This is a genomic window from Ruegeria sp. AL12, assembly GCF_056540885.1.
Map to the genome: position 1 here is coordinate 1 of NZ_JBQFXN010000002.1, position 56,927 is coordinate 56,927.

Annotated in this window: 52 protein-coding genes (1 of these 52 running past the window's edge); 10 read left to right on the top strand and 42 right to left on the bottom strand. The window is 59.3% G+C overall.

Annotated features, from left to right (window positions below):
• Positions 1 to 107: 107 nt before the first annotated feature.
• From ACR0C6_RS07900 to glyA, 5 genes are all read right to left on the bottom strand, one after another.
• Complete coding sequence (locus ACR0C6_RS07900; protein WP_152460407.1) at positions 108 to 530, bottom strand: universal stress protein; 423 nt, start codon at positions 528 to 530, stop codon at positions 108 to 110.
• A 78-nt stretch (positions 531 to 608) separates the two neighbouring features.
• A complete protein-coding gene (locus ACR0C6_RS07905) occupies positions 609 to 1,982 on the bottom strand; it encodes an alanine/glycine:cation symporter family protein (RefSeq protein WP_171119391.1) in 1,374 nt (457 codons plus the stop codon).
• Between the two features lie 25 nt (positions 1,983 to 2,007).
• Positions 2,008 to 2,952, bottom strand: a complete 945-nt coding sequence (gene lipA / locus ACR0C6_RS07910) for a lipoyl synthase (protein WP_171232056.1) — start codon at positions 2,950 to 2,952, stop codon at positions 2,008 to 2,010.
• A gap of 14 nt (positions 2,953 to 2,966) precedes the next feature.
• Complete coding sequence (lpdA, locus tag ACR0C6_RS07915; RefSeq protein WP_480618825.1) at positions 2,967 to 4,349, bottom strand: dihydrolipoyl dehydrogenase; 1,383 nt, start codon at positions 4,347 to 4,349, stop codon at positions 2,967 to 2,969.
• Positions 4,350 to 4,360: 11 nt separating this feature from the next.
• A complete protein-coding gene (glyA, locus tag ACR0C6_RS07920; protein WP_480618826.1) occupies positions 4,361 to 5,614 on the bottom strand; it encodes a serine hydroxymethyltransferase in 1,254 nt (417 codons plus the stop codon).
• 147 nt (positions 5,615 to 5,761) lie between these two features.
• Between glyA and ACR0C6_RS07925 the strand changes: the two genes are divergently transcribed.
• Positions 5,762 to 6,364, top strand: a complete 603-nt coding sequence (locus ACR0C6_RS07925; RefSeq protein WP_171228866.1) for a helix-turn-helix domain-containing protein — start codon at positions 5,762 to 5,764, stop codon at positions 6,362 to 6,364.
• 54 nt (positions 6,365 to 6,418) lie between these two features.
• On the opposite strand, the gene ACR0C6_RS07930 is transcribed toward ACR0C6_RS07925, so the two are convergent.
• Positions 6,419 to 7,366: a GlxA family transcriptional regulator gene (locus ACR0C6_RS07930; protein ID WP_480618827.1), complete on the bottom strand. Its 948-nt coding sequence runs from the start codon at positions 7,364 to 7,366 to the stop codon at positions 6,419 to 6,421.
• Positions 7,367 to 7,446: 80 nt separating this feature from the next.
• Here ACR0C6_RS07930 and ACR0C6_RS07935 point away from each other — a divergent pair, with 80 nt between their 5' ends.
• The 4 genes from ACR0C6_RS07935 (at position 7,447) to ACR0C6_RS07950 (ending at position 11,951) form a co-directional block, all read left to right on the top strand.
• Positions 7,447 to 8,607, top strand: a complete 1,161-nt coding sequence (locus tag ACR0C6_RS07935) for an acyl-CoA dehydrogenase family protein (RefSeq protein ID WP_152460401.1) — start codon at positions 7,447 to 7,449, stop codon at positions 8,605 to 8,607.
• A gap of 2 nt (positions 8,608 to 8,609) precedes the next feature.
• Positions 8,610 to 10,625, top strand: a complete 2,016-nt coding sequence (locus ACR0C6_RS07940; protein ID WP_480446467.1) for an acetate--CoA ligase family protein — start codon at positions 8,610 to 8,612, stop codon at positions 10,623 to 10,625.
• Between the two features lie 3 nt (positions 10,626 to 10,628).
• The gene (locus ACR0C6_RS07945; RefSeq protein WP_480446466.1) at positions 10,629 to 11,408 is read left to right on the top strand and encodes a carnitinyl-CoA dehydratase; all 780 of its coding nucleotides are present in this window, start codon (positions 10,629 to 10,631) and stop codon (positions 11,406 to 11,408) included.
• A gap of 72 nt (positions 11,409 to 11,480) precedes the next feature.
• Positions 11,481 to 11,951 carry a hypothetical protein gene (locus tag ACR0C6_RS07950; protein ID WP_152460398.1) on the top strand — a complete coding sequence of 157 codons (471 nt, stop codon included), beginning with the start codon at positions 11,481 to 11,483 and terminating at the stop codon, positions 11,949 to 11,951.
• On the opposite strand, the gene ACR0C6_RS07955 is transcribed toward ACR0C6_RS07950, so the two are convergent.
• The 7 genes from ACR0C6_RS07955 to ACR0C6_RS07985 form a co-directional block, all read right to left on the bottom strand.
• A complete protein-coding gene (locus ACR0C6_RS07955; protein ID WP_480446465.1) occupies positions 11,942 to 12,964 on the bottom strand; it encodes a polyprenyl synthetase family protein in 1,023 nt (340 codons plus the stop codon). The genes ACR0C6_RS07950 and ACR0C6_RS07955 overlap by 10 nt on opposite strands.
• A 52-nt stretch (positions 12,965 to 13,016) precedes the next feature.
• Entirely contained in the window at positions 13,017 to 15,140 is a 2,124-nt protein-coding gene (locus tag ACR0C6_RS07960) for a hydroxysqualene dehydroxylase (RefSeq protein WP_480446464.1), read from the bottom strand.
• Positions 15,133 to 15,957 (bottom strand): DUF3237 domain-containing protein, encoded by an 825-nt coding sequence (locus tag ACR0C6_RS07965; RefSeq protein WP_480618828.1) that lies wholly within the window; start codon positions 15,955 to 15,957, stop codon positions 15,133 to 15,135. The genes ACR0C6_RS07960 and ACR0C6_RS07965 overlap by 8 nt, the downstream gene beginning before the upstream one ends.
• 14 nt (positions 15,958 to 15,971) lie before the next feature.
• The gene (locus tag ACR0C6_RS07970; RefSeq protein ID WP_480618829.1) at positions 15,972 to 16,853 is read right to left on the bottom strand and encodes an encapsulin; all 882 of its coding nucleotides are present in this window, start codon (positions 16,851 to 16,853) and stop codon (positions 15,972 to 15,974) included.
• A 52-nt stretch (positions 16,854 to 16,905) separates the two neighbouring features.
• Entirely contained in the window at positions 16,906 to 20,106 is a 3,201-nt protein-coding gene (locus ACR0C6_RS07975) for an adenylate/guanylate cyclase domain-containing protein (protein WP_480618830.1), read from the bottom strand.
• A gap of 539 nt (positions 20,107 to 20,645) precedes the next feature.
• Entirely contained in the window at positions 20,646 to 21,578 is a 933-nt protein-coding gene (locus ACR0C6_RS07980; RefSeq protein WP_480618831.1) for a choline/ethanolamine kinase family protein, read from the bottom strand.
• An 11-nt stretch (positions 21,579 to 21,589) separates the two neighbouring features.
• Positions 21,590 to 24,013 (bottom strand): GcvT family protein, encoded by a 2,424-nt coding sequence (locus ACR0C6_RS07985; protein ID WP_480446459.1) that lies wholly within the window; start codon positions 24,011 to 24,013, stop codon positions 21,590 to 21,592.
• A gap of 150 nt (positions 24,014 to 24,163) precedes the next feature.
• Here ACR0C6_RS07985 and ACR0C6_RS07990 point away from each other — a divergent pair, with 150 nt between their 5' ends.
• The gene (locus ACR0C6_RS07990) at positions 24,164 to 24,946 is read left to right on the top strand and encodes a DeoR/GlpR family DNA-binding transcription regulator (RefSeq protein WP_171228855.1); all 783 of its coding nucleotides are present in this window, start codon (positions 24,164 to 24,166) and stop codon (positions 24,944 to 24,946) included.
• A 69-nt stretch (positions 24,947 to 25,015) separates the two neighbouring features.
• Here ACR0C6_RS07990 and ACR0C6_RS07995 read toward each other — a convergent pair whose 3' ends face one another.
• The 28 genes from ACR0C6_RS07995 to ACR0C6_RS08130 form a co-directional block, all read right to left on the bottom strand.
• A complete protein-coding gene (locus ACR0C6_RS07995) occupies positions 25,016 to 25,273 on the bottom strand; it encodes a hypothetical protein (protein ID WP_152460390.1) in 258 nt (85 codons plus the stop codon).
• 13 nt (positions 25,274 to 25,286) lie between these two features.
• Positions 25,287 to 25,976: a NapC/NirT family cytochrome c gene (locus ACR0C6_RS08000; RefSeq protein WP_152460389.1), complete on the bottom strand. Its 690-nt coding sequence runs from the start codon at positions 25,974 to 25,976 to the stop codon at positions 25,287 to 25,289.
• Between the two features lie 29 nt (positions 25,977 to 26,005).
• Complete coding sequence (locus ACR0C6_RS08005) at positions 26,006 to 26,443, bottom strand: nitrate reductase cytochrome c-type subunit (RefSeq protein WP_152460388.1); 438 nt, start codon at positions 26,441 to 26,443, stop codon at positions 26,006 to 26,008.
• Between the two features lie 12 nt (positions 26,444 to 26,455).
• Positions 26,456 to 27,373, bottom strand: a complete 918-nt coding sequence (napH, locus tag ACR0C6_RS08010; protein ID WP_480618832.1) for a quinol dehydrogenase ferredoxin subunit NapH — start codon at positions 27,371 to 27,373, stop codon at positions 26,456 to 26,458.
• Positions 27,370 to 28,188 carry a ferredoxin-type protein NapG gene (gene napG, locus ACR0C6_RS08015; RefSeq protein ID WP_152460386.1) on the bottom strand — a complete coding sequence of 273 codons (819 nt, stop codon included), beginning with the start codon at positions 28,186 to 28,188 and terminating at the stop codon, positions 27,370 to 27,372. Before napG ends, napH begins: the two co-directional genes overlap by 4 nt.
• A gap of 27 nt (positions 28,189 to 28,215) precedes the next feature.
• A complete protein-coding gene (gene napA / locus ACR0C6_RS08020) occupies positions 28,216 to 30,708 on the bottom strand; it encodes a nitrate reductase catalytic subunit NapA (RefSeq protein WP_480618833.1) in 2,493 nt (830 codons plus the stop codon).
• Positions 30,705 to 30,998: a chaperone NapD gene (locus ACR0C6_RS08025; protein WP_152460384.1), complete on the bottom strand. Its 294-nt coding sequence runs from the start codon at positions 30,996 to 30,998 to the stop codon at positions 30,705 to 30,707. Before ACR0C6_RS08025 ends, napA begins: the two co-directional genes overlap by 4 nt.
• Positions 30,995 to 31,501: a ferredoxin-type protein NapF gene (napF, locus tag ACR0C6_RS08030; RefSeq protein WP_480618834.1), complete on the bottom strand. Its 507-nt coding sequence runs from the start codon at positions 31,499 to 31,501 to the stop codon at positions 30,995 to 30,997. The genes ACR0C6_RS08025 and napF overlap by 4 nt, the downstream gene beginning before the upstream one ends.
• A 139-nt stretch (positions 31,502 to 31,640) precedes the next feature.
• The gene (locus tag ACR0C6_RS08035) at positions 31,641 to 32,537 is read right to left on the bottom strand and encodes an FAD:protein FMN transferase (protein ID WP_480618835.1); all 897 of its coding nucleotides are present in this window, start codon (positions 32,535 to 32,537) and stop codon (positions 31,641 to 31,643) included.
• Positions 32,534 to 33,049, bottom strand: a complete 516-nt coding sequence (locus tag ACR0C6_RS08040) for a nitrous oxide reductase accessory protein NosL (RefSeq protein ID WP_480618836.1) — start codon at positions 33,047 to 33,049, stop codon at positions 32,534 to 32,536. The genes ACR0C6_RS08035 and ACR0C6_RS08040 overlap by 4 nt, the downstream gene beginning before the upstream one ends.
• On the bottom strand, positions 33,046 to 33,867 hold the full coding sequence (locus ACR0C6_RS08045; RefSeq protein WP_171205203.1) for an ABC transporter permease: 822 nt from the start codon (positions 33,865 to 33,867) through the stop codon (positions 33,046 to 33,048). The genes ACR0C6_RS08040 and ACR0C6_RS08045 overlap by 4 nt, the downstream gene beginning before the upstream one ends.
• Entirely contained in the window at positions 33,864 to 34,757 is an 894-nt protein-coding gene (locus tag ACR0C6_RS08050) for an ABC transporter ATP-binding protein (protein ID WP_480446455.1), read from the bottom strand. The genes ACR0C6_RS08045 and ACR0C6_RS08050 overlap by 4 nt, the downstream gene beginning before the upstream one ends.
• Positions 34,747 to 36,003: a nitrous oxide reductase family maturation protein NosD gene (locus ACR0C6_RS08055; RefSeq protein WP_480618837.1), complete on the bottom strand. Its 1,257-nt coding sequence runs from the start codon at positions 36,001 to 36,003 to the stop codon at positions 34,747 to 34,749. The genes ACR0C6_RS08050 and ACR0C6_RS08055 overlap by 11 nt, the downstream gene beginning before the upstream one ends.
• A gap of 3 nt (positions 36,004 to 36,006) precedes the next feature.
• A complete protein-coding gene (gene nosZ, locus ACR0C6_RS08060) occupies positions 36,007 to 37,914 on the bottom strand; it encodes a TAT-dependent nitrous-oxide reductase (RefSeq protein WP_480618838.1) in 1,908 nt (635 codons plus the stop codon).
• Positions 37,915 to 37,928: 14 nt separating this feature from the next.
• Positions 37,929 to 40,052 (bottom strand): 4Fe-4S binding protein, encoded by a 2,124-nt coding sequence (locus tag ACR0C6_RS08065; protein WP_480619237.1) that lies wholly within the window; start codon positions 40,050 to 40,052, stop codon positions 37,929 to 37,931.
• Positions 40,053 to 40,096: 44 nt separating this feature from the next.
• Entirely contained in the window at positions 40,097 to 40,561 is a 465-nt protein-coding gene (locus ACR0C6_RS08070) for a DUF2946 family protein (RefSeq protein ID WP_480618839.1), read from the bottom strand.
• An 89-nt stretch (positions 40,562 to 40,650) separates the two neighbouring features.
• Complete coding sequence (locus ACR0C6_RS08075) at positions 40,651 to 40,914, bottom strand: hypothetical protein (RefSeq protein WP_171169778.1); 264 nt, start codon at positions 40,912 to 40,914, stop codon at positions 40,651 to 40,653.
• The gene (locus ACR0C6_RS08080; RefSeq protein ID WP_480446452.1) at positions 40,871 to 42,394 is read right to left on the bottom strand and encodes a cytochrome D1 domain-containing protein; all 1,524 of its coding nucleotides are present in this window, start codon (positions 42,392 to 42,394) and stop codon (positions 40,871 to 40,873) included. Before ACR0C6_RS08080 ends, ACR0C6_RS08075 begins: the two co-directional genes overlap by 44 nt.
• Before the next feature lie 76 nt (positions 42,395 to 42,470).
• Positions 42,471 to 43,685 (bottom strand): heme d1 biosynthesis radical SAM protein NirJ, encoded by a 1,215-nt coding sequence (gene nirJ / locus ACR0C6_RS08085; RefSeq protein ID WP_480446451.1) that lies wholly within the window; start codon positions 43,683 to 43,685, stop codon positions 42,471 to 42,473.
• A gap of 3 nt (positions 43,686 to 43,688) precedes the next feature.
• A complete protein-coding gene (gene ahbB / locus ACR0C6_RS08090; RefSeq protein ID WP_480446450.1) occupies positions 43,689 to 44,171 on the bottom strand; it encodes a siroheme decarboxylase subunit beta in 483 nt (160 codons plus the stop codon).
• The gene (locus tag ACR0C6_RS08095) at positions 44,168 to 44,617 is read right to left on the bottom strand and encodes an Lrp/AsnC family transcriptional regulator (protein WP_480446449.1); all 450 of its coding nucleotides are present in this window, start codon (positions 44,615 to 44,617) and stop codon (positions 44,168 to 44,170) included. Before ACR0C6_RS08095 ends, ahbB (ACR0C6_RS08090) begins: the two co-directional genes overlap by 4 nt.
• Positions 44,614 to 45,603: a siroheme decarboxylase subunit beta gene (gene ahbB / locus ACR0C6_RS08100; RefSeq protein WP_480446448.1), complete on the bottom strand. Its 990-nt coding sequence runs from the start codon at positions 45,601 to 45,603 to the stop codon at positions 44,614 to 44,616. The genes ACR0C6_RS08095 and ahbB (ACR0C6_RS08100) overlap by 4 nt, the downstream gene beginning before the upstream one ends.
• Positions 45,604 to 45,606: 3 nt before the next feature.
• Entirely contained in the window at positions 45,607 to 46,752 is a 1,146-nt protein-coding gene (locus ACR0C6_RS08105; protein WP_480446447.1) for a cytochrome D1 domain-containing protein, read from the bottom strand.
• Complete coding sequence (locus tag ACR0C6_RS08110; RefSeq protein ID WP_171119357.1) at positions 46,749 to 47,132, bottom strand: c-type cytochrome; 384 nt, start codon at positions 47,130 to 47,132, stop codon at positions 46,749 to 46,751. The genes ACR0C6_RS08105 and ACR0C6_RS08110 overlap by 4 nt, the downstream gene beginning before the upstream one ends.
• Entirely contained in the window at positions 47,125 to 47,886 is a 762-nt protein-coding gene (gene cobA, locus ACR0C6_RS08115) for a uroporphyrinogen-III C-methyltransferase (RefSeq protein WP_480618840.1), read from the bottom strand. Before cobA ends, ACR0C6_RS08110 begins: the two co-directional genes overlap by 8 nt.
• A gap of 198 nt (positions 47,887 to 48,084) precedes the next feature.
• Positions 48,085 to 48,486: a cupredoxin domain-containing protein gene (locus tag ACR0C6_RS08120; RefSeq protein ID WP_480446445.1), complete on the bottom strand. Its 402-nt coding sequence runs from the start codon at positions 48,484 to 48,486 to the stop codon at positions 48,085 to 48,087.
• Between the two features lie 55 nt (positions 48,487 to 48,541).
• Positions 48,542 to 50,326, bottom strand: coding sequence for a NapC/NirT family cytochrome c (locus ACR0C6_RS08125; RefSeq protein ID WP_480446444.1), 1,785 nt, complete (start codon positions 50,324 to 50,326; stop codon positions 48,542 to 48,544).
• A gap of 124 nt (positions 50,327 to 50,450) precedes the next feature.
• Positions 50,451 to 52,127, bottom strand: coding sequence for a cytochrome D1 domain-containing protein (locus tag ACR0C6_RS08130; protein ID WP_171119354.1), 1,677 nt, complete (start codon positions 52,125 to 52,127; stop codon positions 50,451 to 50,453).
• Between the two features lie 245 nt (positions 52,128 to 52,372).
• On the opposite strand from ACR0C6_RS08130, the gene ACR0C6_RS08135 reads away from it, so the two are divergent.
• On the top strand, positions 52,373 to 53,569 hold the full coding sequence (locus ACR0C6_RS08135; RefSeq protein WP_480618841.1) for an NnrS family protein: 1,197 nt from the start codon (positions 52,373 to 52,375) through the stop codon (positions 53,567 to 53,569).
• Between the two features lie 18 nt (positions 53,570 to 53,587).
• Here ACR0C6_RS08135 and ACR0C6_RS08140 read toward each other — a convergent pair whose 3' ends face one another.
• A complete protein-coding gene (locus tag ACR0C6_RS08140) occupies positions 53,588 to 54,700 on the bottom strand; it encodes a Hint domain-containing protein (protein ID WP_480618842.1) in 1,113 nt (370 codons plus the stop codon).
• Between the two features lie 267 nt (positions 54,701 to 54,967).
• On the opposite strand from ACR0C6_RS08140, the gene ACR0C6_RS08145 reads away from it, so the two are divergent.
• The 3 genes in view from ACR0C6_RS08145 to ACR0C6_RS08155 are tightly spaced (at most 16 nt apart) and all read left to right on the top strand, a layout consistent with a single transcriptional unit that may run on beyond the window.
• The gene (locus ACR0C6_RS08145; protein ID WP_152460362.1) at positions 54,968 to 55,417 is read left to right on the top strand and encodes a c-type cytochrome; all 450 of its coding nucleotides are present in this window, start codon (positions 54,968 to 54,970) and stop codon (positions 55,415 to 55,417) included.
• Positions 55,418 to 55,433: 16 nt separating this feature from the next.
• The gene (locus tag ACR0C6_RS08150) at positions 55,434 to 56,801 is read left to right on the top strand and encodes a cbb3-type cytochrome c oxidase subunit I (protein WP_152460361.1); all 1,368 of its coding nucleotides are present in this window, start codon (positions 55,434 to 55,436) and stop codon (positions 56,799 to 56,801) included.
• A gap of 5 nt (positions 56,802 to 56,806) precedes the next feature.
• On the top strand, positions 56,807 to 56,927 hold the start of the coding sequence (locus ACR0C6_RS08155) for a CbbQ/NirQ/NorQ/GpvN family protein (protein ID WP_371419757.1). It continues 689 nt past the right edge of the window; the window shows 121 of its 810 coding nt (coding positions 1-121); the start codon lies at positions 56,807 to 56,809; its stop codon lies beyond the right edge, outside the window.

Sequence of the window (56,927 nt, forward strand, 5' to 3'; positions counted from 1 at the left end):
GAACAGGCATCTCCCAACCAGCAAAATCAACCATCTTCCCGCCAAGCTCGACGTTCAAAGAGTGGAGAGGCGTGCGCTTCGGTGTGGTCATTTCTTCAACCTTTCAATCAGCGGGACTGGTCGCGGACGACCATAACGGTGCAATGCGCATTGCGCACGACACGGGCCAGGTTCGGGCCAATCTCGTAGTTCGGGAAATCGCCCTTGGTCGATGCCATTACGATCAGATCAAAGCCTTCCTTGTAGGCAAGCTTCAGGATTTCGCGGTAAACACTGCCTTCTTCGACATGGACCGGCACGTCGGAAGCCTTGGCATGATCCAGAATCGCCTGAACCGCACCCCGCACGTGGTCCTTTGCGCCGGCACCATAGTTGGCGGGCAGGTTTGGCAGCTGGATGATCTCGGGGATGACGGCAACCGCATGCAGTTCGGCACCGTAGAATTTTGCCTGTTCCAAGGCGGTCGGCAGGGCCAGTTTCCACGAGCGGTCGTCGGTGTGATCAATGGGCAGCAGGATTTTCGTGGCCATCACGTCTCTCCTCGAGATATTGAATTCGGTTTCAAAGGCGGGGGGCCGGGATGGCCCCCCGTTTTGGTCGGGCCGAGCTTATTCGGCAGGTGTGCCGCCCGGCTCTTCGGACTTGCCGCCCGAGGCGAAGAACTCTTTCGTCAGTTTGAAGACGATCGGGCTCAGCAGCGCCAGGGCGATCAGGTTCGGGATGGCCATCATGGCGTTCAGCGTATCGGCCAGCAGCCAGATGAAGCCCAGATCCGCGGTTGCGCCGAAGTAGATCATCACGATCCACAGAACGCGGTAGGGCATCAGGGATTTTACGCCCAGCAGGAACTCGACACATTTCTCGCCGTAGAACGACCAGCCGAGGATGGTGGTGAAGGCAAAGATCGACAGAGCGATGGCGATCAGATACCCGCCGATACCTGGCAGCGACAATTCGAACGCGTGGCTGGTCAGCGCCGCACCGGATTCACCCGATGTCCATGCCCCCGAAGCGATGATGGCCAGACCGGTGATCGAGCAGACGATGATGGTATCGATGAACGTACCCAGCATCGCGATCAGACCCTGGTTGACGGGACCTTTGGTCTCGGCAGCGGCGTGTGCGATCGGGGCCGAACCCAGACCGGCCTCGTTCGAGAACACACCACGTGCCACGCCGAAGCGGATGGCGGCCCAGACGGCTGCACCTGCGAAACCACCTTCGGCGGCGGACGGGGTAAACGCATAGGTAAAGACCAGCGACAGCGCATGTCCGATGTTGCCGATGTTGATGAGAAGAACCAGCAGGCCCGCGATGATATATGCAACGGCCATGAAGGGGACCAGCTTACCAGCAACCGCACCGATGCGGGTGATTCCACCCAGGATAACGGCTGCGGTCAGAACCATCAGAACAACGCCAGTGACCGAGGTGTTCAGGCCAAAATTGGCTTCCAGCACCTGAGCAACGCCGTTGGCTTGCACACCGTTGCCGATGCCGAAGGCGGCAACTGCGCCGAACAGGGCAAAAGCCACGCCCAGCCAGGCCCATTTCGCACCAAGACCGTTCTTGATGTAGTACATCGGGCCGCCGACATAGTTGCCCAGTTCATCTTTTTCGCGATATTTTACGGCACAGACGGCTTCGGCATATTTGGTGGCCATGCCCACCAGGGCGGTCATCCACATCCAGAACAAGGCGCCTGGACCGCCCAGGAAGACAGCAGTGGCCACACCGGCGATGTTACCTGTACCGATGGTCGCCGACAGCGAAGTCATCAGTGCGTTGAACGGGCTGATCTGCCCTTCGCCCTGACCTTCACGGCCTTTGAACAACAGGCTGAAGCCTGTGCCAATGCGCAGGATCGGCATGAATTTCAGCCCGACCTGCAGGAAGAAGCCAACGCCGAGGATGAGAACCAGCATCATCGGCCCCCATACGACGCCATTGATGGCCCCTACGATTGAATTTAACGCTTCCATGGTTTCCCTCCCATTTGCGTTTGGTTTATGCCCCGGTCGCGATGGCCCGCTGGCGGGCCTGCTTGAGAGCAGTGAAATCTTCGTCGGCATGGAACGATGAACGGGTCAGCGGCGTGGCTGACACGTGCAAAAAGCCCTTGGAACGGGCGATCTGTTCCAGTTGGGCGAACTCCTCGGGTGACCAGAACCGGTCAATCGGATGATGTTTCGGTGTCGGTTGCAGATACTGCCCGACTGTCAGAAAATCGACATTGGCCGCGCGCAGATCATCCATCACCTGACGCACGTCGTTCAGAGTTTCACCCAGCCCGACCATCAGACCCGACTTGGTGAAAATCTCGGGGTTCGAGCGTTTGGCATCGTCCAACAGCCGAAGCGAGGCATAATAGCGCGCGCCGGGGCGAACCGTCGGATACAGGTGCGGGACGGTTTCCAGGTTGTGGTTGAACACGTCCGGCGCTGCGTCAAAGACGATTTTTGCGGCGTCGCCCTTGCCCAGGAAGTCGGGGGTCAGAACCTCGACAGTGGTGCCGGGGTTCTGATGGCGTACGGCGCGGATTGTCTGGGCGATATGCTCGGCCCCGCCGTCGGCCAGATCATCGCGATCAACCGACGTGATCACCACGTGGCGCAGGCCCAGTTTCTTGACCGCCGCCGCAACCCTGCCGGGTTCGAACGCGTCCAGCGCATCGGGGCGGCCGGTGGCCACATTGCAGAACGAACAGCCCCGCGTGCAGATCTCGCCCATGATCATCATGGTTGCATGGCGCTTGGACCAGCATTCGCCGATATTGGGGCAGGCCGCTTCTTCGCAGACTGTTGCCAGACCGTGATCCCGCATCAGACGCCGGGTTTCGTAATACGCGGCGCTTTCGATCTTCTTCTTGCGAATCCATTTCGGTTTGCGCGGGATGACACTGTCGGCCTTCTTGGCCTTTTCCGGGTGACGTGGTCGAAGCTGGATGGTCATCTGGCTGTCCTCACTTACGCGTGGATTGCGCGGCCCATGGCATCGAGGCAGGCTTCCTTGACCGTCTCGCCCATCGCCGGGTGCGCATGACAGGTTGCTGCAACCTCGGCGACGGTCGCGCTTTTGGTCATGGCCAGTACCAGCTCGGCGATCAGATCGCCGCCATGGGCACCGCAGATATGGGCTCCGAGGATCTTGCCATCAGAACCGGCCAGAACCTTGACCGCGCCATCTGTTTCACCCGTCGAACGCGCCCGCGAATTGGCCATAAAGGCAAACTTGCCGACAACATATTCGACGCCTGCGTCTTTCAGGGCCTCTTCGGTCTGACCAACCGAGGCCACTTCGGGATCGGTGTAGACCACACCCGGCACGGTGTTGTAATCGACATGACCGGCTTCGCCGGCCAGCATCTCGACACAGGCAAAGCCGTCCTCTTCGGCCTTGTGGGCCAGCATCGGGCCGGGAACACAGTCACCAATGGCATAGATCCCGGGCACCGACGTCTGGAATGTGCTGTCGACTTCGATGAAGCCACGCGGGTTCACGGCCACGCCCAGCTCTTCCAGCCCAAGCCCGCGCGTCACCGGGCGGCGGCCCACAGCGATCAGAACCTTGTCGGCTTCGATCACTTCTTCCTTGTCCTTGCCGACGCGGTCTACGGTCAGGGTCAGGCCAGCCGCGGTTTTCTCAACCGATTTGAGGGCTCGACCCAGTTGGAACTTCAAGCCGCGTTTGGACAGCGCCCGCTGCGCCAGCTTGGCGATCTCGCCATCGATGCCGGGCAAAACGCGATCCAGATATTCGACCACGGTGACCTTGGCGCCCAGACGCGCCCAGACCTGCCCAAGTTCCAGACCGATGACACCTGCACCGATCACCACCAGATGATCCGGAACGCTCTGCAACGCGATTGCACCGGTCGAACTGAGCACATCCTGCTCATCAATCTCGATCCCCGGCAGTGAGGTCGGCTCGGATCCGGTCGCGATCAGGATGTTCTTTGCTTCGTATACGCTGTCGCCGACCTTGACTTGACCAGTGGCCGGGATGCTGGCCCAGCCTTCGATCAGATCGACGCCGTTCTTCTTGAACAGGAACGCGATGCCCTTGGTCAGATCACCGACGATCTTGTCCTTGCGCCCCATCATCGCACTGACGTCGATGCTGGCCCCCTCGACCGCAATGCCATGGGAGGAGAGATGTGCAAGCTCGGCATATTTGGCCGAGGAGGTCAGCAACGCTTTGGAGGGGATGCACCCCACGTTCAGACAGGTACCGCCCAGTGCGCCGCGCCCTTCGACACAGGCCACTTTCAGCCCCAGCTGAGCCGCGCGGATCGCGGCAACATAGCCGCCCGGTCCGCCCCCGATAACGATGAGGTCATAGGTATTCATTTCGCGCACTTTCAGTAGATCGGGTAGCTTGCGCAAAGTGCGCGAACCTGTTTGCGGGTTTCCTTTTCGACGGTTTCGTCACCGTCAGGAGACTTCGCGAGCGCCTCCAGAACATCACCGATCAGATGGCCGATCTGCCTGAACTCTTCCGGGCCAAAGCCACGGCTGCACCCGGCGGCGGTGCCAAGACGGATGCCGCTGGTGATGGTGGGTTTTTCCGGATCTCCGGGAACGCTGTTCTTGTTGCAGGTAAAGCCGGCCCGCTCGAGCGCCGCCTCGGCGTCCTTGCCGGTTACGCCGATCGGGCGCAGATCGACCAGCATCAGGTGGTTCTGGGTGCCGCCGGAAACGATGTCACATCCGCGCGCCATCATGACGCTGGCCAAGGCCGATGCGCTGTCAACGACGCGCTGCATGTATTCCTTGAATTCGGGTTTCAGTGCCTCGCCAAAGGCCACCGCCTTGCCTGCGATGACGTGCATCAGCGGGCCGCCCTGTAGGCCGGGGAAGACAGCAGAATTGATCTTTTTCGCCAGCGCCTCGTCATTGGTCAGAATGATGCCGCCACGAGGCCCGCGCAGTGTTTTGTGCGTGGTCGAGGTCACGATATGTGCGTGTCCTACGGGCGAGGGGTGCAGGCCGGTCGCCACCAATCCGGCAATATGAGCCATATCGGCCAGCAGCCATGCGCCAACCTCGTCCGCGATTTCGCGGAACCTGGCAAAGTCGATCTTTTGCGAGTAGGCGGACGCACCTGCGATGATCAGCCTGGGCTTTTCCGCCCGCGCCAATTCGGCGACCTGATCATAATCGATCAACCCTGCATCGGTCAGGCCGTACTGCACGGGCCGGAACCATTTGCCGGACTGCGCCGGTTTCGCACCGTGGGTCAGATGGCCACCTGCATCCAGCGACATGCCAAGAATGGTGTCGCTCGGGTTCAGCAGCGCCAGCTTGACGGCCCCGTTGGCCTGTGCGCCGGAATGGGGCTGAACGTTGGCATATTCACAGCCAAACAGCTTCTTGAGGCGTTCGATCGCCTCGACTTCGACCTCATCGACATATTCGCAGCCGCCATAATAGCGGCGGCCCGGATAGCCTTCGGCATATTTGTTGGTCAAGACCGAACCCTGCGCTTCGATCACGGCCTTCGAGACAATGTTCTCCGAGGCGATCAACTCGATCTGTTCCGCCTGGCGTTCACCCTCGCGCGAGATGGACGCGGCAATGACGGGATCTGCCTCAATCAGCGACGTTTTGAACATAGTCTCCTCCTTTTGCCCCGAATCCTCAGTGCGAAACTTTGTTTCCTATAGGGGAAATAATGTGCTTTAGGCAACAAAAATCTCTTATTCAAGAAGTTGCGTATATATTGGGAGGCATGTAACCTTTGATAAAACAGGGGGAATTCAATGGGCGACGAAAGCCGAAATGATGTTTCCGGACAGGAACTTCTGGATGAAGGAGAGGCTCTGGGCCGCTCCATCCGCGATGCGCGGCGCGCGAAAGGGTGGACTCTGGAAGAAGCCGGCCGCGCTGCGGGTATCGGGCGCTCGACGCTGTCCAAGATTGAAAACAACCAGACGAAGCCAAGCTTTGACATTGTACGGCGTCTGACACAGGCCCTGGATATGAGCACGCCGCAGTTGTTTCTTCAGTCGGGTCAATCCGGCATTTCAGGCCGCCGCGATTTCACTCCGAAAGGCGAGGGGGAAATCAAGGATACGCCCACTTACCTGCATGAACTGCTTTGCCCCGAACTGACCAGCAAGCGAATGCTGCCCTATATCGCGACAATCAAGGCGCGCGACCTGTCGGAGTTCGAGACGTGGATCCGACATTCCGGAGAAGAATTCATGTATGTGCTCAGCGGTGAACTCATCTTCGTGTCTGAACATTACCGCCCTTTGCCAATGAAGGCCGGTGACTCGCTTTATTATGACAGCGGAATGGGACATGGGTGTATTTCGACCAGCGAAGAAGACGCCAAGGTGCTTTGGGTTTCGCTGGAATAGCCCCCAAGGTTCTTTGGTTTTCCAGAAAAGCCGGCATCGCCATGCGCACCCCATTCAGACGTCAGACAGGCTTCGGTGGCGAAACGCCGTCGGGGTCTGGCCAAATTCTGCCTTGAATGCCCGCGTCATGGCGCTGGCGTTTTCATATCCGCAACGGCCGGCGATTTCGGCGATGGATTGCTCGGTATCTTCTGCCAGATTGCGTGCAAGGTTCAGCCTCAGCCGGCGGTACAGCGCCTGCGGCGTGGTTTTGAGCTCCGCCTGAACGCGCATTTCGATCCGCTTTTGCGAACACCCGATCTTGCGGGCCAGTTCCCTGATCGAAAGAGGTGTTTCAAGGTTCGCCTGCATGACAGCCAGTGCGCGATTGACCAAAGTGTCTTCGGACTTCAGAGGCAAAGGGTAATGATCCTGCCCATTTCGACTCATCAAAAGATGCCCGACTTCCATGGACAAAAAAGGGCCGTGATCCCTGCGGATCAGGGCCGAGGCCAGATCGAAGGCGGCCATCGCCCCGGAACAGGTCAGCCTGTTGCCATCGATGACAAAACGTTCCTGCACCGCATCCACGGCCGGAAAGCTTTCTTCGAACCGGGAAAGTTCGTCCCAGTGCATGGTCGCCCGGTGCTCATCCAGCAAACCGGCGCGGGCCAGCAGCCAGCTGCCGGTATCCAATCCGGCCACTTGCCGGTGTTTCCGGGCCGCAGCCAGCACGATGCGCGTGGTCGATCGCGTGTCCAGCTTGCGATACCCATAAGACGGCATGACCACCAGAACGTCGCCTTGCTGGTCAGAGATTGAGCCATTCGGTGTAACGACAAGGCCGCTGGAACTTTGCACGGGGTCTCCGTCAATGGAACAGAAACGCCATGAATACAAAACCTGCCTCGACAGGTTGTTCGCAGCCCTGAGCGGTTCGACCATGTTTGCAAGGCAATGGTTCGAAAACCCGTTGAAGAGCAGGATGTTGTATTGTCGCGTCAAAATTTTCGAATTTGGCATGATTTGATATCAACTCTGCATGTCGCGACCATGAGCGATGGCGTTTGGTTGGTCAACCACCGATCCAGGGAACACGCGCCATGCAGTTTGGTCTGACAGAAGAACAGGACATGATCGTCTCGACGGTCCGCAGCTTTGTTGAAAACGAAATCTACCCTCATGAAGACGCGGTCGAGCGCTCGGGAACCGTGCCTCCTGAACTGGGTGAGCAGATCAAGCAGAAATGCATCGATCTGGGCTTTTATGCCTGCAACTTCCCCGAGGAAGTCGGCGGCGCAGGTCTGTCTCATCTGGATTTCACCTTGGTCGAGCGCGAGCTTGGCCGCGGGTCAATGGCGCTGACGCATTTCTTTGGGCGCCCGCAGAACATCCTGATGGCCTGCAACGACGAGCAGCGCGAACGGTATCTTCTGCCTGCCGTACGTGGCGACAAGATGGACGCCCTGGCGATGACCGAACCGGATGCGGGTTCGGATGTGCGTGGCATGAAATGCCAGGCGGTGCGCGATGGCGGCGACTGGGTTGTCAACGGATCGAAACATTTCATCTCTGGCGCGGAACATGCGGATTTCTTCATCGTCTTCATCGCGACCGGCGTGGACGAAACCCCCAAGGGCCCGAAGAAACGCATCACCACTTTCCTGGTGGATCGCGGTACGCCGGGGTTTGAAGTGCGCGAGGGTTACAACTCGGTCAGCCACAAGGGCTACAAGAACTATATCCTGTATTTCGACAACTGCCGACTGCCCGACGCACAGGTCCTGGGCGAGGTTGATGGCGGCTTTGCCGTGATGAACGAATGGCTTTACGCAACCCGCCTGACGGTGGCGGCGTTTTCGGTCGGTCGCGCGCGGCGCTGCTTTGACTATGCGCTGAACTATGCGGCCGAGCGCAAGCAGTTCGGCCAGCCCATCGGCAAGTTTCAGGGCGTCGGTTTCCAGATCGCCGACATGATCACCGAGATCGACGCCGCCGATTGGCTGACACTCGCGGCAGCGTGGCGTCTGGATCAAAACCTGCCATCAAACCGCGAGATTGCCTCGGCCAAGCTCTATGCCTCGGAAACGCTGGCGAGGGTGACGGATACCACGCTGCAAATCTTCGGGGGGATGGGTTTGATGGACGATTTCCCGATCGAACGGTTCTGGCGCGATGCCCGGGTCGAGCGCATCTGGGACGGCACCAGCGAAATTCAGCGCCACATCATCAGCCGCGATCTTCTTCGTCCCTTGGGCGCCTGACCATGAACAAAGACCTGACCCGGCTGCTGCGCCCGAAATCCATCGCCGTCATCGGTGGCGGCGCGTGGTGTCAGCAGGTTGTTCTGCAATCCGAACGCATGGGCTATGCCGGTCATATCTGGCCGGTGCATCCCAAAGCGTCGGAAATTGCGGGCCACAGGGTTTTCGGCCACATCGAGGACCTGCCCGAAGCCCCGGATGCGGTTTTCATCGGTATCAACCGCCACGCCACCATCGAGGCCGTTCGTGTCCTGTCCAGTATGGGCGCAGGTGGGGCGGTGTGCTTTGCATCGGGCTTTTCCGAGGCCGTTGCCGAAGATGACACCGGCGGGGACTTGCAGGATCAACTGATTGCTGCAGCCGTTGACATGCCCATTCTTGGCCCGAACTGCTATGGCTTCATCAACGCGTTGGATGGGGCGCTGTTGTGGCCGGACCAGCACGGGGCCACCCCTGTGGGCAAGGGCGTGGCGATCCTGACGCAAAGCTCGAACATCTCGATCAACCTGACCATGCAGAAACGTGGGTTGCCGATTGCCTACATGATGGCCTGCGGAAACATGGCCCAGACCAGCCAGGCCGAAATCGCCTCGGCCTTGATCGATGATCCGCGCGTCACCGCCGTGGGTCTGCATATCGAAGGGTTCAAGGACATCCGGGAATGGGAGGCGCTGGCCGCCAAGGCTTATTCAAAGGGCATCCCGCTGGTCGCCCTGAAAGTGGGTGCGTCGGAACAGGCACAGGCCGCGACGGTCTCGCACACTGCGTCTCTTGCGGGCAGCGATGCGGGCGCGCAGGCCCTTCTGGACCGGCTGGGCATTCCGCGTCTATCCGCGTTGCCGGACTTTCTTGAGACGCTGAAACTGTTGCACTGCTATGGGCCGCTGCCGGGTGGCCGCATCGCTTCGATCAGTTGTTCAGGGGGTGAGGCGAGCCTGATCGCGGATATGGCGGTTGGTACGGGCCTGAGTTTCCCGCAGTTGAGCGATGACAAAAGGGCGCGCTTGCGTGACGCGCTTGGCCCTATGGTCGCGGTGAACAACCCGCTGGATTATCACACGTATATCTGGCGCGACGAAGAGGCGATGGCACAGGCCTGGTCGGGCATGACGGGTGACGACATCGACCTGACGTTCTCGATCGTCGACTATCCGACGACGGATCCGACCGACTGGAGTTGCGCGACCCGAGCTGCGTTGAAAGTGCGTGCTGAAACCGGCGCCCGGTTTGCGATTGTTGCGACGCTGCCTGAACTTCTGCCTGAAGACGTCGCGCAAGAGCTGATGGCCGGTGGTGTCGTTCCATTCATGGGATTGCGCGAAGCACTGGCGGCCACGCGCGCTGCGGGTCAGATTTCGCCCCCGTCCGCGCATCCTGTCTGGTTGCCTGGAACGGCTGAGGCGACCCAAACCCTGACCGAAGGCGAATCGAAACGGGCGCTGGCCGAATGCGGCCTGCAAGTTCCGCAAAGCCGCACGGTTTGCGGCCCGGCAGAGGCCCATTCGGCCGCGCAGGACATGGAAGCACCCTTTGCAGTGAAAGGAGTTGGGCTTGCGCATAAGTCCGAATACGGCGCCGTTCGGCTGGGCATCAAGGCCGAGGATGTGGCCGATGTCGCAGCCGAAATTGGCACAGATAGCATCCTGATCGAAGAGATGATCACCGGAACCGTTGCCGAATTGCTGGTCGGTGTCGTCCGTGACCCGGCGCATGGGTTTGTCCTGACATTGGGGGCGGGGGGCGTGCTGACCGAAATCCTGCGCGACACGGCGTCGGTGCTGGTGCCAAGCACGCCCGAGGACATCCGTGCCGCGCTTGGCAAATTGAAAACCGCCCCGATTCTGGCAGGCTATCGCGGCCAACGGGCGGCTGATATGGATGCAATCATCGCCGCAGTCGAGGCCGTTCAGGCCTATGTCATGCAAAATGCCGACACGCTTGGCGAGGTCGAGATTAACCCGCTCCTGTGCACGCCGGACAAGGCCGTTGCCGTGGATGCACTGATAAGAAAGGCCTGAGATATGGACCCGATCAAAACCCGCCGCGACGGAGCGATCCTTGAGGTGACGCTGGACCGGCCCAAGGCCAACGCCATCGATCTTGTCACCAGCCGCAGGATGGGTGAGGTGTTCGCCGCGTTTCGCGACGATCCAGAGCTGCGCGTGGCCATTCTGACGGGCGGCGGAGAGAAGTTCTTTTGCCCGGGCTGGGACCTGAAAGCAGCGGCCGACGGGGATGCGGTAGACGGGGATTATGGCGTCGGAGGGTTCGGCGGCTTGCAAGAGCTGCGCGACCTGAACAAACCCGTGATCGCGGCCGTCAACGGCATCGCCTGTGGCGGCGGGCTGGAGCTGGCCTTGTCAGCCGACATGATCCTTGCCGCCGATCACGCCACGTTCGCCCTGCCGGAAATCCGCTCGGGGACTGTCGCGGATGCGGCCAGCGTCAAACTGCCCAAGCGCATCCCTTACCACATCGCGATGGAGTTGCTGCTTACGGGCCGTTGGTTCGACGCCGAGGAAGCCAATCGCTGGGGGTTGGTGAACGAGATCGTCACCTCGGATCAACTGATGGACCGCGCCTGGGAACTGGCCCGGCTGTTGGCCTCGGGACCGCCCCTGGTTTATGCCGCGATCAAGGAAATCGTACGCGATGCCGAAGATGCCAAGTTTCAGGATGCCATGAACCGCATCACCAAGCGTCAGCTCAGAACCGTGGACGTTCTCTATGCCAGCGAAGATCAGCTGGAAGGCGCGCGCGCCTTTGCCGAGAAAAGAGACCCGGTCTGGAAAGGGAAATAGGCAGACGTTTACCATGATCGTAGAGCGTGAATTTACCATTTACTGATCCGCACGGCACGTGCACAGTTAGGCATGCCGTATTTCGAACGAAAACCATATGTTAGTGCATCTCGGGCGGTCAGCCCGATTGCGCCGCAGCTCGACGATCAACCGATTTCCGATATTGCGCGCCGCGTGCTCGAAACAGAGCGGGGCCCGCGGCAACATCTGGACGGTCCGTTCAGGTGTCGCAAATCCTGTCACCCCGGCAGCACCGCCACCATTCTGCTGTCCTTTGAAGCACCCGAAGGCGCGGCCCCTGTTCAGATGCAGTTCGAACCGGGCGATCTGACCAATCCGAACGGCGACATTCTGCCGGCCAACCGCATCAGTGTGATCCCGCCACAAATCCAGCTTGAACCGGGGGAAGCAACGGATGTTGCTGTTGCGGTGACTATACCCGACCTCTCCGAACCCGGTGAATATCACGGTCGGATCGCCTGTACCGGAACGGACCAGACCTCGGTTGTGGTGATTTTCGAGGTGGCGGGCGCTCAGACCTGACGGGTCACCAGATAGTCCATGAACTGTCCCAGAAACGCGCGCGGCCCGTCTTCTGTGCCCGCGAACACCCGCGCGAACTCATTACGGGCCGCGGCCAGCAGATCATTCGCTGCGTCCTGCGCATAGCGGATGCTGCCGTAATGGCTCATGCGCTCCAGCACCCAGGCGACATCTTGCGTCGACCGGGCATCGCGTGGGTTTGACAACATCTCGGCCAACCGTGCCTGTTCAGGCTCTTCCGCCTTCAGGCCAAGCTGGCCCAGCATCAGCGTGCGTTTGCCTTCATAGATGTCGCCGCCGATTTCCTTGCCGTAACTGTCCTGTGAGCCGACGAGATTCAAGACGTCGTCCTGAATCTGAAACGCTGCACCTAGGAAAAAGCCGAAGGCGTTGAAATCATCCAGATTCAGCGCGCCGGACGCGACATCATGTGGCCGCGCAATCAGGGCCCCGATGCGCATCGGGTGAATGAAACTGTACCAGCAGGTCTTTTTCAGACACATCCTCAGATAATCTGATGCATCGACGTTCAAACGGTTGTCGCGGATCCAGCCAAGCTCCAGCGCCTGACCTTCGATGGATTGCTGCAACAGATGGTCGAACTCATCCACCACGCGCATACCGGTTTCCGGGCCCAACGGACCCAGGTTCTGACGCAGCAGACGCAGGGCAAGCGATTGCATCCCGTCGCCGGTATTGATTGCCAGGGGAACCCCAAGCCGCTTGTGCATACATTCGCGCCCGCGCCGGAAATCGCTTTGATCTTCGATGTCGTCGTGGATCAGAAAAGCGTTGTGCAGCAGCTCTAGAACCGCGGCCGAGACCCTAGCATTTTCGCTGTTTCCGCCGAAGGCTTCGCATGTCGCCAACAGCAGGGCGGGCCTCAAGCCCTTGCCCGAGGTTTCGATGTAGTCGCGCATCGGACCATACAGATAGGCCTGAGGCTCACCCGTCGGCAACAGGCCCAAAAGCGTTTCGCGCGCCTGATCCCCGTAGAAGGTCAGGGTTTTCAAAAAATCCTGTTTCGCCGCAGGATCCAAATGCGCGGTTCCGGATTTCACAGGCTCAGCCCTTCTGGGTGATGATCACGTGACTTTTGTCTTCCCGCGCGCCGGATCGTTCCGGACCGCCGCCAAACGCAGAAAGCGGTTCGTCAGAAATTGGCAACGCCCTGGACAAGGCACCTGATTGACCGCTGTCCCTACCCAGATCATACGCGACATCTTCCGCCAGCTCATCCCCCGGGATCGGCAGATCCGCGGTGGGCTCGTAATTCGCGATGAGGTCGAACAGCTCTTTCGGGGGGCAGATCATTCGAAGCGCTTCGGCAATGGCTGGCTCCTCGGTGATGCCGCCGGGTTTTGAATATTCCGCCGCCGGTTCCCCTATGGCGGCAAGAGGGCCATCACCGCCACGATCAACTCCTGCCGTGTCCTGACCCATTTTCAGCGCGGCTTCGACCGCAACCGCGAACCGGTTGTCCCACGGAAGGCCAGCCTGATAGCGGGCGTAATCATAGGCGCGCAGCGGTTTCAGGATGTCGGGTTCATGCAGGTCCCAGATCTGGCAGGGCTCGGCATCCGATCCACTGCGTTGAAGAATGGCGTTGACGGCCCGACGCGCGGCCTCGTTCGCCCCTTCCATCGTGGCAAGGTCGGTAAAAGTGCGGACGTAATCCGATGCCAGGAAGAAATTCGGGATGAGCGTGGCCGCATCCGGGCGCAAGCGCCAGCTGTTGATACGGTTGACCAACAAGGGTTCGACATTGCTTTGACGCTTGGGGTCGTTCGGGTCTTGAACGATATCAGGATCGAGGAACCAGTAATGCATATCCTCGTCCCGCAGAATGGTCTGGCCATCCACGTTGATGCTGCGCTTGAGCTGTTCCCAAACCTCTTTTGCGATCTCTTCCCGGCTGCAATCGCGCGCGGTTTTTCCGTTCAGCCCCGGCTTGTCCCATTCGGAGATATCGATTGACAGCAGGCCTTTGGTCTTTCCTTCGGCCCAGTTTTCGAAGTTGATCCCCGGCCAGAACTGTTTTTGCGACACAGCCGTCAAAGCCCATGGGCTGTCGATGAAAATGACGTGGCCGTGGGTCAGCGCGACATCCTTGGTGAGATAGAACTGAATGCCGTTCATCCATTGCACGTCATCGGCCAGCAAAGGCAATTTGGCAAGTGCGGGGTCAACCGCCATCATTTCCGGGGTCACAAGCGGTGCCATGCGTTCAATCGGCATGGCGCTGATGAACCAATCCCCCGTGACCTGCTTTTCTTCGCCATCCTGTTCGACTGTTGCGCCGACGATCTTGCCGTTCCGGCACTCGATTCCGGTGACTTTGGAGTCAAAATTGTACACGACCCCCTTGCTTGTCAGGTAATCCAGCCACGGTTGAATCCAGACAAGATTGGTGGGCCCGTTCAGCAGCCTGTTGCAGTGGGGTTCGGGCGTGGCGATACCCAGCTGAAGCTGAACCGCAATGTCCCCCACTGTCTTCGTGCTTGCCGTCGTGGCCTTGGCGGCCACCAACGAACGGGTCAGGCCGATGGCAAGGAACTTCTGATAGGCTTCCGAACGGTCCTGCGCGCCGATGAAATCCCACCATCCGATCCGTTCGTATTCGTCAAACCGGCGTTCCTTGCAGGACGTCGCGATCCGCCACATGCAGGCAACAAAATGTTCGACATCCTCATACGCAATCTGGTCCCTCGGCGAAAGCGCGAAGGCAATGGTCTTGAAGGCATCCGCAACATCCTTGAGCGTGCGGGGGAACCGTTCCGGGACAATGATGCCGGGCTTGTCGAACTGGCTGACCAGAACTTGCGTGGTCGGGACAAGATTGTCAAAGCACGTGCCCTTGTCGTAATACGGCGTGCGGGCCATCGTGTCGGTGATATGCCGATAAAAGTTCGGAAAGAACCTGAACCCATGTTCACCGGGCAGCCAGGGCCGTTTCACGCCGGGCGGATAATTGGCCCCATCCATCTCGGCCCATTTTTCCAGCGCCTTGATGTGTTTCGCCTTCGAGCCATGATCCCCTTCACCCTTCATCACCGGGATGCTGCGGGCCTTGCCGCCGGGGATCAACTGGCGTTCGTGGACTTCCACCTCGAACCCGCGTTCAATCAGTTCATGCGCGGCGCTCATGCCAGCCACGCCTCCCCCAAGAATGACAACCTTGTCAGGCATCGGAAATTCCTTTCGCGGAATAGACGTCAAAGCGCAGGGTGATGTCTGACAGGCTGGCTTCGCCAATGCCAAAGCCCTGCACCCGATTCATCCAGCTGTAATGCGGATTCGAGGTCAGGTAACGCGGCGCAAGCCGTACCGGAGCCGAAGCGGGAAGATTGCCCTTGGACAATGCCGCATATCCGTCCGGGCCGAAGTCACACACACCCGTATCTTCGAACAGGATCGGGGCTTGTCCGATGGACGGTCTGATAAGCGCCTTTGCATGAAGCAGCCCCACACCATCGGGCCGCACGCGCATCCAGTCTCCTCCGATCGGTTCGATCACCCCTTTCAGATGCGGGCCTTCGACGGTGCCCCCTTCTTTGATGGCGAAGTGCAGCCAAATCCCGTCCGGCGTCTCGCCCGAGGGGTGAAAACTGCTTTCGAACGGCACCACAAATTTTGCGACATGTTCCAGTACCGGCGGCGTCCCTGCGGTTTTTGCCGGTTCCGGTGCGGCAGGTTCAATTGCCTTTTCGGGCCCGGGGTCATATTCGCGCCCTCCCGACGTCAGCACCGGACGCCAGGACAAGGTTTTTTCCTGTTTGACCGACGGCAGAATGGCTGAGAATTGTTGAAACCCTGTTTGCGGGTCCCGCAACAAGGGCCACCCGCGAATGGCACGCTCGGGGCCGCCATCTTCCGAACAGATCAGACGCAGCGTGTCATGCGACGACACGGATGGACCGGCTTCCACCAACACCCGACTGAGACCGTCTGCGTTGATCGCCTCGGACCAACGCAGCGTCACGCCCCGATCTGAAAACTCGCGCACGACCCGATCTCCGGTCAACAGGTTATGGTGCGGACGGCCTTGGCTTCCTTGATCCTGAGATGGAACTTCTGCTGCACGCGGAAGACGTGCTCGCCCTCGGCAGAGGTTTGCAGATACTTCACGGCGATATCCGAGGGCACGACGATTTCCACCGGTGCACCCAGCAGGGACACAAGCACTGCCTTGTCCGGGGGCAGGGTGCTGGAACGCAGCAACGGCCCGTCCAGGAACGGGAAAATGCTGTCACGTGGCAGCACCATCGAATTCGGCAGCGGGGTCGTGACCGCACGGAAAAGACCGTTGCCCATCACACAGGCATAGGGGCCCAGATAGCCATGCGTTTCCAGCGTGCTGATGCCCTCGACGACGGCCTCGAAAACATCGGTTCCGCTATAGTTCTTTTTGGACGTAGATTTGGGTTTGTCTTCGCCCGCTTCAAGCAATCCCGGATATTTGCCACCGCCGCTGATCGTATAGATCTGCGGCAATGAGTCGGGCGCGCCGCCGGCGTGTTTGGGGGCCTGTCCGGTGCCGGGTTGACCGTTGAAAATGATGTCATCCTCTACCCGTGCCACAACGGCGGCCGCTCGGCGGAACATGATCTGAGCCGCCGTCAGTTCCGGATCAGCCACCTGTGCGCCTTTCAGGTACACGTTCACCGATACGGTGGTAAGGCGCAGCGTATCATAATCGTTCACGTCAAGACGTTCTTTGGATGCACCAGATGAGTTCTCGACCAGATCCAGCTTGTTCAGCGGGACGGACTGCGTGTCAGCGGGCAGCGGTCCGTACAGGGGCAGGAAACTGGCGGCCACCCGGGCGCGAAGCGCCTCATCATGGACGGCCTTTTTCACGGCGCTCCACTGATCTTCATTCCAATCCAATGCATCGGTCATTGCAAATCCCTCTCGGTGCTGCTGCCCAATTTGGCGGGGCAGTCAATCTTGTTCATTTTTCTTCTTTCAATCTGTCCAGCAGATCGCGGGCCCGCTGCTCCTGAACAACTCCACGGCACTCCCGCGCAAGCGAAAGCGCTTGTTCCGCCTCGCTGATTGCAGCGTCCAGGTCCCCCTTTGCGGCAAAAGCCTTTGCCCGCACACGGTGATATTCAGGTTTGTTCAACGTCTCGCCGCGCTCCCAGCCGGGAATGCAAACGGTTTCGAGCCGGTCCAAAGCCTGGTCAACATCTCCGTGATCAATCATCAACTCAGACAGAACAATCTGATTCTGAGGAAAAGTAAAGTTCCCACCAGATTTGGAAATCAGGTTCATGCATGTCTCGATGCGTTCCGGAACACCTGCGATGTCGCCCTTTCCGGCCTGCGCGAGGCCCATATAGATGTCCTGCATCGCGTGAAGGTAAAGAAACCCTTCCTCATCCGCGACTTTTCTGGCTTCTTTCATCGTTACATCAAGCCGGTCCCATTCCCCCGCATAGGGCAGGAACATGCTGCAAGCGCCCATCACGTAGACAAGGTTGGGTGCGTGGTTCAGCGCCCTGCTGACCTCGATGGATTCCAGACGCGCGGCCTCGGCTTTTTCGAACTTTCCTTGCTGCCACAGCAGGCATCCCTGAATGGCCAGCAATGACGCGGCCGTGGAAGACTGGGTCATGGGCATCATGGCCATATCCAGCTCGGGTGTGATCAGGGCGAATGCGCGCTCCAGCTGTTGTTCGCATTCCGCAAATTCCCCGCGGAAGTAATGCGTAAAGCTCAGCGCCCGCGCCGCCAGCACATTGGCGACGGGGTCTTCGGACATGCCGGCCATCATGTCCAGCGCCTGTCCCATTTCCATCGCTCGGTTCATCTGACCGGCAACAAAGAAATGGGTCCAACGGCAGAAGGTTGCGGCAAAAAGCGTCTCGCCGTCGCCCAAAGACTGGGCCAGTTCCATCGCCCGGGCGGCAGTTTCGCCGACCTGATCGGACGACCATCCGTAGATCGCCATATAGGCGGGCAGGATGTTCATCTGAACCCGAAGCTCGAAACCGTCGCGATCCGCGTTGGCCTTCATGGTTCCGATGTTGCGCAGGGCGGCCCGGAAAGCGGAGATCGCGGGCAGGTTCGCCAGTCGGGACAACGCCAGTTCACCTGCTGTGACCCAATTCGTGACAGCCTCATCCTTCAATCCGCCAAGATCGCAGTGATGCGCGACGGTATCGGGGGCCGGGATTCCGAATGCCTTGTGGCCGTCCAGCAATGCTTGGGCGATTTTTAGATGCACTTTCTGCCGGTCTTCCCGTAGCAACGAGTTATAGGCCGTATCCTGAACCAGCGCGTGGTTGAACGTGTATGTGGCCGACCCTGAATCGCTGGTGATCAGCACGACGCCAGCCGCCATAAGCTGCATGAGGGCGCTTTCCACATCCATGTCTTCATGTGCCACCGCGTGGATCATCTGAGCGGTGAAACTGCGCCCGATGACCGATCCGAGCTGGGCGACTGGTTTGGCATGTTCCATCCGGTCAAGACGCGACATCAGCGAATCCTGAAGGGTGGCCGGGACGCTCAGCGCATCCAGAACTTCGGCGTTGATCGGGGCATCCTGGGGCAGCTGGTCCAGAACCGCCTTTGTCATTTCTTCGATATACAGCGGCACGCCATCCGCCTTCTCGATGATCTGCCTGATCAGGATGACAGGCAGGCTGTACGGCTCGGCCACGCGCCGAACCAGTTCGGATGCCTCGGTATTGCCAAGCGGAGACAGATCAATGCGCGCGGCTCGGCTTTCGAAATGTTCCGGAGGTTCGTATTCAGGTCGGTGCGACAGAACCACCAGTACCGGAAAGTTGCTCAAGGCGGATGCAAGAGCATCCAGTACATCCAACGTGGTCGCATCGGCCCAATGAACGTCTTCGACCACCAACAACAACGTGCCGCGCCTGTCACACAGGCTGCCCAGACTGCGCAGCATCACGTCAAGGGATTTGCGCGCCTTCTTCAACGGGTCGGATTCTGACGGGGCGCCGGTCTCGATACCTGCCAGATCCAGAAGAACGGGCAAGTCCGCGTCACTCAGCCGAGAGGCCGATTGCACGAAGTCCGAAATCGCCGCCCGGATACTGTCATTTGATTTGTCGCCCGAAACGCGCCTCAATTCTCCGACAATCGGGTGCAGCGGAAGACTGGTCAGGTGCGGGATGCACTGCAATGTAAAGGGTTTGACCCCGATTGTTTCCGACAGTGACTTGATCAGCCTCGACTTGCCGATTCCCGCAGCCCCCCCGACAAGCGCCAGCCGGCCCGAGCCTTCCTGCGCTTCGCTCCAAAGCCGGGTCAGGGTTGAAAGATCATCATGCCGGGCGACAAGATCGACCGCAGATTGACCCACCCGCGCGTCGAACCGGCTGGTGGACATGATTTCGGACACCACGCGATACACTTTGCGCTGATTGTCAAAGCCTTTCAGCTCGTGGCTGCCACGTGGTTCGAATTTAAAGGCACCCTGGGTCAGCCTCCAGGTCTCTGAAGAAATGATCACTTCACCCGGTTCGGCCAGCCCCTGCAGGCGGGATGCAAGATTCGCCGTTTCACCCACCAGAAAGTCTTGGGACCCCAGGCTTTTCGAAGAAACAACGCCCACGACAACCATTCCGGTCGCAATGCCTGCCCGCAGGTCGAGCTTTTCTCCAAATTCGTTTTCAAGGTTCTGAACGGCCTCGATGGTCTCCAATACGGCTCGTACGGCCCGTTCGGCATCATCTTCCATGGCCTTCGGGTATCCGAAATACACCATGATGCCATCGCCCTGCCGATAGGCCAGATGGCAGCCGTGCTGTTTCAGGGTGCCGATCGCCGTATCCAGATACAGGTTCATGATCTGCATCAGGTCTTCCGGATCATATCGCTGAGCCAGCCGTGTCGACCCCACAAGATCGCAGAAAACCAAAGTCAGTTGCCGACGCTCGGCCTTGGACTGGACTTCGGGCCGCTTCGACGCTTCCTGCGATTTCAGCGTGGCCTGCGCCTTTCGAAAGCGCTTCCTTTCACCAACCGTCAACCCGAGATCACGCAGTTCCGGATCAGTCAATTCGTCCAGAATGTCATCGTCAACGCCCTCTCTCTGAAACAGAGTGGCATAGTCATTCAGATCTGCCAGATGAAGGACTTTTGAAATGCGCGGTGATGCCTCAAGGACTCGCGTCATTGTCTTGCGACTCCTTCCATAACTGTCCCCCTGTTTTCCCCTTAATACATATACATAATGAATATGTATAATCCAAAATTAGAGAGGAATTCATACTGAATCCATAGCAGGAACTGGCAGCACTGTTAACTTGTTACATTGATTGGTCGATATACGTCTAAATTACCACGACGTCACGCGCTTTTCCTGAAAAATCATAAGGTTCAAGTCTCAAGTTGACTTAATTGGCAAGGCTTTAGGGCGACAGAACGACCGAATCTGCCGGTCTGCCGCTGACGTCACGTCAAGGCTGACAGAGGTGCTAAAGTGCCGTGGCCGACATGAGGTGCCGGGCAGAAAAGCAGATTCAACCCCGTCGCCAGCAAAGAGCCGAAGCGCGCAAATGTGCTTCGAACAGATACACTTACGCTCCAGGCGCATACCGATTTTTGTCCGCCCGTTCTTCATTGGGATACAGGTATCAGGGAAAGCGGCTCAAAGATCTGAGATAACTCAGGAATCATCCGGTATCCAGAGCGGATCTGGCTGTGGATGAAACCCTATTCCTCGGCCACGGCTTTTACATGGGCCGCAAAGGACGGGGCCAGCATCAGGGACTTGCACCGCTCGAACCGGTTCGTGGCATAGGCCCAGAAATCTTCGGCGGGGTTTTCATCCGCATGCTGGATCAATCCCCACAGCGTCCACAGCAGGTCGCACATGGCTTTGTAGATCACCATGCGCCCGATCTGAGCCTCGCTCGGCGGGCCGTCGAAATAGGCGGTCAACATTTCCAGCTCCTGTTCGCCGTTCAGCCCGGCTTCGACCGACAGATCACCCAGATCCCAAAGGGCATCGTTCATGCCTGAATACTCGTAATCCACGATCCACATGCGCTGGCCGTCATCCAGAAAATTCTCGCACAGAGGGTCGCAATGGCTCGGGACCAATGTCCCGGGTTTGTCCCGCAACACCTCGCGGATCGGGGCCGCTTCGGCCACGACGTCCGCGTATCCGTCCGGCAGGGTCGCGTTTTTGTCTGCAAGTACCTTCATGTAGTCGTTGATCATCGAAAACAGCTCGAACCGAAACTTGAACGGCTCGGGGGCATCGTGAAGCTGCCTCAGCGACTTTCCCGCTCGGGCGGCAGACCCGGGGCGCGTCGCAAACATCTCGGGTGTCATCGTGACGATGTCGGGAACGCAATCACTGATCATCACGCCGGATGACGCGTCTGCCCACAGAACTTCGGGGCCGACCCCGGCTTTTGCCGCCACCTGCGCATTGTGGATTTCGACCGCGCGGTCGATATAGGCTTCGGTGCCCTCGCCGGGGATGCGCACGATCACCGTCCTCGGCCCGCCTTCGACGCGGTAAACCAGATTGGTCAACCCGCCCAGCCGGTAGGTGCGAAGGTCCGCCTCGGCAAGGGTGTCAAACCCCGCCACGTTGCGAAGGGCTTGCATGATCTCAAGTTTCGGCTCGTTTTGCATCGCTCTCTCCCTCAGGCTTTCAAACGGCTGTTTGCCGGGTCGTAAAGCGGCCCGTCCACACGCTGGATGGGGTGACGCTCTCCGAACACCTCCACTTCGAATTCTGACCCACCAGCCAATCCCGCAGGCAGATAACCGTAGAGGATGGTCTTGCCGACGGTAAACCCATAGCCACCACTGCACGCCAGCGAGACTGTTTTGCCGGAATGCAGTATGGTCTCTCCTCCGGTGATCGGCAGCCGCTCATCGGTGATGAACGTACAGAGCTGCCGGTCAGTACCGGTCGCTTTCTGCGCCTCCAGCAACGGTCGCCCGATGAAGCCCTGTTTGGATTTCAGATGGACCCGCGCGCCAAGGCCCGCCTCGATTGGCGAATAGTCGGGGGTGATGTCGGCGCTCCAGTAGAGATACCCTTTTTCCAGCCGCAAGGATTCGATGGTGCGGTAGCCGATGTCGCGGATGCCATGGCTTTGACCGGCCTGCCAAAGCAGGTCATAGACATGCAGGGCAAACTCGGTCGGGATATGCAGCTCCCATCCCAGCTCTCCGACGTAACCTATGCGGATCGCGCGGACCTTTGTCGTTCCCAAGGTGATCTCTCGGGCCGTTGCAAAGGGAAATGCAAGGTTCGAGACGTCTTCTTCCGCGACGGCCTGCATCACATCCCGCGCCTTGGGGCCGCAAATGTTGATGACGGCGCGTGCCGACGTCATTTCGACCAGCTGCGCGCGCCTGTCGCGGGGCAGGTGACGTCGGATCCAATCCGCGTCATGCACGCCGAATCCGGACCCGGTGACGATGTAAAAATGGTCCCGCCCCAATCGGGTGACGGTGATATCGGCTTCAACCCCTCCGCGATCATTGCACAATTGGGTGTAGATCACCGTGCCATCCGGCTTGTCCATATTTGAAACGGCAAGGTTTTGAAGGGCTTCCAGTGCGCCGGGGCCGATCAGTTCGAACTTTGAGAAACTGGTTTGATCGATCAGAACGACCCCGTCGCGCGCGGCCTTGTGTTCCTGTTCGGCATAGGTTTTCCAACCCGGTGACAGGAAATCCAACCGATCCACCGGCTCTACACCGGCCGGAGCGAACCAGAGCGGCCGCTCCCAGCCATTTTTTGATCCGAACACCGCGCCATGTTGTTTCAGCCGCTCATGCAGGGGCGACAGGCGCAGGTCTCTGGCCGTTTCCGCTTCCTGCCCCGGATATCGCATCTTGTAGTGATGCGCGTAATGCTCGACCGCGCGAGGATACATGAAGGCGCGCGTGGCGTGATGCGGACTGAACCGGCGCACGTCCAGAGGCCACAGATCAAGGCTCGGGCGGCCTTCGACAATCCACTCGGCGATCATCTCTCCTGCGCCACCACCTGCCGCGATGCCGTACAGAAATCCGGTCGCCAGCATCAAGTTTCGCAGTTCAGGCGCCCATCCCATGACAAAATCGCCATCTGCGGAATATGGGATTGGGCCGTTGATCACCTGCCGGATTCCAACCGTGTTGACGACCGGCGTAACCTGGCCTGCCAGTTCGGCAAGGGGGGCAAACCGCTCCAGGTTGTCGGGCAAAAGCTGCCGGACAAACGCGCCCGGAATACCCCTGTCGCCGAATGGCAGCGTGTTGTCCTCATACCCGCCGATCACAAGCCTCCCGCCTGCATCCGGTTTGTAATACACCAGCCGCTCGGGATCCCGCAGGGTTGGCAGGCGTTTTACAAGATCGGGGTCGGGCAGGGGTTCTGTTACGATGTATTGATGCTCGACAGCGCAGGCCGGGACAACGACCCCGAGTTTCGCGGCCAGTTCGCGACTCCACATTCCTGCGGCCAGAACGACGGTGTCCGCTTCATAATCCCCTTCAGATGTCATCACTTTGGTGATGCGATCGTTATGGATTTCAAAATCGGTGACCTCTACGGATTGGCGGATCCGGGCACCGTGCATCCGGGCGCCGGATGCGATTGCCTGACACAAGCCTGCGGGATCGACATGACCGTCCGACGGGATAAAAGCCGCGCCCTCCAACCCTTTCGCGTCGACATAGGGGAAAAGCGCCTTGGCTTCGGCGGCCGAGATTATTTCCATCTCCAGATCAAAGCTGCGGGCCATTGTCGCCAGGCGCTTTGCTTCCAGAAGCCGCTCTTTGCTTGCCGCCAGGCGCAGGCTTCCGACTTTCTTCCAGTCGAATTCCATCCCGGTTTCTTCGGCCAGACGATCATACAGCGCCACGGACCGTTTCAGCATCCGCGTCGTGTTGCGCGATGACCGCAACTGCCCGACAAGGCCCGCCGCATGCCAGGTGGCCCCCTCGGTCAGGGACGCCCTTTCCAGAAGAACAACATCCGTCTCACCGGACCGTGCGAGGTGATACGCGATGGAGCATCCGATGATGCCCCCGCCAATGATGAGATGTCTGACCGAATGCGTTGTCATGCGTCCACCCATTTCAAATGACATGTCGTCATCAAAAGTCGCAAAGCAACAAAAAGCAACAAAAATGTTTGAAATGTGTTGAATTAAGTCGCTTGAACAGCGTCAACCTTGCAAGTAACCTGATGAAATCAACAAATATCGCGGCGCTTCATGTCGAAATACGAGCAAGACATCCTCAGCACGGTAAACCTGCATGGGCGAATTTCGGTCATTGAGCTGGCGCGCATTCTCAAAGTGTCGGACCAGACCGTAAGGCGAATCGTGAAGCCGATGGTCGCCAACGGCAGCCTGTCCAAGGTGCATGGTGCATTGGTCAGCACTCAAAATGTGCTGGATCCTCCGTTTCTGGCCCGCATGGCGCAGAACCGCGCCGCCAAAGTCGCGATTGCCGACGCCGTTGCGGCGCGGATACCGGACGGTTCGGCCATTGCCATCGACACGGGTTCGACCTCGGGCTTCATTGCTCAGGCACTTCGCGCGCGCAAAAACCTCACAGTGGTGACAAACTCGGCCTTCATCGCCGCCACGTTGTCGATGGAAGAGGGCAACAGGGTCTTCATGGCGGGGACGCAGTTGCGCAACCACGACGGTGCTGCTTTCGACCGGGCCGCCTATGACGTCATTGCAGGGTTCTCGGCTCGGACGGCCATATTGTCGGCGTCACTGGTGCATCCCAGCAAGGGCTTCATGGTCTATGATCAATGCGAAGCTGATATGGCCCGGGCGATGTCTGATATTGCTGACCAGACCTTCATGGCGGTTGATTCCACAAAATTCAACGAGGCCCAGACCGGCCCGGCGTTGCGCCTGCCCAGATTGACCGAAAAGGACGTGCTCATCACCGATCGCACATTGCCCGCATCCTTTCAGTCCTTACCCGGAAATGCGGAATTGGTGATCGCCGGCGTGAAATCACATGAAGACAGTCATTGACTTGGTGACGACACTGCCCGGCCCGACGTAACAAGCCGGTTCCACCGAAACGGTGAAACCGGCTGTGTTTCAGGCTGTTGCGCCCTTGATGCGAATGGCAGTGCCGAGGCTTCCTGCACAGACGCCGACCACAATAGCGATGATCAGTTCCAGTGGCTCTACATGCGCAAACCGGAAGCCTGCGAAAACCAGCGTCTCGAATACACCGACTGCGCCGCCCAATGCCGCGCCCAGCCACAGCTTGCGGGTCATCATGCCCAACGCCAGACCGAGTATGCCGGGCAAGCTCAGGACGTTGCCACCGATGGTTCCAAGTAACTCTAACATCTCTGCCCCCACATCAATTCGAGCTGTTGTTCAGGAAATCGCGGATGTCGTCACCCGCGGCAGCGTGCTCCTGCACAACTTCATCTTCCAATGCAGCAGTCACCTTTTCGTATGTTTCCAAATAGTTGGGTGGCAGGCTGTGGGCGATGCCCTGGTGGCAATCGATACAGGTCATACCGTTGTCGATGGCGCGTTGGTGTTCAGACGCGGCGCGGGTTTCCTGAATGGTGAAGTCCATGTAGTCAAAGTTGTGACAGTTGCGGCACTCGCGGCTGTCAGACGCTTTCATTTTCTTCCAGACGGCCGAGGCCATCGCCAGGCGGTGATCCTCGTATTTCTCGGGTGTGCTGATGGTGCCCACCAGTTCATGATAGACGTCCTTCACGGCCATGATCTTGGCTTTGATCTTGTGGTTCCACTCATCCGGAACGTGGCAGTCTGAGCAGATCGCACGCACGCCGGAGTGGTTGTTGTAGTGGATCGTCTCGCGATACTCACCTAGGTTCGTTTCCATCGTGTGACACGAGACGCAGAACTCTTCGGTGTTGGTCAGTTCCAGGGTCCAGTGAAATCCACCCCAGAACAGGATACCGGCCAGAAATCCGGCAAGGATCAGAAAGCCCGAACTGAACATTACCGCCGGCGTCCAGATCGCGTTCCAAAGGCGACCCAGAAAGCCGCGTTTTTCGGGGGAGTCTGCCATGTCGGTGCTCCTTTCAATCTTGTGTTGGATCAGTTGCCGGTCGAGGGCTGGAACACGTTTTCAACAAGCGGCGGCGCGTCCGCCTGCGGAACGTGACATTGGTTGCAGAAATAACGGGTCCCGGCGACGCGGTCCAATTCGCGGCCTTCGCGATCCAGATAGTGTGTCATTGAAAGGGTCGGTGCGTTACGCTCACCCGCCTTGGACCAGTCATGGCAGGACAGGCACTGATTGGTGCGCACATCAATCTGATATTGCTCGATCGAATGCGGAATCAGCGGTGGCTGCTGGCGATAATTACGTTGCATCCGTCCTTCGACATTTTTGTGAATCTGATCCAAAGGGATCGGCTCGTCTACGTCCGCGCCCCGCAGGGTTTCGACTTGAGCGGACTGGGCAAAGGCCCATCCGCTCAGCAAAACTACGGGTAGAAGGGCAATTCCGCCTGTAACGATTGATCTTTTCATCTTGGCACTCCCCTAGATAGGTCTGGCAGCGCGCGGCTCAGGCGCGGCAACTGGATCGGAAGGTTGAACGACATGGTCGTCGAACCGGTGAGTAAAGTTGAAGACGTCGACTGCGCAGACATCGATGCAGCGTCCGCAGTTTGTGCAGTCAGGTGACAGGATCAGGGGCGAGCTTCCCGGCTTGCCTTTCAGCGCGGGTGAGATCACCTGATTTTCAGGACAGACCGCATAACAATCCATACAGTCATCACAGGCCGTGCGATTGGCGGCACTGACCCGCAGCAGGCTTTTCGACCCGATCAGCCCGTAGAACGCGCCCACGGGGCACAGATGGCCGCACCAGCCATGGCGTGAGACGAATACGTCAAACACGAAGATGGCCGCGATCATGGCCCAGACAAAGCCCATGCCGAATACCAGCCCGCGATGCAGCATGGTGATCGGGTTGACCAGCTCCCAAGCGATCACGCCGCTCAGGCCCGAGACCAGCAGCACGGTCGCCAGAATCCACAGCCGGGTGCCGCGCTTGGGTTGCCAGCCTTTCGGCAGGTCCAGTTTGCGATGCACCCAGTTGGCCGCGTCTGTCACCGGGTTTATGGGGCAGACCCAAGAACAATAGACACGGCCACCAATCAGGGCATAGACCACCAGAACGATCAGCCCACCGATCAGCGCGGTCACTTCGGGCCAATGACCTGCAACGAAGCTTTGCAACAGGATGAACGGATCGGTCAACGGCAGAACGCCCAGCGTCAGTGACCCCGCCAAATTGCCCTCGACAATCCAGATGCCGAACCACGGGCCCAGCAGAAACAGAACCAGAAAGAACAGCTGGCTTGCGCGGCGCATCAGCAAAAAGCGATGCGCCCCGATCCAGCCTTTGTCTTCAACCGCCTCCTGACCGACTGGCATGTGCGTGCGCGTACTCATTGCCCCACCCCCGGCAGATCATATTCAGGGGCAAAACCGCCGGGCGCGGCAAGATTGTCGGTTCCCGGTCCGGGCAAACGATCCGGCAGATCGATGATCCCCTCGACCACCGGCGCGCCTTTGGCGGCCTTTTCCTCCCAACCCTTGCGGTAATGCTCGGCCGAACTGCCGCGGGCCAGCCGTGCCGGCAGAACCTTGATCGCGGCCTCGGGCAGAACACAGCTTTTCTCGCACATGCCACAACCGGTACAGCGTTCGGCATGAACGGTTGGAATGAACAAGGCATGATGACCCGATCGGGTATTATGCGCCGTCTCCAAAGTGATCGCCTCGTCAATGACGGGGCAGACGCGATAGCAGACGTCGCAGCGCAGACCGAGGAAATTCAGGCAGTTTTCCTGATCGACCAGAACGGCAACACCCATCTCGGCATCGTCGATATTCTCCAGCCCAGGGTCCAGCGCCCCTGTTGGACACGCGGCGACACACGGAATGTCGTCGCACATTTCGCAGGGAACATCCCGGGCGGTGAAGAACGGTGTTCCCGTCGCCACCGCATCCGAGCCGAGCTCGGCCAGTTTCAGGGTATCGTACGGGCAGTCCCGCACGCACAAACCGCAACGGATGCAGGCCGACAGGAACTCCTTCTCGGGCAATGCGCCGGGCGGGCGCAAGGCATCGGCGGGCAGGGCGCGGGCGTCGCGGGCCAGATAGGCCAGCAACGATCCGGCGACCACGCAGCCGCCCGCCGCCCGCGCCGAGTCCTGAAGGAACCGGCGCCGCTGCGGCGAAAGGGGTTTATCGACAAGAGACATGGGAACGACCCGTTTGATCCTTGCTGGTTACGCGCGCTCGACCTTGCAGGCGCATTTCTTGAAGTCGGTCTCTTTCGACAGCGGGCAAGTTGCGTCCAGCGTCAGCTTGTTGGTCAGCTGGTGCTCATCGAACCACGGCATAAAGACCAGACCGCGCGGCACCTTGTTCCGACCCCGTGTTTCGACACGGCTGGTAACCTCGCCGCGGCGGGTCGACAGCACAATCTCCTGGCCCCGGCGCAAACCCCGGTCCTTCGCGTCCTGCGGATGCATGTAGACCACGGCAGCGGGATAGGCGCGGTGCAGCTCCGGCACCCGGCGTGTCATCGACCCTGAATGCCAGTGTTCCAGCACGCGACCGGTGCACAGCCACAGATCGAATTCCGCATCCGGCTCTTCTGCGGCAGGTTCATAGGGCGCGAAGATGATCTTGGCCTTGCCATCCTTGTGGCCATAGAATTCCACGCCGGCACCCTCGGACACGTAGGGGTCATAGCCTTCGCGGAAACGATAGAGCGTTTCCTTGCCATCCACGACCGGCCAGCGCAGACCGCGGGCCTGGTGGTAGGTTTCGAATGGTGCCAGATCATGCGCATGGCCGCGCCCGAAGTTGGCGTACTCTTCGAACAGACCTTTCTGCACGTAAAAGCCGAAATGCTCGGATTCGTCGTTGTCAAAGCCTTCGGCGGTTTCCGATAGCGGGAACTTGTCGACGCTGCCATTTGCAAACAGGACGTCATACATGGTCTTGCCACGATGCTCGGGCATGGTGGCCAGCAATTCTTCGCCCCAGACCTCTTCGACGGTGAAGCGCTTCGAGAACTCCATCACCTGCCAAAGGTCCGATTTGGCCTCGCCCGGGGCCTTGACCTGTTGCCGCCAGAACTGGGTGCGGCGCTCGGCGTTGCCATAGGCGCCTTCCTTCTCGACCCACATGGCGGTGGGCAGGATCAGGTCGGCGGAAACCGCAGTGACCGTCGGGTAGGGGTCTGAAACAGTGATGAAGTTTTCCGGGTTGCGATAGCCGGGATAGCCTTCCTCGTTGATATTCGGCGCAGCCTGCATGTTGTTGGTGCACTGAACCCAATAAGCATTCAGGTCGCCATCCTTCAGCTTGCGGTGTTGCAGCACGGCGTGGAAACCGGGCTTGTCAGGAATGGTGCCGGCGGGCACGTTCCATGCGGTTTCGCAAATCTCGCGGTGCTTGTCGTTCATCACCACCATGTCGGCGGGCAGGCGGTGCGCAAAGGTGCCTACCTCGCGCGCGGTACCGCAGGCCGACGGCTGACCGGTCAGCGAGAAGGGTGAGTTGCCGGGTTCCGAAATCTTGCCCACCAGCAGGTGCACGTTGTACATCAGCGAGTTCACCCAGGACCCGCGGGTATGTTGGTTGAAGCCCATGGTCCACAGGCTCATCACCTTGCGGTTGGGGTCGGCATATTGCTTGGCCAGACGCTCCAGCTTGTCAGCCGGAACACCGGACAGTTCCGAGGTGTATTCCAGCGTGTATTTCGAAACGGCTTCGGCATATTCCTCGAAGCTGATCGGCTCCAACTTGCCCGAGTTCGGGTTTTCAGCCTCTTGTTGCAGGGGGTTGTTGTCCCGCAGGCCGTAACCGATATCGGTGGCGGTTTTGGTAATGTTGACGTGGTTCTTGACGAACTCTTCGTTCACCGCGCCATTCTGGATGATGTAGTTCGCGATATAGTTCAGGATCGCCAGATCGGTTTGCGGTGCAAAGACCATGCCATTATCGGCCAGCTCGAACGAGCGGTGTTCGAAAGTCGACAGCACATGCACTTCGCAACCCGGCTTCGTCAGGCGGGTGTCGGTCAGGCGCGACCACAGAATCGGGTGCATCTCGGCCATGTTCGATCCCCACAGCACGAAGGTATCGGCGTGCTCAAGGTCGTCATAGCACCCCATCGGTTCGTCAATACCGAAAGTGCGCATGAAACCAACCACGGCCGAGGCCATGCAGTGACGCGCATTGGGATCAATGTTGTTCGACCGGAACCCGGCCTTCATCATCTTGGCGGCGGCATAGCCTTCCCAGACCGTCCACTGCCCGGAACCGAACATCCCCACGCTGGTCGGGCCTTTCTTGGCAAGGGCCTCTTTCCATTTGGCGGCCATCACATCAAAGGCTTCATCCCAGCTGACCGGTTCGAACTCGCCATTCTTGTCATACTGGCCGTTGGTCTTGCGCAGCAGCGGTGTGGTCAGGCGGTCTTTGCCGTACATGATCTTGGACAGGAAATAGCCCTTGATACAGTTCAAGCCCCTGTTCACCGGTGCGTCGGGGTCACCTTGCGTGGCCACCACTCGACCCTCTTTGGTGCCCACCAGAACCGAACAGCCTGTACCGCAGAACCGGCAGGCAGCCTTGTCCCAGCGAATATCGGGCGCGCCGACCTGAGCGTTGGCCTGACCTGTGGCCATGGGAATGCCCGCAGCCGAGGCAGTGGCTGCCGCTGCGGACGCTTTCAGAAATGTACGACGGGATTCAGAGATGGTCATTGCATGGGCCTCCTGCTGGACGGTTGGCTTGGAGCATCAGGACGCGGAGCCGTCTCCGCGAGATCTTCGAAATGGTGATAAGTCAGTGACAGTGAGATCACTCCTGGGATCTGGTGCAGATCCATGATGGTGTCCGAGGCCAACCTGTCGGCCGTATCCTCGACAACAACTACGAAACGGCCGTCCTCGGCTTCGGCATGAAGCTCGACGCCCTGGGTTTCGGCCATCGCCGCGCGTGCGGCATCGGTGTAATCGGGGGCGATGTGGACCAGACAGCCACAGATGTTCATTGGGTCACCTCCGGGTGTTGTGGGGCGGGGCGGTGCATCACGATCGCCCCGGCGGGGCAGGCGGCGGAACAGCTGCCGCAGCCGATGCAGGTTTCTGTTTCAAGCGCCGGTTCCGCGCGTCCGCCCAGTTGCAGGCGAAAGCGGATGGCATCCTGTTCGCAATTGTCCTGACACAGGCGACAGCTTACGCCGTTCGTCGACAGGCAGCTTGAGTCATCTATTCGTGCGCGCCATGGCCATTCGGCAACACGTTCCGACAGCAACGCCGGGGTCGGACAAATGTCAGCGCAGTCACCACACAATGTGCAACCGCCTGCGGACAGGTCCAGAACGGGGAAACCGGCATCGTCGAATGTGATGATGTCTTCAGGACAAGCCGCGGCGCAGTCTTCGCAACGCGTGCATAGATCGCTGAAGCCAGTTGCAACTGCCCCCGGCGGACGGATCGCATCTGGGTCCTCCCGCAGGACACGCGCGCTTAGAAAAGCGCGTCTGCTGGTCATCTGGCTCATAGCTGGCGACTCGAAATTGGATTGATAGGTTCGCGTCCTTACTTCCTAGCTGCCTTAAGCAGCGCACGAATTGACCTATATCATACTTTTTTGGATTTTTTTTGTTCGGTCTGAGATTTGTAATTCTTCATTAAACGTTCAATTCGATACGGGCGTTGGGGAAGAACTCCAGAATCTCATTGGCTCTGCCGGCGGATGCCGCGCAAAGTGCAGTGGACAACCCATCCGCAATTGCCGCTTTCGGGGCAGAAACCGAAACGGTCCTGTCGCGGCTTGAAGGCCCATCCAAGGTAATGATGTGTCCAACTCCCGGGCTGAGCTGGGTCGCCAGCGTCGAAGATGTCGCCACTGCCCGATCGCTCAATTCAATCCGCTTCAGAACCGTTTGGTCCGGCGCCGCCAATCCAACTTTCCAGGGCGCACCGTCACTACGCGCACCCAGGGCGGCAACCTCTCCCATATTGACCAGAACATCACGCAGACCATGAGCACGCAGCAGGTCGGCAATCCGGTCGGTGATCGCGCCCTGCGCTATACCGTTCAACGTCAGCGCCGATTTTCCGGGCACCGGAAGGCGAATGGCCGAGGCGTCATAAATTACCTTTTCCCAGCCTATTGCCTGCTGAACTTCAACCAGATCATCCGCGCGCGCGCCCGCAGCCAATGCCGTCCACACGGGTTGAATGCTCGGATCAAATGCGCCACCCGATGCCTGATGCAGCGCTGTGCTGAGGCTTAGCACGTTCAACAAATCAGGAGCGGGCGCCGTCAGCATACCATCGCGATTCAACCGGCTGAGCTGCGATTGCGGACGATACAGGCTGAAGATGTCTTCCAGCCGGGCAATCTCGGTCTCCATGGCGGCCATTATGGGTGCAGCTTCGGCGTCCGTCAGGCCCACCAGGCGCAGGCTGGCGGTCGCACCCAACGCGGTCCCGTGCCAGCGCGCGTCCGAGGCCGCAAGCGGTGTGGCCGCAGCACAGGCGGCTGAGATGATCAGAAATCGGCGGCGCGACAAGGCGGTCATACGGGGGTCTCCAACGACAGTTCAAGATCGACAGGGCCAAGCACTTCGGTGTCCGGAATGTCCGGCAGGCTCAGTGCCGTTCCGCCGTAAATCTCAATGAATGCCTGGGCATCGGCAGGATCGGCAAAAGGCACCACTTCGCGCGCACCCATGCCACCTGCCACATTGGCGCCGACGACAAAGGTCGCGCCATCCGCGGCGATCCAGTTCGAGATACCCGGCTGCCGCCAGCTTGGCGCAATACCCATGTCGCTGACATAGATGGCTGTGATGTCGGCATCACGTTCAGGGCTTTTGAGGTATGCCACCATGTCGCGCACCTGCGCAAAGAACAGCGGTGCGGGATATCCTTTCAGATGGATCTGCCCCTTGGGGCCGCCATGTTCGGCGATGTTCATCTGGCAGAAATAGCTCAGCGCGTCCGGGGTCAGATCCACCGGATCGGGGGCCTCGGCCAGGTCTTCCTTGCAGGCCGCCAACGCGATCAAGGCGATCAGGACGAGGGGTTTCATGGCTCGACCCTCCGGAATGCCAGCCGCGCCAGGGCAAAGCCGATCACCGGCCAGATCAGCAGCGATGCAGGCGCGGCCCAGACGGGCAAGGCCTGTGCCGCCCCGGTCATGCCGGATGCCATGGCCACGCCTTCCGTCGCGGCGATGTTCCACAGACGGAATGCGTCGGCCGGGTTGGCCACCATCACCCATGGAAAGACGGATTGGGTAAAGGTGCCACCCTTGTCCATGACGACAGCCCCCAACAGGCCCAGATCATAGAGGACGACAAAAACCAGCCAGAGCCCGGCCGACAGACCTGCCGCCGCCGTAGCCCCTTTAGCCAGGGCAGACAGCAGGTATCCCAGCGCCAGAAACACGGCGCCCAGAAGGATGGATGTGAGGATGAGACGGACCAACGCCATCAGGCTTTCCGGTCCGGCACCGCCAAAGAAGGCCGCCACCGCGCCGGCGGTACCGAAACCGACCGTCATGGCAAAGGCCAGCGCTGCAAGATGTGCGGTGAACTTGCCCAACAGGATTTCTCCGCGTCCCGCAGGGTAGGACAACAGCAGCGACAGGCTGCCCCGGTCCACGTCTCCGGCGATGGCGTCGAACGAGATCATCAGCGCCAGAAGGGGCGCGAGGTAAACCGACAGCGTGGTCATCGACGCAACCGAAACGGTCAGCATGTCAACGCCCAGCGTTCCGGTTGGCGCACTGCCCGCAAAGGTCAGCGCCAGTGCGAACAGCACCATGATCAGAGTCGCCACCAGCAGCCAGCGATTGCGGCGCAGGATCAGCATTTCGGTACGGGTGATGGCGAGGAAGCGGGTCATGGCCTCTCCTCCTGTGCATAGTGGCGATAGAGGTCTTCCAGCTTGGGCGGGGTCATTTCCACATCCGCCACGGCATCGCCCAATCCGGCGATCCGGCGCAGGGCCTCCATCTTGTCAGCGGGGGAACACAGCAGCTCGACCGAAGCGCCGTTGATCCGGTTGCCGCCCAGTTCGGCGGCCAGCACGTCGGCGTTGGCGCTTGCACGTACTTTCAGACGGATCGGCAGGCCTGCAAGGGCCGACAGGTTGGCCAGGGTGTCATCCGCGACCATCCGGCCTTTGCGCATGATTGCGATGCGGTCGGTGCGGGCCTCGACCTCGGTCAGCGCGTGGCTGGCGATCAGAACGGCGGTGCCCTGCGCGGCCAGCTCGTCGATGATGGCATAGAGATCCTGGCGCGAGATCGGGTCCAACCCACTGGTGGGTTCATCCAGCAAAGCCACTTTCGGCTGACCCAGCAGAACCTGTGCCAGACCCAGACGTTGCCGCATGCCTTTGGAATAGGTGCCGATCCGGCGGTCCAGGGCATCGCTCAGACCTACGCGCTCCAGCAGACCGGCCACATCCGCCCTGGTGCCGGACAATTTCGCAAACAGGGTCAGTTGCTCGCGCCCGGTCAGGGCCGGGTGGAAGGATACCGCCTCGGGCAGATAGGCCGTTTCCCGCCGCGCCTGGGCGCTGCCGGGGGTGGCGTCTCCGATCCGGATGGCTCCGCCTTGGATCGGCGTCAGGCCAAGGATGGATTTGATCAGGGTCGACTTGCCAGCGCCGTTATGGCCCAGCAGCGCAACGCGCTGACCTGGGGCAAGTGACAGGGTGATATCGTCAAGAACGCGGGTTTTGCCCCGGTCCTTGCTGACATGGTCAATAATCAGGGCCTTATCCGTCATGAGGCACCTTTTCCATAGCTGGGGGTTCAAGGGGTTGCATCAATGGATTGCTGTCCATCACGCCACCGGGCAACAGTGCCGGAAAGGCGGATTGCGACCAGCGCACCAGCTGCACGGCAGGAGAGCCGAGCAGCAGTTTGGCTGCGGGTTGGGTCCACAGCACATGGTCCATCGAGTCATTGGGGCGATAGGGGGCATCGGCGATGCCGTTGCCATCCACATCATAGGCGGCAAAATCGGACCAGTAGTTGCCGCGCCCGTCTTCGGACCACTCGACCCATTTGGTCGAGACGTATTTCACCTGTGTCCGGTTGCCGATGAAGGAATTGCCAACGATGCGGTTGCGTTCGCTGCCGGCGGTGAAGTGGATGCCGATGCCGCATCCCTGGAACCAGTTGTCGGTGAATTCGTTCTTGTTGGAGTTATAAAGGAAGGTGCACTTTTCCTTGGCACCGATCACCACGTTTCCGGTGATCTGACTCTTGTTGGCATAGTTCAGCATCACGCCATGTTCACGGTCACCGATCGAGACGTTGTCTGCGACCTTCACATTGGTCGTGAACATCACCGCATAGCCCAGATCGTTGCCGATCGAGACATTGTTGCTGACCACCGAATTGTCGGCATACATGTAATGCACGGCAAAGCGCAGATCGCGGAACAGGTTGCCGGTAAAGGTGTTCTTCTTGGACGAGTTCACGAAGATCCCGTCGCGCCCATAGCGGATATCATTGTCCTCAACCCGCGCACCGGGTGCATTCCAGACATAAACGCCATTGCCACGGTCATTCATCCGCTGGTCCTGACGTCCTTCGATCCGGTTGCCGCGCACGATGCTGTCCTTGGCGCCATGAATGTCGATGCCGTAAAGATTGCCCAGCAGCACATTGTCTTCGACCACCGGCGCGCGGGCCGTCTTGGTCAGCTGGATGCCGCTGTCGATCCCGTCATGGCTTGAACCCGAGCCGATCACTGTCAGGCCGCGCAGGGTCACGCCCGGGCCGGTCACGGTGATGACGCTGCCGGTGCCTTGCCCGTCAATGGTGGCCTGTCCCAGCCCGTCGATGGTGACGGGCCGGTCCAGAACCAGATGTTCGGCGTAAACACCGGGGCTCAGGCGGAGGGTGTCTCCATCCGCCGCCTGAGCCAGTATTTCATTGATGGCCCCCGCCCGGTTGGGCACATCCCAATCCGCCGCCCAAAGGGGCGAGCCGAGCAGGAGCGGTATGAGCAGGGGCCAGCGCATGGGTCAGGCTCCTTGCGGTTCGACCAGCATCCGGCCGCGCATTTCCATGTGCAGCGCATGGCAGAACCACTGGCAATAGAACCAGTGCACGCCCGGACGGTCGGCGGTGAAGGTGACCGAGGCGGTGGCCTGCGGCGCGACCTCCATCGCGATGCCGTAATTGCCCAGGCAGAAGCCGTGGGTCACATCGTCCACATCATCCAGGTTGGTGACGTAGATCGTGACCTCGTCGCCCTGTTTGACGGTGAACTTCTCAAGGCTGAAGGTCGGCGCCTGCGAGGTCATGTAGACGCGTACCTTGTTGCCGTCCCGGATCGGTTCTTCGGCACCTTCTTCCAGATCGATGCCATCGGCTTCGGCCTGTTTGCGGGCGTCTTCCCAAGTGACGTCGTTGCGATCCCAGACGTTGACCGGGTTGACGATGTCGCTGCGAACGATGATCGAGTCATGCGGCTCGGCAAAGGTCGGGCCATCGTGGACCACCTTCATCTCGTCGGACGAGATGTCGATCAGCTGCTCGTTCTCGGGCTTCAGCGGACCAACGTTCAGGAACCGGTCTTTCGAGAACTTGTTCATCGAAATCAGCCACTTACCGTCGGCATCCTTGGTTTCACCCATGGAGGTCGAGTTGTGGCCCGGCTGATAGTGCACGTCGACCTTCGAGATGATCGGGTCCACATCGGCACCACCGTAGGCTTCGATTGCCTTTTCGATGTTCCACTTCACGATTTGGCTGTCCAGGAACAGCGTGGTGAACGCGTTGCCTTGACCGTCGTAGGCGGTGTGAAGCGGGCCAAGACCCAGCTGAGGCTCACCCACAATGCACGACCGCGGATCGGCATCGCTTTCGAACAGGGCGTCCAGCTTGGTGACGTCCATGATCGAGACGGTCGGCGACAGCTTGCCATTGATGCAGACGTGCTTGCCGTCTGGCGCGGTGTTGATGCCGTGCGGAGAGTTCGGGATCGGAATGTAACGGGTGTATTTCTTGTTCTGACCTTTGCGCCCGTCCAGAACCTTGACGCCTTTCAGTTCCTGATAATCGCCGGCTTCGATGCCTTTTTCGATCTCGGCAATGTTGAAGACGACGACGTGGTCCAGCTCGTTCTCGGTCATCTCGGCCAGGTTCATGCCCATTTCCGAGTTGTACGAGGTCGAGAAGGCGTATTTGCCCTGATAGTCGCAGTCGGTGTTGTCGAGGTTGCCCGACACGATCACCTGCCATGCCACTTCCATGGTGTCGCCGTCCAGCGCGGTGAAGATGTTCACGTATTGCGACGGATCGTCCAGCACGCTGCCATCGTTGACCAGCGGTGTTTCATCTTCACCATTGGCAAAGACATAGCCGGTGCGCGGGAATTTCTGCGGACGCAGACCGTGGATCGCCTTGGCGTTCGGGATCTCGGTGATCTTGTCGCATTTCATCACGTCACAGCGGACACGCGCGACGCGGGTGTTGGCCTTGTCGTTCATGAACAGATAGCGGCCGTCATAGGTGCCGTCGGTGAACGACATGTGCGGGTGGTGAAGGTCGCCGTTGTCATAGGTCTTCATGCCACGCTTGGCGAGAAACTCCTTGGTTTCAGGCAGCAACCCTTCGGTCATGATCTTCAGTGACTCGTTGGTCTGACCCCAGCCCGTGGCCGAGCAGCGGTTGAACACCGGCACCCGCATCAGCTCGCGCATGGACGGAAAGCCCAGAATGCGCAGCTCGCCGGTCTGACCCGAGGACCAGAAACCGTAATACTCGTCCAGTTCGCCCGGTTCGAGATTGGCATTGGCCGCGGCGCTCGCCTGTTTCGCGGTCATCAGGGTCGAGCCCAGACCGGTCCCGGCCAGCACGGCACCGGTTGCTGTTGCACCCAGCATCCCACGGCGTGTGACGGTTAGTTTGTTGTCATGTTCCGACATGTTCGTTCCTCCTTTTAGGAAACGGTTTGCGGTTTGGCGTTCGGATGGTTCGCCGGTGGTTGTCCGAGCGGGGTCTTCATCTGGACCGATCCTGTCTTGGCCCGCCGTTTCAGCTGGCGGATAACGACGGGACATTTGTCCTCGGACTGGTAGAGCACCTGACAATGCAGGCAGGTGACGCACTCGTTCGGATTGATCTCACCGGTGGGGTGGATCGCCTGAACGGGGCATTCATTGGCGCAGGTCTGACAGGGCGTGCCGCAATCCTTGTAGCGGCGCAGCCAGTCGAACATGCGAATACGGGCAGGGATCGCCAGTGCTCCGCCCAGCGGGCAGAGATAGCGGCAATAGAACCGTTCGATGAACAGCCCGATCCCCAGCAGGGCCAGCGCAAAGACCACGAAAGGCCAGTCGCGCATGAATTTCAGAATGATCGCCGTTTTGAACGGCTCGACCTCGGCATATTTCTCGGCCAACGGGATCGAGATGAAGCTGAGCCCGAAAAGACCCAGAAAGATCATGTATTTCGCGGGCCACAGGCGTTCGTTCAGACCCCAGGGCAGCGTCCATTGCGGCACTTTCAGGGCGCGCGCGATTTTGTTGGTCAATTCCTGCAACGCGCCGAACGGGCACAGCCATCCGCAATAGGCCCCGCGACCCCAAAACAACAGTGCGGCGGCGACGGCGAACCATTGGATGAACACCAGCGGGTCCAGCAGGAACGCATCCCACGAGAATCCTGTGCGCAGGCTGCCCGCCAGTGCCATCAGGTTCACCACGCTCAGCTGCGCGTTGGCGTACCAGCCGATGAAAAACAGGGTCATTGTCAGGTAGCCGATGCGGAACCAGTAGAAGACCCGCGCATTCATCGTCGCGTGGAACTGGAAGAAGAACGTCGCGGTCAGGACCAGCAGCATGACGCCAAGAACGGCGATTTCGACGGTGCGATCCTTCCAGATGCGCTGCCACAGGGCAGCCTTGGCGGCGGCTTCGCCGGTCGCATCCTCGACAATCTTTGGGGCTGCAACCGGCAGCAGGTAACGGTCGGGCAGTTTGTAGCCCAGATCGAATGTCAGAAAGGTTTTCTCAACAGCTCCCACGGCACGCTGTACCAGCAGTTGCAGGCGGAACGGCTCGGTCGGGTCGAACTCAGCATCGGCGGGGATCTTGAAGATATCCAGCTCGGTGAAACTGGGCGCATCCGGGGCTGCAACCTTGCCAAGGCGTACTTGCTGTTTGTCGAAGAACCGGACCGAATTGTCGCCCTGGATCAACTGGATCCGATCGAAAATCCCGCCGCGCACATAGCCTGACCCCTTGAAGCTGTAGGCACCGCGCCCCAGCACCAGAATGGCCTGTTCGTCCTCGTCCAACCAGTTCACGAGGTTCTGGTACTCGGCATCGCCCAGCAGTGACTTGCCGATCGACGGAACCGAGACAAGCGCCATATGCATGTCGATGAAAGTGTCATCCGGTTCGCCCGGTTCCGGGCGCTTGATCGCGCGCTGGTCTCCGGTGGCCTCGAAGGCGGCATTGACCTGTCCGACATCCAGCGTAAGCCGCCGGATCGAGCCGTCACCCGAAAGGGTCGACCAATCATAGACCGCATTCTGCGCCATATCGACTTCGCGCTTTGGCCCGTCGGCCTGCAACGGCGACAGGCCGCCCAGACCCAATGCACGCGCCACCTTGATACCGCCTCGCACAAGGCTGTCGTCGATCACCATGATCGTGACCGTCGCGCCCGAGATGATGTCGAGGTCGTGCCCCTCACCCCCGGTTTCGGCTTCAATCTTCAGGTCAAGGCCCGCATAGCCTTCGGTCAATTCAACCATGCGGGAATTGGGGATGCCGATCAGCACAATGGGTTCCGAGTGCTTGACCAGTTGCACACCGGTCAACACAGCGTCGTTGTCGATGGCGGCAACGACGTGGATCGGTTTGCCGGAATAGCCCGTCGTGCCAACAAAATCCGAGGTCAGGAATGCCCAGGCAACGGTCTCGCCGCCCTTCAGGACAGGGGCGACCTTGACGTCATCGCGCACCGGGCCAAAGGCATCGGCGCCGGGGGCCAGATCGGCAGGTTCGATGTCGGGCAGGAAACTGGCCAGGCTGTCGGCATGGGCGCTGATCGCCATCAGGCAGGACAGAGTGAAAGCCAGCAGGAAATGGATTGCGCGACTTACGACCACGGCGCACCTCCGATTGCTAGGGTGGACGCCACGGACGCGCGCAGGGCGCGTTCAAATTCTTCTTGGGTTGCGAACGGGGGCCCTCGGGTTTCGGGCCACAGTCGCCTTGAGTTGTACAAAATGCACAGATCCCCGATTGCAGCGGGTACTATCCGTACATTTTCGGATTGCATCAGCAGCGGCAGATCTGGCAGCGGGGCTGCCGTTGTCACCGCGCACAGCGCACAATCGGCGCATTTCGGGCAAGGCGCGGTCGGGTCATCAGCGCCTTCATCAAGGTCCACTTCAACCCAGACCGCCCCTGCCTCCGAGCAGATCTCGATCCACATGCTGTCCCCGGGACTCGCCAGCACCGGGCCAAGCATCTGCAAAAGCAACAGGAAAATACCCACCAAACCGCACACCGCGCGGGACACGCGATCAAACAGGCTGTGCGGGGGGCGGACGGTAGGCATTGAGAATCCAGCTCGGCGTTCTTTTCAAAAACTTAGGGGATTCTTCCAGACGAATACTTGACTTAGGTCAGGTGCCTGAAAATTTGCACCTACCCGTCGGCCTCGTCCATCAATCCGCGCAGCCACCGACCGGCCAGCCATGCCGCAGGAATGCCCAGCGGAATCGACCAGAGGATCGCCGGCACCGGTTCAATTGCGCCGAACCCGACGCTGTGCAGGATAAGCCCGAGCAAAAACAGGTTGATGGCCACGGTCAACGCCGTGGCCGGATACAGCAGAATGGCCAGTTTCCAAACCGGCCATTTCCCCTCAGTGGCTGGTTCCTTCCGAGAAGGTGATCTTGTTCCAGACATTGTATTTCCCCGAAGGTTTGCGCATCGGCAGGCGGCGGATTTCTTCCAGCGTCTGCGCGTCATAAACGATCACCGCGCCGTCATCTTCCCAGATCGAAACCAGCGCGTGGCTGCCATCTCTGGTGAACTCGACATGGGCCACGGTTTTTCCGGGAGCGGGGCGCAGGGTCTTTACGATTTCAAGGCTTTGCTTGTCGATGACATGCATTGCGTCCTTGTTTGGGCCAAAGAAAACATCGGCCCAGACATAAGGCGAGTTCTCATGGCTGCGCATGAAAAACCCGGGGCCCTCGGTCTTGATCCGTTTGACGGTTTCCCAGCTTTCCATGTCGATCACCGACACGGCGCCATCTGTCAGGTGCGGCGTGGCCATCACGGTCGTATCGCCGTGTTTCCATGTGATCCCCGAGCCCAGATGCGGCATTCCGGGCAAATCCAGATCGGCCACCTTGTACCCGATCACCAGATCAATCACTTGCCCGCCCTTGCCATCGCGGGACGCCCCCATGACATATTCATAACTCTGGTCGAAAAAGAAATCGTCCAGATAGTCAGCTGTGGTGATCTTGCGCACAGGGAAAGGATCAGGGTTCTTGAACTGGCCTTCGATACGGAAATCATGACCAAGCCCGGATTGCGGGGGATTGGCGCCGTAGAACACTTCCCAAATCTCGGGCACATCCTTCAGCGCCAGAACAAAGCTCTCGCGCGGCGGGGCCTGATAGACGGCAGAGACGCGGCTCGGCAGGCCCTTCTTGCTTTTGACCTCGATGACCTTTGCGACGGAAAGGTCTTCGGTGGACAATACCGTCAGGCTGTTGGGCAGGTAATTCGCCACGGCTACCCATTTGCCATCGCCCGACATTGCAATATTGCGGCTGTTCAGCCCGGCACGCACACGGCCCACCTGTTTCAGCGCCCAGATGTCGTACTTCTGGACCCACCCGTCGCGCGACATGATGAAGACATACCGCCCATCCGGGCTGAACTTGGGGCCGCCATGCACGGCGAAGGGGGTTTCGAACCGGTCCAGAACCTCGAACGTGTCGCCGTCCAGAACGCTGACATGGTGATCGCCGGTTTCCACCACCAAGGTGATGTTCATCGGGTCGCTGTCCCAGACGGGCGCATCCACCGGTACATAGTCCTCGTCCAGCGTCCGGCTGGCCAGTATCTGGGCCTCGTCCCATTCGGGGTCGGATTCCAACGGCGATTTCAACCAACCGGCCAGCTCTTCGATTTGCAGGGCATCCAGCTCGTGCGAGAAGGCCGGCATCTGTGTCGCCGCGCGCCCTTCCGCGATTACCGCGGCAACCCGGGGACCCCGCATGCGTTTGAGCGTTTCAGGGATCAGCGCGGGGCCAACACCGCCCAGACGGTTCTCGCCATGGCATGAGGCGCAATGCTCCGCATAGTCCGAAGGCGCGTCGGCCCAGGCGACACCCGCACCCAGGATCGAGCATAATGCCCCAATCTTCATCTTTTCAAAAATACTCCCGCCGGAGGTTCCCGCACGCGCCACAGGCGCAGCGGTTGAAAACCTCGCACTTACGGTGTCAAAAGAACTGATGCGCCGGATCATGGCTTTTCCCCCGAAACGGTGTGACCTGAAGGCGTTCCCCTGCATCATCCACACCGATTTCCTGGTTGGACAGGTAACAGGCTGGATCCTCGGCCCAGGGATCACCGGTCAATTGCAGGGCGCGGATGCGGGTATTGCCGCCGCACACGTCTTTGAGTTCGCAGGCTCCGCAACGCCCCTTCAGCGGGCGTGGGCGGGTGCGTAGCATGGCAAGCATCGGATCATCGCTGGTCCAGAGTTCGGAAAACGATTTGGTCTTTACGTTGCCCACCGTGTAGTCAGACCAGTAAGTGTCCGGATGGACCCGGCCGAGATTGTCGATATTGGCAACACCCAAACCACTTGAGTTTCCACCCCACGCGGCCAGGTGCGCACGCACATGTGCAGCCTTGTCGGCGTCGAAATGCGTGCGAATCCAGTTCAGGAAATATCCGGCATCAGCGTCATTGTTCCCGGTCACGATATCCAGCGGACGACCGCCCGATGCGGCTTCCCAGGCGCGTTCCAGCAACAGATCCAGGCCTTTGCGCGTGCGCTGATGCGCGGCATCTTCGCCCCGGTTCTTGTCGCCGCGCCCCGCATAGACAAGATGCGACAGGTAGAACTTGTCGACACCTTCATCATCACAAAGGCTCAGCAAGTCAGGCAAGTGATGTTGCGTGCCTTCGGTCAGGCAGAACCGCAGACCAACCTTGATGCCGCGCTTTTTACACTCTCGCACACCGCGCAGGGCGTCCGCAAAAGCGCCCTCGACGCCACGAAACCAGTCATTCGTCGCTCCGATCCCGTCCAGCGAGATGCCGACATAGTTGAAGCCCACATCCGCTATCATATCGGCGGTTTCGTCATGGATCCGGGTCCCGTTGGTCGACAAGGCCAGCATTGGCACCAGATCACGGGCGCGTTTTGCAATGTCGAAGAAATCGAACCGATCCAACGGTTCCCCACCCGAGAGGATCAGGGCCGGGACGCGAAACTGGCCCAGATCCTCAAGGGTTACCATGGCTTGCTCATGGCTGAGCTCACCCGGGAACGCGACATCCGCCGAGACGGTGTAGCAATGGCGGCACTTCAGGTTGCAGCGCCGCGTCAGATTCCAGATCACAACCGGCTTTACCGGGCCGGGGCGCCGTTTGCGCACCGGAGTCGGCTTGACCAGCTGATGCATGTATTCGGTCAGGCGGAACATGTTTCAGCCTTTCTGTTTCAGGCGCAGTCCGGTCTTTTTCAGGATGCGCGTGGAATAAAGGATGTCGCTGCCGCGGCAGGCCGATCCCAGAATCGCGGCGATCTGGCCGCGTTTGTCTTCGACCTCGTCGGGCGTGCTGCCATGAACCATGGCGAACAGGTTGTAGGGCCAGTCGGGCAGGGCACGGGGCCGTTCATAACAATGGGTGACGAAGGGCAGTGCCCCGATATGAGCGCCCAGTTCGGTGATCAGGTCATCCTGCACGTTCCAGACGGTCATGCCGTTCGACGTCATGCCCAGCTTGTAATGATTGGGGGCTGCGGCGATCCGTCGGATCACCCCGCGCGCCTTCAGCGCGGCCAGCCGGTCCAGCAGGGTGGCCTCGGTCAGGCCCAGATCGGCAGCGACCCGCGCATAGGGCGCGGCCACCAGGGGCAGTCCCCCCTGAAGCGACTCGATGATTTGTCTGTCTGTTGCGTCGATCATGCCGCCACCCGGAAGCCGATGAAAAATTCCTGAAGTTTGGGGAAACGGAGAACACTGATCCCCGTTTCCCGTTCGATGGCATCGGCGGTGGCCTCGATCCCCTCGGGTGTTTCGGTGGCCAGCACGAACCACATGTTCAGCCGGTGCGTGCGTTCATAGTTATGTGCCACCTCGGGATGTGCATTGACTTTGGTCAGGACGGTTTCGAATTCTTCGGCTGGAACGGCCATTGCGCAAAGGCAGAAAGCCCCACCCATGGCCGCGGCGTCGAAAAACGGACCGAAGCGCGTGATGACGCGGTCATCTTTCATGCGGCTCAGACGCGACAGCAATTCCGCCTCGGACAGGCCAAGCTCTGCGGCGACGGTTGCGTAAGGGTGCGAAGTAAGCGGCAGATCCTCTTGCATACGATTCAGGATCGCACGATCCGTTTGGTCCAACGTCATGCGGCGACCTCCTTTGCCTGAATCAACGCGCCGGTCTGCTTGAAACAGCGGGTTGAGAACAGGACCTTGTGTCGCGCTCCGGCCAATTCGGGCAAGGCAATCGCCCCGGCCAGAACATCCAAAGCTTCACTCCGTGTGCGGGCATGGATCATGGAATACAGGCGATATGGCCAGACATCGGGAACCGGATTCCGCTCATAGCACAGGGTCACTCCCGGGAAGGCTGCCAAGGCTGGCCCAGCGGTTTCAATCTGTTCTGCCGGCAGGTCCCAGACCACCATCGCATTGGCCGACCAGCCAAGCGCCCGGTGACGCACAATGACGCCGAGCCGCGAGATTATTCCGGCGGCATGCAGGGCTTCGATCCGCTCCATCACGTCGGTGACATCCCGTTTCAGCGAACGAGCCAGAGCGGCATAGGGTTCTGACACCAAAGACAGCCCGGAACTCAGAGACTGTAGCAGGCAACGATCGCCCTCGCGCATGACGGATGCATCGACCTTTCGTGCCGAGGGCACGTTTTTGGCTCCGCCAGTCATGCGAAAACCAAGATCCACGTTGAAAGGGCGCACCAGCCGCAGGTCCAGCACCTGCAATCCGGTGGATCGACTGATCCGCGCAAGGGTATCGTTGACATGCGCGCGGTCCGGCCCGGTCGCGACAAACCACAGGTTCCACGCGTCTTCGCGTTGATAATTGTGATTCACGCCGGGTTCGGCATCGATCAGGGCGGCGACCTCCTCCAACCGATCTTCCGGAGCCGCCACGGAAGCCAGGGTGCTGGCCGTCACCGCGCCGGGCGTGATGGTGGCGCCAACCCGTGTAATGCGGCCTGTGGCGCGCATCCGGGACAAGCGATGAATGACTTCGGCTTCGTCCAGCCCGAGTGCGTTACCCAGCATCTGGAACGGTCTATCGGTGATCGGGAAGTCGCGCTGAAATTCGTCCAGCAGGCGGCGGTCGATCGGGTCCGTGATATGTCGCATCGGTTACAGCCCCGTTCTGTGCGCACGGGCGGTGAAGAAGATGCCGGACGGGCTGTCCGCGTCGATCTCGCGCAGTTTTTCAAAACTGTGCGTGTCGTAGACCATGACCTTGTTGGCATCGCGCACGCTGATCCAGACTTCATGCCCGCGTGGCGTGAACTCCATGTGCAAGACTGCGGGGCCGGGCTTGAATTCGTGGATGATCTGTTTGCTGACACTGTCGATCACCTGAATGGTGTCATTCAGCGGGTGGGCGAAATTCACCCAGACCTGCCGCCCATCGGGACGGGCCATGGCAAAGACCGGTTGCCCGTGGGTTTTGGTCTGTCCCGTTTCGGTCAGAGTGTCGGCGTCGATCCACAGAACCTCGTGATGGCCGACAGCGGGCAAAACGAACTCGCGGCCCGTCAGCGCCCAGCCTTCCAGATGAGGCATCTTGTAGACCGGCATTTCTTCCTGACCACGCCCGTAATCGGGTAGAACCCGGATCGGTTCGGGGGTTTCGGCCCACAGATCCAGCGCGGTCAGGCCGTCCTCGCCAAACAGACCGGTGATATAGGTGCGGCCATTGGCAGTGATCAGCGCGTCATAGGGGTTCTTGCCCATGTCCGGGATCTTGGTGATCTCTGGTGCGCCTTTTGCGAAATCGGCAATCCAGGTTTCCCCAGTGTCCCACATCGTGAAAACGAACCGCCGACCGGGCGCATCGACCAGGCCGATGGTTTTGCTGTCGGTCGGGATGTCCGCGATCATCTCAAGCGTGTCCGCATCGAATACGCGCACGCCACCGGGTTCGTAATTCGACACCGCCACAAGCTTGCCGTCGTCCGAAATCGCCCCGCCGATGGCGTTGCCGGCCTGCACGACGCGGTTCACGATCTGGCGGGTCACGATGTCGATCTTGGTCAGCCCGCCGTCGCGGCCAAACACATAGGCATACCGTTCATCAGGCGAATAGACCAAAGACGCATGCGACAGATCACCCAATCCCTCGATCCGGGCCAGAGCTGCACGGTCGGATTGATCCACCAGCAGAACCGAGCCCTTGGCGCGTTCGATGACCAGACCAAGGTCGCCTGTCGCGGTCGGTTCAGCCTGCGCTGTGGTCATCATCAATGTGGCTGCAAGGCCAAGAATGAAGTGTTTCATTGTGCCTCCTGTTCCAGCAGGTAACGGGCGATCCATTCGGCCTCTTCTTCACTGATCAGGGGCCGCCACGGGGGCATCGCGGTGTCGGGGATGCCGTCAAGGATGACGCTGGTCAAAACATCCGCGTCGTAGTGTTCAAGTGTCTCACTGCGCAGATCGGGGCCAAGGCCGCCCTTCAGGGACAGGCCGTGACAGGAACCGCAATCCTGATGCACAAGTCTTTTCAGGGTATCGGGATCGATGACATCCGCCGCGAAAGCAGAGGTCGCGGCCAGAACCGCAATGGTCAGACAGGTTCGCGCCGCCCACCCCGAGCGACCCGGCGATCTGTCGGTGCATGTTGGGACAATCCCCTGATCTCGTCTTCCCAGCTTAGCCATGGGCCTGTTCCGGAAGCTCGGCTACAGGCCGTTCGGCATAAAGCGAAACCACCTTGCCAATGATAAACAGCGTCGGCGCCTTCAGGTCGGCTGCACGCACATCCGTGGCCAACTGGTCAAGTCGTGACACAAGACGACGCTCATCAGGTGTCGTGGCCTTGCCCACCGCCAGAACTGGTGTCGAGCCTGGCAGGTTCTCGGTCATCAACCCCATGGCGATCTGACCGATATTGGCGACGCCCATATAGACCACCAGTGTCGAGTCCGGATCGGCAAGACGTTTCCAGTCCAGATCCAGCACTTTGTCGGCCTGCCGATGTCCGGTGACATATTGAACCGAGGTCGCCAGCCCGCGATGGGTCAGCGGCACACCCGTCGAACAAGACGCCCCCTGGGCCGCCGTGATGCCCGGTGCGTATTCGACAGCGACACCGCGGGCCATCAGATAGGCAGCCTCTTCCGAACCGCGGCCAAAGATCATGGGGTCGCCGCCTTTCAGCCGGGCGACCGTGTGACCTGCGCTGGCTTCTTCAAGCAGTATTTCGTTGATGCGGTCCTGCGGAACGGTGTGGCATTTGGGGGCCTTGCCGACAGGGATCAGCCTGGCGCCTTCCGCGTGCAAGTTCAGAATGTCGGCGGACACCAGCCGGTCAAAAACCACGACATCCGCTTCTTGCAGCATCCGCAGTGCGCGCAGGGTCATCAGCTCGGGGTCGCCGGGGCCTGCGCCAATCAGAAAAACCTTACCGCTCATGTGCAAACTCGCTTGGTCTGAAAGTCTTCGAGACCCGGTACTCCAAGCAGATCCGTTGCGTTTGCAAGACGTTGCTGGGTGAGCCGGGCGTGTCATGGGGGAAGATTGGCCCAATCGAAAACCAACCTCCTTGACATAAGTTAAGGAGCGCGGGATTTGCGCCCACGCTCCTTCATCTTGCCTGTATTGTGTCTTGTTTCAGGGTTCGACGGTGATCATTCCGATCATGTTCTGTGTCTCCCAATGCGGGCCGCACAGATAGTCCTGTGGGCCGGGCGTGAGAAGGGTCAGTTCAACCGATTCCTCGGGGAACAGGCGATCACTTTCAGGTTGGCTGCCATCCTTCAACAGAACGGAATGGCTGGTGCGTTTGTCGACATTCACCCATCGGACAGTTGTGCCTGCCTTCACGGTCAATTCGGATGGGCAAAAATTGTATTTGTACATCAGCACCACTTCGGCGTCTTCGACGGCCGACGAAGGCTGACCGAACAACTCGACATAGCGCTCTTCGGCCTCGGCGCAGATTTCGGCGGTTTCGTTCGCCCAGGCGGGCGCGGCCAGAAGCAGCAGCGCGGGAAGAAGGCGTTGGGGTTTCATGGTCCATGACTCCTTTCCAAGAGTGGCCGGGGCCGGTTGACCCGGCCCCGATCCGTCATTGTTTGACCACGTTGATGAACGCGCTGTCATCATCCAGCGCCAGGCTGGTATTCAGCGTCACGTGGTGGAACCTTGCGGCGGTAAAATCGTCGTGGATGGCAAAGCCAACGGTATAGGTCTTGCCTGCCTCCAATGGCACATCACCGGGCGCGCCGGAATTCAAGGGGCGCGTAAACACCACGGTCCACATGCCACCGGACAGTTCGGCCGATGCGGCGATTTCACCATCATTGACCACGCGCTGCTCCAACAGATAGCCATTGGTGGCGCTTCCGTCGGCGTAGACACGCATCAGGTCAAGATAGGTGCCGTCGGCCAGATACTGCTCGATCTGTTCCTCGGCTTTCAGCTTGTCCCAGCCCCCCAGGGCCTTACCACGGCGACCTTTGACCTCAACATCCGTGCGGCTTTCGCTGATGTATTTGGTAATGGTGTCCGTGGCATCGAGGCGACCGGCAACATCCGCATTTGCCGCGATCGCATCCGCTTCGGGCGCAAAGGGCATATAGGTGTTGTCGGCGTGGCACGAAGCCCAGCATCCCACCTGATCGCCCAGCTCGATACCAGTGCCGGTAATCATCATGGCAACCTTGATCTGGTTGTCCGGGTCCATCTTGCCGCCATCGACGAACGGGGCAGGATTGTGACCCGCGTCCGGCCATTGCAGGCGAATGTACAGGTTTTCGTCGTCATGCGCCGCCTGAACGGTTGCGTCGATGACACCGCGTTTGCCCGGGATCGGAGTCGGTTCCAGATCTCCACCCGCAACGATCTTGTTGCCTATGGTGTCCAGTTCCTTGGCGTGACAGGTGGTACACTGATCCCCGCCTTTCGTCAGGGGGCGCGCGCCACCATGGAACTTGCCGTTCTGGACCCATTCAAACGAGGCCTGCCCGGGGTAGAACAGTTTCAGATCCGCTGCGGCCACTGCGTTCCAGTCGATGTTGGACCCAACGTCGCTTGCTCCGCCAGAGGGCGCCGCGGCGTCTTCACCGGAGGTTTTCGCACGTTCTTCTTCCAAAGCAGCGTCAACAGCCGCTGCGATCTGGGCCTGAACGGCCTCTTGCTGAGCCTTTTTGGCGGCTTTTTCCGCTTCTGCTTCAGCGGCCTCTTTGGCTTCGATCTTTTCGAGACTGGCCAAATATTCCGGAGGGATGGGCCGGATGAAGTCCGGGTTCGGTGCTTCAAGCTTTTCCAGATACTCTTCGTCCGCCCGGTCGCGTGCATCCGAGTGTGCAATCCCCTTGTGGCAGTCGATACAGGTCTGTCCGACAGTCATCGCATTGAGGTGCTGCTGACGGGCGCGAGGTTTCTGAAATTCGGGCATCATCGATTCGAAATCGTGACAGTTGCGGCATTCGCGCGAGTCTGTGGCCTTCATCCGCTCCCATTCGTTCATGGCCAGATGTACACGTTTGGCCTCGAACTTTTCACGGGTGTTGATGGTACCGACCATCTTGCCATACAGCTCTTTGGACGCCTTGATCTTACGTATCATCTTATGGGTCCAGTCTTTGGGAACGTGGCAGTCGGAACAGACAGCCCCCACACCCGACCGGTTCACGTCATGGATCGTGCCGGTATATTCTTCGTAAACAAAATCTCGCATCTCGTGACATGAGATGCAGAATTCCTTGGTGTTTGTGGCTTCCATTGCGGTGTTGAACCCGCCCCAGAAGATGATGCCGGCGGCAAAGGCCCCGGCGATACCGGCCACAGGCATTCCCCATAGGAAATACCGGCGCCAGATCGGTTTTTTCTTTTCCGGTTCGGAGGTCATATCCGGGCTCCGTTTTGGCTGTATTGTCTGGCCCTTGGTGGCAGGCCGGTGAGTTTGGCTGATGACTCAAACAAGGAAAGGGCGGGCGAGGGGCCCGCCCTTTCCTGTGGTCGTCCTGACCTCGTCAGGTGACGTGGTTCGACCGGTTGTAGACGTTGAACTTGCCGGTCGGGGCATAAAGCCCATCGATGCGGCCGATTTCTTCCAGCGTCTTCGCGTCGAAGATCACGATCTGACCATTGGGTTCCTTCGAGTCCGACAGGTTCCACTTGGAAACCCAGACCTCGGTACCGTCAGCGTTGAATTCGAAGTGAACAGCGGCGCTGCCTTCGTCTTCAGTGATCTGGATCGTCTTCACGATTTCGCCGGTTTCTTTCGAAATGACCTGCACGGATTGCTGCACTTCCGGTTCCGGATGCTTGGTCTGGTCAGCCCAGATGTAATCCGAGTTCGGGTGGGTGCGAACGAACAGGCCGGGGCCGTCGGTTTCCACTTCGTAGCAAACTTTCCAGGCGTCATCCGGACGGTTTTCAGGATCGTTGCCCCAAACGGTCACGGTACCGACACCAAGGTGGGTTGTGCCCGCCACAGGTCCACAGTTCGGGTCGACCCAGTTGGCGCCCGGACCAGGGTGCGGCAGCGCGGCTGTATCGATCATCGCCTCAAGCTTGTGGGTTTCGGTATCGACAACCACCATCTTGTTCGACGCGTTTGCGGCGATCTGGAAATACCGGCCTGTCGGATCGAAGAACCCGTCATGCAGGAACTTGGCGCTGTCGATCTTGTCGATCCGAAGGTTGTCCAGATCGGTGTAATCGACCTGCCACAACTGTCCCAGTTCTTTCACGGCAACGATCCAGGTGGGTTCATTCGGAGTGGTGTAGATGGCTGCCACACGGGCTTCTTCCACATACTCACCGTCGACGTTCACGCCGCGGGTCGATACGACCTTCACCGGTTCCATGGTCTTCGCGTCAACGATAGCAAAGTGCGGCGGCCAGTAGCCACCACCGATGACGTATTTACCATCGCCGGAAACGGCGACGTCACGGGCGTCATATGCAATCTTGACTTCGGATACCAACATCTTGTCCGGCGTCTGCCAAAGGTCGATTTTGGTCATCTTGCCGTCGCGACCCATTGTGTACCAGAAGCGGCCGGGGTGTTCTGGCTCGGTCAGGCTGTGGTGTTCGGACGCTTTCAGAACGTGCACTGCGTAGCCAGTGGGGATGTGGGTCAGCACCTCTTTGGTGTCGCCGTCGATCACGGCCACCTTGCCTACGTCACGTTCGATGACGACAAAGAAGTTTTCCCAGTTGCGGCCGTGCAGCGGCTCGGTCGGATAGTCCTCTTCTTCGACATAGACCTTACGCGTCGCCATCATCTGTTCCAGCGACATTTCAGGTGGTTTTGGCGGCTCCATCATGATGTAGGTCGCCATATCCTTGATTTCCTGCTCGGTCATGATGTCCGAGAAGTTGTTCATGCCGCCTTCGGTACCCCAGGCGATAATCTTTTCAAGGCGTTCCTGCCCCAGTTGCAAGGTGCCGCCTTCGGTTACAGTGCCGTCGGCTGCGGTCTTCTTCCAATGCGGTTCCAGGTTTTTACCCGTGGCACCTTTGCGCAATACGCCGTGGCAGCCTGCGCATTGTTCGAAATAGAGCTGTTTAGACGATTCAAAGGCTTCTTCGCTCAAAGTTGGCTCTTCGGCGAAGGTCGGAGCAGCGACGCTGCCCAACAACATTGCCAATCCGACCCCGAAGGCGCGGCCGGGTTTGTTGTAGCTGATTCCAAGTGACATGATCACTCTCCATATGCGTGGTGAGGCGGTGTCGAGAGTGAAACATCACGTGGATGTCATCCTTGACCAAAGTCAACGGCAAGGGTGCAGACAAAGCACTTTGGAAAGAAAACACAGATCAAAACCCCCAATAAATCTTGTGTTTCTCACACATGTTTAAGCCCAGTCTTGATTTTGGTTAAGGGCGCCGGGTCATGCGGGCACTACACATTGTTCAACGGCGGGAAAAGCTATGGAGAGCAGGCATGACAGCTGTAATCGCGCGTGTTTTCAGTGAAGGGTTCCGGGTCTTTTTTCTTTCGGCGGGTCTTTACGGTATGTTTGCAGGAGTCGCGTGGGGCGTATGGTTGGCGTCGCTCGACGGACTGATGCCCTACATGGAACAGAGTTACGCGATGCCCCCGGTGATGTGGCACGCGCATGAGATGATTTTTGGGTATGCAACGGCCGCCTTGGGGGGGTTTTTTCTGACCGCCGTGCCGAACTGGACCGGTGCGCCCGAGGCGCGGGCCCGCTTTATCACGCTTGTCGCATTGATCTGGATGGCCGGGCGTCTGGCGGTCTGGTTTTCCGGAGTGTTGCCACCCTTGTTCGTCGCAGTCGTGGACCTGAGCTTTGTTCCCATTCTGGCGCTGAAGATTGCCAGTCAACTGGTTCGTCGGCCCAAGCCCCAGAATATGGTGTTTCTGTATCTTCTGGTTCTGATGTTGGCCTCGAACGTTATGGTTCATTTGGAATGGATGGGGGTCACGGTGGATACGCTGAATACCGGCATTCGGGCCGGGCTTTTGACCTTGTGTTCGATGATCGCGATCCTGGGTGGCCGGATTACGCCGGCTTTTACACGCAATGCCATGAAAAGAGCGGGTCAACCCGAAGCATCGTGGCCGGTATCCGTGGCCAGGCTGGACAGGGCGACGATGATTCTGGCGCTGTTGCTGCCCCTGCTTGTGCTTGCACTTGATGTCGGGCCTGTAGCGGGGGCCGTTGCTTTGGTGATGGGCAGTGTTCAACTGATGCGCATGGCGCGTTGGAGAACAGGCTGGGCCTTGCGTCAACCGATCCTTGTCGCGCTGCATCTGGGTCTCGGGATGCTGGCGCTGGGTCTGATTCTCTGGGGGTTGGCGGCCATCGGGATGGGAAATGAGATCGGCGCGCTCCACGTTCTGGGCATTGGTTGCGTTGGTGGCATGACCCTTGCCGTAATGAGCCGCGCCGCCTTGGGCCACAGCGGTCGTCCCCTTGTCGCGCCAAAGCCCATGGCGATTGCCTATGGCTTGATGGCGGTTGCAGCGCTTGTGCGTTGGCTGGGATCCGACATGGCAGGAGGGTACATGACGGCGATGCTGACAGCGGATGGATTTTGGATCGCGGCAATGGGGCTGTATCTGTTTGCCATGTGGCCTGCCCTGACCGGCCCCCGCGCCGTGCAACAGACCTGAGGCCGGTTCAAGCGGCGCCTATCGTTCAGCGACCAGAGGCCGCGCGTTCTTGATATGACGATGGACCAAAGCCCGAGCGCGTTTCCCTTTTTCCGGTATCCGTCGTGCGGCCAGCGGAACGTAATTGCGCTGATCCAATTCAGGGAACAATTCAAGAATTTCCGCCCGTGCGTCCGGGTGAACACTGGACAAGGCCTGCGCACCGGTGAGCAGGCTTTCGGAAGGTGCGCCTTCCGCATAGATGATCTCGTGACGGTCGAACAAAAGATGGACATAGGTCACAGCACGGGTGTCATCAGCGATTGAAATGCCGGGCACGCCGACAAGAATGTGAGCAGGAACAAGAACCTCTTCGGCGTCGAACATTCTGACGGCAATCGGCGACCGGACCAGCATACGGTGTTGCGGTGACACGAAAAGATCACGCTGGGGCAAGTGATCGCCCAGTGAACCGGCCTCGATCCGGATGGGCTTCAGCCTGGGACGGGCGCGAAGCGCCGCCTGATCCAGATGTCGCGTGCCGATCCAGCGTATGTGTTGCGGTCCGTTGTCGGCGGTGACGACCGCGTCACCCACCTTCAAATCCTCGATGGACCTCGGACCTTTTGGAGTCATTATCAACGTTCCGGCTACGAAGCACGGCACGTCAATGATAGTGGTCGGATCAGTTGTGTCAGGAGCATTGGTCGGCGTAACATTCACGATGTTCATCGAGTATGTCGTGCCGGGCACAAGGGGTTCAGAGGTTATGTAACCACCCAAAGTTCCGTCAACTTCCACACGATAAACTGTAATCGTACCCCCGCCTGGTTTGGACAGAATATAGGATTCTTCCAGGTAAATTGGGCCACTAAGAAAGGTGGTCGAGCCATCAAGGGTGGTGATGGTGCCGGTCTGCGTCAGATCATCGCCGTCTTCGTTGTCGAAGCGGTCACCGTTGAAAACATCGCCAGTATCGACAATGGGTGGTCCGCCGCCGTTTTGAATAAATCCACCGGCTGCGTCTGTCACGCTGAACAAACGACGATCCGTGTCAGGATCAAAATTGACATCCAATGTAACCGTATCCGGCCCAATCGTATTCACCGTGATTACGCCGGGCGTATAACCGATATAGGAATAGTTTGCCATTTTAACCCATCACTATTTGACACGGGATTTACACTTGTTCTCTCAAGCGCTTGGATAACTCCGCTATACTAAAATGTCGACGCGACATTCCTCACGATTGGTTCAGATATCAAGGCGAACCCCAGGCTTTTTCGTGGTTCTTGCTGTTTGTCAGGCATCCGACCTCGTTCCAGAGCATACTTGAGAAGTCTTGACTTTCGTTAAGGCACTCCCGCGTCCCGCCCGTCATGTTGCAGACACTAGCTAATCTGCGCAAAGGAGAGCGCAATGCGAGACGTCATGACAAAGAGCATGGCCCGCAATATTTTTTATGGCGGGTCACTGTTCTTCATTCTCATCTTTCTGGCCCTTTCGGCCCATTCCCACTGGTATATCGTCAATTCCGAAAATGCCGCAAAACTGGATGACAGTGTGGTCCGGGGCAAGCATGTCTGGGAAAAACACGCGTGTGTGAACTGTCATTCGATTCTGGGTGAAGGGGCCTACTTTGCTCCGGAAGTCGGCAACGTGATGACCCGCTGGGGCGTGCTGGACGACCCGGAATCAGCCTTTGAATCCCTCAAGGGCTGGATGGAAGCACAACCGACCGGCATTCCCGGTCGTCGGCAAATGCCCAATTTCAACCTCAGCGACGAAGAACTCCGTGACCTGACCAACTTCCTGATCTGGACGGACAACATCGACGCGCAGGGCTGGCCGCCCAACGAGGCAGGCTGAGAAAGGGAACGAAACAATGAAATACGAATCCCAAAAAATCGCCTATGCCTACTTTGCGGTAGCCATGGCGTTGTTCGCGATACAGGTGATCGGCGGCCTTCTGGCCGGTTTCATCTATGTATTCCCCAATTTCCTGAGTGAGCTTCTGCCGTTCAACATCGTGCGGATGCTGCACACCAACTCTCTGATCGTCTGGCTGATCCTGGGTTTCTTTGGTGCGGCCTACTTCCTGATCCCGGAAGAAGCCGAGCGCGAGATCCACTCGCCCAAGCTTGCCTATCTACAACTGATCATCCTTGTTGTCGGCACGTTGGGCGTGGTCGTCACCTATGTCTTCAACCTGTTCGAAGGCAACTGGCTGCTGGGCAAAGAGGGGCGCGAGTTCCTGGAACAGCCCAAATGGGTCAAGGCCGGTATCGTCGTGGCTGCATTGATCTTCCTTTACAACGTGTCGATGACCGTTCTGAAAGGCAAGAAGACAGCCATTACCAACATCCTGCTTCTGGGCCTTTGGGGTCTGGCGCTGCTGTTCCTGTTCGCCTTCTACAACCCGGGCAACCTGTCGCTGGACAAGCAATACTGGTGGTATGTCGTCCACCTGTGGGTCGAAGGTGTGTGGGAACTGATCATGGCCTCGATCCTGGCCTATCTGATGCTCAAGCTGACCGGTGTGGACCGTGAGGTGGTCGAAAAATGGCTATACGTCATCGTCGCCGCCGCGCTGTTCTCGGGCATCCTTGGCACGGGTCACCACTATTACTGGATCGGTACGCCTGCATACTGGCAGTGGATCGGTTCGATCTTCTCGAGCCTCGAGGTGATCCCGTTCTTTGCGATGATGGCCTTTGCCTTCGTCATGGTCTGGAAGGGCCGTCGTGACCACCCCAACAAGGCCGCGTTGCTGTGGTCGCTGGGCTGTGCCACTCTGGCGTTCTTCGGTGCTGGTGTCTGGGGCTTTCTGCACACGCTGCACGGGGTGAACTACTATACCCACGGCACGCAGATCACCGCAGCCCACGGTCACCTGGCCTTCTACGGCGCCTATGTCTGCCTCAACCTTGCGATCTTTAGCTATGCGATGCCGATCCTGAAGAACCGTGATCCCTACAATCAGGTTCTGAACATGGGCTCGTTCTGGCTGATGACCAGCGGCATGGTCTTCATGACCTTCGTGTTGACCTTCGGCGGCACCGTGCAGACACATATGCAGCGCGTGGTCGGAGACTACTTCATGGACGTACAGGACCAGATCGCGATCTTCTACTGGATGCGTCTTGGCTCTGGTCTGGTCGTTGTCCTTGGGGCGCTGCTGTTCATCTATTCGATCTGGGTTCCCCGCAAAGAGGTCATCGAACCCGGCGCAGCTGAAACCCCTGCGGAGTGATGGATATGGATGGCTCCATGAACCTGAAAGAGGGGGCGGCAAACGCCCCCTTCTACCTGCCCCAGGGCGATGAATGCGATGTCTTCACCGCCGCTTACAAAAACGACCTGCCGGTTCTGCTGAAAG

What these genes read in the sequence shown, in the direction of transcription:
- ACR0C6_RS07900 (WP_152460407.1), bottom strand. Translation starts at nt 530, where the DNA reads ATGGCCACGAAAATCCTGCTGCCCATTGATCACACCGACGACCGCTCG.
- ACR0C6_RS07905 (WP_171119391.1), bottom strand. Translation starts at nt 1,982, where the DNA reads ATGGAAGCGTTAAATTCAATCGTAGGGGCCATCAATGGCGTCGTATGG.
- lipA (WP_171232056.1), bottom strand. Translation starts at nt 2,952, where the DNA reads ATGACCATCCAGCTTCGACCACGTCACCCGGAAAAGGCCAAGAAGGCC.
- lpdA (WP_480618825.1), bottom strand. Translation starts at nt 4,349, where the DNA reads ATGAATACCTATGACCTCATCGTTATCGGGGGCGGACCGGGCGGCTAT.
- glyA (WP_480618826.1), bottom strand. Translation starts at nt 5,614, where the DNA reads ATGTTCAAAACGTCGCTGATTGAGGCAGATCCCGTCATTGCCGCGTCC.
- ACR0C6_RS07925 (WP_171228866.1), top strand. Translation starts at nt 5,762, where the DNA reads ATGGGCGACGAAAGCCGAAATGATGTTTCCGGACAGGAACTTCTGGAT.
- ACR0C6_RS07930 (WP_480618827.1), bottom strand. Translation starts at nt 7,366, where the DNA reads ATGCCAAATTCGAAAATTTTGACGCGACAATACAACATCCTGCTCTTC.
- ACR0C6_RS07935 (WP_152460401.1), top strand. Translation starts at nt 7,447, where the DNA reads ATGCAGTTTGGTCTGACAGAAGAACAGGACATGATCGTCTCGACGGTC.
- ACR0C6_RS07940 (WP_480446467.1), top strand. Translation starts at nt 8,610, where the DNA reads ATGAACAAAGACCTGACCCGGCTGCTGCGCCCGAAATCCATCGCCGTC.
- ACR0C6_RS07945 (WP_480446466.1), top strand. Translation starts at nt 10,629, where the DNA reads ATGGACCCGATCAAAACCCGCCGCGACGGAGCGATCCTTGAGGTGACG.
- ACR0C6_RS07950 (WP_152460398.1), top strand. Translation starts at nt 11,481, where the DNA reads ATGCCGTATTTCGAACGAAAACCATATGTTAGTGCATCTCGGGCGGTC.
- ACR0C6_RS07960 (WP_480446464.1), bottom strand. Translation starts at nt 15,140, where the DNA reads ATGCCTGACAAGGTTGTCATTCTTGGGGGAGGCGTGGCTGGCATGAGC.
- ACR0C6_RS07970 (WP_480618829.1), bottom strand. Translation starts at nt 16,853, where the DNA reads ATGACCGATGCATTGGATTGGAATGAAGATCAGTGGAGCGCCGTGAAA.
- ACR0C6_RS07975 (WP_480618830.1), bottom strand. Translation starts at nt 20,106, where the DNA reads ATGACGCGAGTCCTTGAGGCATCACCGCGCATTTCAAAAGTCCTTCAT.
- ACR0C6_RS07980 (WP_480618831.1), bottom strand. Translation starts at nt 21,578, where the DNA reads ATGCAAAACGAGCCGAAACTTGAGATCATGCAAGCCCTTCGCAACGTG.
- ACR0C6_RS07985 (WP_480446459.1), bottom strand. Translation starts at nt 24,013, where the DNA reads ATGACAACGCATTCGGTCAGACATCTCATCATTGGCGGGGGCATCATC.
- ACR0C6_RS07990 (WP_171228855.1), top strand. Translation starts at nt 24,164, where the DNA reads ATGTCGAAATACGAGCAAGACATCCTCAGCACGGTAAACCTGCATGGG.
- ACR0C6_RS07995 (WP_152460390.1), bottom strand. Translation starts at nt 25,273, where the DNA reads ATGTTAGAGTTACTTGGAACCATCGGTGGCAACGTCCTGAGCTTGCCC.
- ACR0C6_RS08000 (WP_152460389.1), bottom strand. Translation starts at nt 25,976, where the DNA reads ATGGCAGACTCCCCCGAAAAACGCGGCTTTCTGGGTCGCCTTTGGAAC.
- ACR0C6_RS08005 (WP_152460388.1), bottom strand. Translation starts at nt 26,443, where the DNA reads ATGAAAAGATCAATCGTTACAGGCGGAATTGCCCTTCTACCCGTAGTT.
- napH (WP_480618832.1), bottom strand. Translation starts at nt 27,373, where the DNA reads ATGAGTACGCGCACGCACATGCCAGTCGGTCAGGAGGCGGTTGAAGAC.
- napG (WP_152460386.1), bottom strand. Translation starts at nt 28,188, where the DNA reads ATGTCTCTTGTCGATAAACCCCTTTCGCCGCAGCGGCGCCGGTTCCTT.
- napA (WP_480618833.1), bottom strand. Translation starts at nt 30,708, where the DNA reads ATGACCATCTCTGAATCCCGTCGTACATTTCTGAAAGCGTCCGCAGCG.
- ACR0C6_RS08025 (WP_152460384.1), bottom strand. Translation starts at nt 30,998, where the DNA reads ATGAACATCTGTGGCTGTCTGGTCCACATCGCCCCCGATTACACCGAT.
- napF (WP_480618834.1), bottom strand. Translation starts at nt 31,501, where the DNA reads ATGACCAGCAGACGCGCTTTTCTAAGCGCGCGTGTCCTGCGGGAGGAC.
- ACR0C6_RS08035 (WP_480618835.1), bottom strand. Translation starts at nt 32,537, where the DNA reads ATGACCGCCTTGTCGCGCCGCCGATTTCTGATCATCTCAGCCGCCTGT.
- ACR0C6_RS08040 (WP_480618836.1), bottom strand. Translation starts at nt 33,049, where the DNA reads ATGAAACCCCTCGTCCTGATCGCCTTGATCGCGTTGGCGGCCTGCAAG.
- ACR0C6_RS08045 (WP_171205203.1), bottom strand. Translation starts at nt 33,867, where the DNA reads ATGACCCGCTTCCTCGCCATCACCCGTACCGAAATGCTGATCCTGCGC.
- ACR0C6_RS08050 (WP_480446455.1), bottom strand. Translation starts at nt 34,757, where the DNA reads ATGACGGATAAGGCCCTGATTATTGACCATGTCAGCAAGGACCGGGGC.
- ACR0C6_RS08055 (WP_480618837.1), bottom strand. Translation starts at nt 36,003, where the DNA reads ATGCGCTGGCCCCTGCTCATACCGCTCCTGCTCGGCTCGCCCCTTTGG.
- nosZ (WP_480618838.1), bottom strand. Translation starts at nt 37,914, where the DNA reads ATGTCGGAACATGACAACAAACTAACCGTCACACGCCGTGGGATGCTG.
- ACR0C6_RS08065 (WP_480619237.1), bottom strand. Translation starts at nt 40,052, where the DNA reads ATGGCGATCAGCGCCCATGCCGACAGCCTGGCCAGTTTCCTGCCCGAC.
- ACR0C6_RS08070 (WP_480618839.1), bottom strand. Translation starts at nt 40,561, where the DNA reads ATGCCTACCGTCCGCCCCCCGCACAGCCTGTTTGATCGCGTGTCCCGC.
- ACR0C6_RS08075 (WP_171169778.1), bottom strand. Translation starts at nt 40,914, where the DNA reads ATGTCTGGAACAAGATCACCTTCTCGGAAGGAACCAGCCACTGAGGGG.
- ACR0C6_RS08080 (WP_480446452.1), bottom strand. Translation starts at nt 42,394, where the DNA reads ATGAAGATTGGGGCATTATGCTCGATCCTGGGTGCGGGTGTCGCCTGG.
- nirJ (WP_480446451.1), bottom strand. Translation starts at nt 43,685, where the DNA reads ATGTTCCGCCTGACCGAATACATGCATCAGCTGGTCAAGCCGACTCCG.
- ahbB (WP_480446450.1), bottom strand. Translation starts at nt 44,171, where the DNA reads ATGATCGACGCAACAGACAGACAAATCATCGAGTCGCTTCAGGGGGGA.
- ACR0C6_RS08095 (WP_480446449.1), bottom strand. Translation starts at nt 44,617, where the DNA reads ATGACGTTGGACCAAACGGATCGTGCGATCCTGAATCGTATGCAAGAG.
- ahbB (WP_480446448.1), bottom strand. Translation starts at nt 45,603, where the DNA reads ATGCGACATATCACGGACCCGATCGACCGCCGCCTGCTGGACGAATTT.
- ACR0C6_RS08105 (WP_480446447.1), bottom strand. Translation starts at nt 46,752, where the DNA reads ATGAAACACTTCATTCTTGGCCTTGCAGCCACATTGATGATGACCACA.
- ACR0C6_RS08110 (WP_171119357.1), bottom strand. Translation starts at nt 47,132, where the DNA reads ATGGCTAAGCTGGGAAGACGAGATCAGGGGATTGTCCCAACATGCACC.
- cobA (WP_480618840.1), bottom strand. Translation starts at nt 47,886, where the DNA reads ATGAGCGGTAAGGTTTTTCTGATTGGCGCAGGCCCCGGCGACCCCGAG.
- ACR0C6_RS08120 (WP_480446445.1), bottom strand. Translation starts at nt 48,486, where the DNA reads ATGAAACCCCAACGCCTTCTTCCCGCGCTGCTGCTTCTGGCCGCGCCC.
- ACR0C6_RS08125 (WP_480446444.1), bottom strand. Translation starts at nt 50,326, where the DNA reads ATGACCTCCGAACCGGAAAAGAAAAAACCGATCTGGCGCCGGTATTTC.
- ACR0C6_RS08130 (WP_171119354.1), bottom strand. Translation starts at nt 52,127, where the DNA reads ATGTCACTTGGAATCAGCTACAACAAACCCGGCCGCGCCTTCGGGGTC.
- ACR0C6_RS08135 (WP_480618841.1), top strand. Translation starts at nt 52,373, where the DNA reads ATGACAGCTGTAATCGCGCGTGTTTTCAGTGAAGGGTTCCGGGTCTTT.
- ACR0C6_RS08140 (WP_480618842.1), bottom strand. Translation starts at nt 54,700, where the DNA reads ATGGCAAACTATTCCTATATCGGTTATACGCCCGGCGTAATCACGGTG.
- ACR0C6_RS08145 (WP_152460362.1), top strand. Translation starts at nt 54,968, where the DNA reads ATGCGAGACGTCATGACAAAGAGCATGGCCCGCAATATTTTTTATGGC.
- ACR0C6_RS08150 (WP_152460361.1), top strand. Translation starts at nt 55,434, where the DNA reads ATGAAATACGAATCCCAAAAAATCGCCTATGCCTACTTTGCGGTAGCC.